General features: G+C 61.4%; 49 protein-coding genes and 3 pseudogenes (1 of these 52 only partly in view). 30 read left to right on the top strand and 22 right to left on the bottom strand.

Annotation, left to right across the window (positions count from 1 at the left end; all coding sequences use genetic code 11):
- From V3W40_RS24485 to secA, 3 genes are all read right to left on the bottom strand, one after another.
- Positions 1–368, bottom strand: partial view of a Nudix family hydrolase gene (locus V3W40_RS24485; protein WP_330215785.1) — the beginning only. It extends 577 nt beyond the left edge of the window; 368 of the gene's 945 nt are visible here — the first part of the coding sequence; it begins with the start codon at positions 366–368; its stop codon lies off the left edge, out of view.
- 18 nt (positions 369–386) lie between these two features.
- Positions 387–1,604, bottom strand: a complete 1,218-nt coding sequence (argJ, locus tag V3W40_RS24480) for a bifunctional glutamate N-acetyltransferase/amino-acid acetyltransferase ArgJ (protein WP_065925885.1) — start codon at positions 1,602–1,604, stop codon at positions 387–389.
- A 123-nt stretch (positions 1,605–1,727) separates the two neighbouring features.
- Complete coding sequence (gene secA / locus V3W40_RS24475) at positions 1,728–4,463, bottom strand: preprotein translocase subunit SecA (RefSeq protein ID WP_027605526.1); 2,736 nt, start codon at positions 4,461–4,463, stop codon at positions 1,728–1,730.
- A gap of 294 nt (positions 4,464–4,757) precedes the next feature.
- Between secA and V3W40_RS24470 the strand changes: the two genes are divergently transcribed.
- Positions 4,758–5,213, top strand: a complete 456-nt coding sequence (locus V3W40_RS24470; RefSeq protein ID WP_027605525.1) for a DUF721 domain-containing protein — start codon at positions 4,758–4,760, stop codon at positions 5,211–5,213.
- Between the two features lie 4 nt (positions 5,214–5,217).
- On the opposite strand, the gene V3W40_RS24465 is transcribed toward V3W40_RS24470, so the two are convergent.
- Complete coding sequence (locus tag V3W40_RS24465) at positions 5,218–6,696, bottom strand: helicase HerA-like domain-containing protein (RefSeq protein WP_065925936.1); 1,479 nt, start codon at positions 6,694–6,696, stop codon at positions 5,218–5,220.
- Positions 6,697–6,886: 190 nt separating this feature from the next.
- Between V3W40_RS24465 and V3W40_RS34885 the strand changes: the two are divergent.
- The 4 genes and pseudogenes from V3W40_RS34885 to V3W40_RS24450 all read left to right on the top strand — a co-directional run.
- Positions 6,887–7,918 (top strand): annotated as a pseudogene (locus V3W40_RS34885) (HAMP domain-containing protein); the annotation flags it as partial.
- Between the two features lie 93 nt (positions 7,919–8,011).
- Entirely contained in the window at positions 8,012–8,776 is a 765-nt protein-coding gene (locus tag V3W40_RS34880) for a methyl-accepting chemotaxis protein (RefSeq protein ID WP_370671262.1), read from the top strand.
- 106 nt (positions 8,777–8,882) lie between these two features.
- Positions 8,883–10,004 carry a glycosyltransferase family 4 protein gene (locus V3W40_RS24455; RefSeq protein ID WP_065925883.1) on the top strand — a complete coding sequence of 374 codons (1,122 nt, stop codon included), beginning with the start codon at positions 8,883–8,885 and terminating at the stop codon, positions 10,002–10,004.
- Positions 9,997–10,734, top strand: a pseudogene (locus tag V3W40_RS24450) (DUF2334 domain-containing protein); the annotation flags it as partial. The gene V3W40_RS24455 and the pseudogene V3W40_RS24450, both read left to right, overlap by 8 nt.
- 8 nt (positions 10,735–10,742) lie before the next feature.
- On the opposite strand, the gene V3W40_RS24445 reads toward V3W40_RS24450, so the two are convergent.
- Together V3W40_RS24445 and purU are read right to left on the bottom strand one after the other, a co-directional pair.
- Positions 10,743–10,928: a hypothetical protein gene (locus tag V3W40_RS24445; protein WP_330215784.1), complete on the bottom strand. Its 186-nt coding sequence runs from the start codon at positions 10,926–10,928 to the stop codon at positions 10,743–10,745.
- An 88-nt stretch (positions 10,929–11,016) separates the two neighbouring features.
- Positions 11,017–11,865 carry a formyltetrahydrofolate deformylase gene (gene purU / locus V3W40_RS24440; RefSeq protein WP_015885632.1) on the bottom strand — a complete coding sequence of 283 codons (849 nt, stop codon included), beginning with the start codon at positions 11,863–11,865 and terminating at the stop codon, positions 11,017–11,019.
- Between the two features lie 349 nt (positions 11,866–12,214).
- Between purU and mvaT the strand changes: the two genes are divergently transcribed.
- On the top strand, positions 12,215–12,589 hold the full coding sequence (gene mvaT / locus V3W40_RS24435; RefSeq protein WP_003175830.1) for a histone-like nucleoid-structuring protein MvaT: 375 nt from the start codon (positions 12,215–12,217) through the stop codon (positions 12,587–12,589).
- A gap of 89 nt (positions 12,590–12,678) precedes the next feature.
- On the opposite strand, the gene sbcB is transcribed toward mvaT, so the two are convergent.
- Positions 12,679–14,106, bottom strand: a complete 1,428-nt coding sequence (gene sbcB / locus V3W40_RS24430) for an exodeoxyribonuclease I (RefSeq protein WP_330215783.1) — start codon at positions 14,104–14,106, stop codon at positions 12,679–12,681.
- A 166-nt stretch (positions 14,107–14,272) separates the two neighbouring features.
- Here sbcB and V3W40_RS24425 point away from each other — a divergent pair, with 166 nt between their 5' ends.
- The 6 genes from V3W40_RS24425 to V3W40_RS24400 are packed head-to-tail and all read left to right on the top strand — an operon-like array spanning position 14,273 to position 20,934.
- On the top strand, positions 14,273–14,965 hold the full coding sequence (locus V3W40_RS24425; RefSeq protein ID WP_330215782.1) for an RDD family protein: 693 nt from the start codon (positions 14,273–14,275) through the stop codon (positions 14,963–14,965).
- Positions 14,962–15,942, top strand: coding sequence for a stage II sporulation protein M (locus tag V3W40_RS24420; RefSeq protein ID WP_281112823.1), 981 nt, complete (start codon positions 14,962–14,964; stop codon positions 15,940–15,942). Before V3W40_RS24425 ends, V3W40_RS24420 begins: the two co-directional genes overlap by 4 nt.
- The gene (locus V3W40_RS24415; protein WP_330215781.1) at positions 15,929–17,449 is read left to right on the top strand and encodes a DUF4129 domain-containing protein; all 1,521 of its coding nucleotides are present in this window, start codon (positions 15,929–15,931) and stop codon (positions 17,447–17,449) included. Before V3W40_RS24420 ends, V3W40_RS24415 begins: the two co-directional genes overlap by 14 nt.
- A complete protein-coding gene (locus V3W40_RS24410; protein ID WP_092488951.1) occupies positions 17,446–18,603 on the top strand; it encodes a DUF4350 domain-containing protein in 1,158 nt (385 codons plus the stop codon). Before V3W40_RS24415 ends, V3W40_RS24410 begins: the two co-directional genes overlap by 4 nt.
- Positions 18,600–19,595: an AAA family ATPase gene (locus V3W40_RS24405; RefSeq protein ID WP_323147099.1), complete on the top strand. Its 996-nt coding sequence runs from the start codon at positions 18,600–18,602 to the stop codon at positions 19,593–19,595. The genes V3W40_RS24410 and V3W40_RS24405 overlap by 4 nt, the downstream gene beginning before the upstream one ends.
- 7 nt (positions 19,596–19,602) lie before the next feature.
- Complete coding sequence (locus V3W40_RS24400) at positions 19,603–20,934, top strand: DUF58 domain-containing protein (protein WP_330215780.1); 1,332 nt, start codon at positions 19,603–19,605, stop codon at positions 20,932–20,934.
- Positions 20,935–20,994: 60 nt separating this feature from the next.
- Here the strand turns inward: V3W40_RS24400 and V3W40_RS24395 are convergent, their stop codons facing one another.
- Together V3W40_RS24395 and V3W40_RS24390 are read right to left on the bottom strand one after the other, a co-directional pair.
- Positions 20,995–21,354, bottom strand: coding sequence for a PilZ domain-containing protein (locus tag V3W40_RS24395; RefSeq protein WP_092488954.1), 360 nt, complete (start codon positions 21,352–21,354; stop codon positions 20,995–20,997).
- 225 nt (positions 21,355–21,579) lie between these two features.
- Entirely contained in the window at positions 21,580–21,954 is a 375-nt protein-coding gene (locus tag V3W40_RS24390; RefSeq protein ID WP_025854787.1) for a hypothetical protein, read from the bottom strand.
- A gap of 175 nt (positions 21,955–22,129) precedes the next feature.
- On the opposite strand from V3W40_RS24390, the gene pyk reads away from it, so the two are divergent.
- Positions 22,130–23,581: a pyruvate kinase gene (gene pyk, locus V3W40_RS24385; protein ID WP_027605512.1), complete on the top strand. Its 1,452-nt coding sequence runs from the start codon at positions 22,130–22,132 to the stop codon at positions 23,579–23,581.
- 98 nt (positions 23,582–23,679) lie between these two features.
- Here pyk and V3W40_RS24380 read toward each other — a convergent pair whose 3' ends face one another.
- Together V3W40_RS24380 and V3W40_RS24375 are read right to left on the bottom strand one after the other, a co-directional pair.
- The gene (locus V3W40_RS24380) at positions 23,680–24,429 is read right to left on the bottom strand and encodes an enoyl-CoA hydratase-related protein (protein WP_065925874.1); all 750 of its coding nucleotides are present in this window, start codon (positions 24,427–24,429) and stop codon (positions 23,680–23,682) included.
- A 30-nt stretch (positions 24,430–24,459) separates the two neighbouring features.
- Positions 24,460–25,392, bottom strand: coding sequence for an iron-sulfur-binding ferredoxin reductase (locus tag V3W40_RS24375; protein ID WP_330215779.1), 933 nt, complete (start codon positions 25,390–25,392; stop codon positions 24,460–24,462).
- 217 nt (positions 25,393–25,609) lie between these two features.
- Between V3W40_RS24375 and V3W40_RS24370 the strand changes: the two genes are divergently transcribed.
- The 4 genes from V3W40_RS24370 to V3W40_RS24355 all read left to right on the top strand — a co-directional run bounded on the left by V3W40_RS24370 (position 25,610) and on the right by V3W40_RS24355 (position 32,526).
- Entirely contained in the window at positions 25,610–27,133 is a 1,524-nt protein-coding gene (locus V3W40_RS24370) for a fumarate hydratase (protein ID WP_065925872.1), read from the top strand.
- Positions 27,134–27,944: 811 nt separating this feature from the next.
- The gene (locus tag V3W40_RS24365) at positions 27,945–29,711 is read left to right on the top strand and encodes an ATP-binding protein (protein WP_330215778.1); all 1,767 of its coding nucleotides are present in this window, start codon (positions 27,945–27,947) and stop codon (positions 29,709–29,711) included.
- The gene (locus tag V3W40_RS24360) at positions 29,705–31,039 is read left to right on the top strand and encodes a sigma-54-dependent transcriptional regulator (RefSeq protein WP_330215777.1); all 1,335 of its coding nucleotides are present in this window, start codon (positions 29,705–29,707) and stop codon (positions 31,037–31,039) included. Before V3W40_RS24365 ends, V3W40_RS24360 begins: the two co-directional genes overlap by 7 nt.
- A 167-nt stretch (positions 31,040–31,206) precedes the next feature.
- Positions 31,207–32,526, top strand: coding sequence for an MFS transporter (locus V3W40_RS24355; RefSeq protein WP_065925869.1), 1,320 nt, complete (start codon positions 31,207–31,209; stop codon positions 32,524–32,526).
- A 55-nt stretch (positions 32,527–32,581) separates the two neighbouring features.
- Here V3W40_RS24355 and V3W40_RS24350 read toward each other — a convergent pair whose 3' ends face one another.
- Positions 32,582–33,337: a COG4705 family protein gene (locus V3W40_RS24350; RefSeq protein ID WP_065925868.1), complete on the bottom strand. Its 756-nt coding sequence runs from the start codon at positions 33,335–33,337 to the stop codon at positions 32,582–32,584.
- Positions 33,338–33,514: 177 nt separating this feature from the next.
- Here V3W40_RS24350 and V3W40_RS24345 point away from each other — a divergent pair, with 177 nt between their 5' ends.
- A complete protein-coding gene (locus V3W40_RS24345; RefSeq protein ID WP_330215776.1) occupies positions 33,515–34,147 on the top strand; it encodes a flavin reductase family protein in 633 nt (210 codons plus the stop codon).
- A gap of 319 nt (positions 34,148–34,466) precedes the next feature.
- Here V3W40_RS24345 and V3W40_RS24340 read toward each other — a convergent pair whose 3' ends face one another.
- A complete protein-coding gene (locus tag V3W40_RS24340; protein WP_027605503.1) occupies positions 34,467–34,712 on the bottom strand; it encodes a hypothetical protein in 246 nt (81 codons plus the stop codon).
- Positions 34,713–34,754: 42 nt separating this feature from the next.
- On the bottom strand, positions 34,755–35,096 hold the full coding sequence (locus V3W40_RS24335) for an antibiotic biosynthesis monooxygenase family protein (RefSeq protein ID WP_065925866.1): 342 nt from the start codon (positions 35,094–35,096) through the stop codon (positions 34,755–34,757).
- A 328-nt stretch (positions 35,097–35,424) separates the two neighbouring features.
- Here V3W40_RS24335 and V3W40_RS24330 point away from each other — a divergent pair, with 328 nt between their 5' ends.
- The gene (locus V3W40_RS24330; RefSeq protein WP_027605501.1) at positions 35,425–36,354 is read left to right on the top strand and encodes an AraC family transcriptional regulator; all 930 of its coding nucleotides are present in this window, start codon (positions 35,425–35,427) and stop codon (positions 36,352–36,354) included.
- 668 nt (positions 36,355–37,022) lie between these two features.
- Here V3W40_RS24330 and V3W40_RS24325 read toward each other — a convergent pair.
- The 4 genes from V3W40_RS24325 to edd are packed head-to-tail and all read right to left on the bottom strand — an operon-like array spanning position 37,023 to position 42,028.
- Positions 37,023–38,492 (bottom strand): ATP-binding protein, encoded by a 1,470-nt coding sequence (locus V3W40_RS24325; RefSeq protein ID WP_027605500.1) that lies wholly within the window; start codon positions 38,490–38,492, stop codon positions 37,023–37,025.
- Complete coding sequence (locus tag V3W40_RS24320; protein WP_024077192.1) at positions 38,482–39,216, bottom strand: response regulator; 735 nt, start codon at positions 39,214–39,216, stop codon at positions 38,482–38,484. Before V3W40_RS24320 ends, V3W40_RS24325 begins: the two co-directional genes overlap by 11 nt.
- 32 nt (positions 39,217–39,248) lie before the next feature.
- On the bottom strand, positions 39,249–40,205 hold the full coding sequence (locus tag V3W40_RS24315; protein WP_330215775.1) for a glucokinase: 957 nt from the start codon (positions 40,203–40,205) through the stop codon (positions 39,249–39,251).
- Complete coding sequence (gene edd / locus V3W40_RS24310) at positions 40,202–42,028, bottom strand: phosphogluconate dehydratase (RefSeq protein ID WP_330215774.1); 1,827 nt, start codon at positions 42,026–42,028, stop codon at positions 40,202–40,204. The genes V3W40_RS24315 and edd overlap by 4 nt, the downstream gene beginning before the upstream one ends.
- A 221-nt stretch (positions 42,029–42,249) precedes the next feature.
- Between edd and gap the strand changes: the two genes are divergently transcribed.
- The 8 genes and pseudogenes from gap (at position 42,250) to V3W40_RS34870 (ending at position 51,287) form a co-directional block, all read left to right on the top strand.
- Positions 42,250–43,251, top strand: coding sequence for a type I glyceraldehyde-3-phosphate dehydrogenase (gene gap, locus V3W40_RS24305; protein WP_065925864.1), 1,002 nt, complete (start codon positions 42,250–42,252; stop codon positions 43,249–43,251).
- 199 nt (positions 43,252–43,450) lie between these two features.
- Complete coding sequence (locus V3W40_RS24300; protein ID WP_027605496.1) at positions 43,451–43,969, top strand: RNA polymerase sigma factor; 519 nt, start codon at positions 43,451–43,453, stop codon at positions 43,967–43,969.
- Between the two features lie 74 nt (positions 43,970–44,043).
- Positions 44,044–45,012, top strand: a complete 969-nt coding sequence (locus V3W40_RS24295; RefSeq protein WP_065947894.1) for a FecR family protein — start codon at positions 44,044–44,046, stop codon at positions 45,010–45,012.
- Between the two features lie 117 nt (positions 45,013–45,129).
- Complete coding sequence (locus V3W40_RS24290; protein WP_330215773.1) at positions 45,130–47,694, top strand: TonB-dependent receptor; 2,565 nt, start codon at positions 45,130–45,132, stop codon at positions 47,692–47,694.
- Between the two features lie 136 nt (positions 47,695–47,830).
- Complete coding sequence (locus V3W40_RS24285) at positions 47,831–48,439, top strand: biliverdin-producing heme oxygenase (RefSeq protein ID WP_141607189.1); 609 nt, start codon at positions 47,831–47,833, stop codon at positions 48,437–48,439.
- Between the two features lie 168 nt (positions 48,440–48,607).
- Positions 48,608–49,009, top strand: a complete 402-nt coding sequence (locus tag V3W40_RS24280) for a YbaN family protein (protein WP_027605492.1) — start codon at positions 48,608–48,610, stop codon at positions 49,007–49,009.
- Positions 49,010–49,094: 85 nt separating this feature from the next.
- A pseudogene (locus tag V3W40_RS34875) lies at positions 49,095–50,429 on the top strand (PDC sensor domain-containing protein); the annotation flags it as partial.
- A gap of 102 nt (positions 50,430–50,531) precedes the next feature.
- Positions 50,532–51,287, top strand: a complete 756-nt coding sequence (locus tag V3W40_RS34870; RefSeq protein WP_370671249.1) for a methyl-accepting chemotaxis protein — start codon at positions 50,532–50,534, stop codon at positions 51,285–51,287.
- Positions 51,288–51,350: 63 nt separating this feature from the next.
- On the opposite strand, the gene V3W40_RS24270 is transcribed toward V3W40_RS34870, so the two are convergent.
- Positions 51,351–51,914 (bottom strand): NAD(P)H nitroreductase, encoded by a 564-nt coding sequence (locus V3W40_RS24270; RefSeq protein WP_065925023.1) that lies wholly within the window; start codon positions 51,912–51,914, stop codon positions 51,351–51,353.
- A 140-nt stretch (positions 51,915–52,054) separates the two neighbouring features.
- Between V3W40_RS24270 and V3W40_RS24265 the strand changes: the two genes are divergently transcribed.
- The 3 genes from V3W40_RS24265 to V3W40_RS24255 are packed head-to-tail and all read left to right on the top strand — an operon-like array spanning position 52,055 to position 55,690.
- A complete protein-coding gene (locus V3W40_RS24265) occupies positions 52,055–53,494 on the top strand; it encodes a di-heme oxidoreductase family protein (RefSeq protein ID WP_330215771.1) in 1,440 nt (479 codons plus the stop codon).
- A 31-nt stretch (positions 53,495–53,525) separates the two neighbouring features.
- Positions 53,526–54,590 (top strand): imelysin family protein, encoded by a 1,065-nt coding sequence (locus tag V3W40_RS24260; RefSeq protein ID WP_141607195.1) that lies wholly within the window; start codon positions 53,526–53,528, stop codon positions 54,588–54,590.
- Positions 54,591–54,592: 2 nt separating this feature from the next.
- Entirely contained in the window at positions 54,593–55,690 is a 1,098-nt protein-coding gene (locus tag V3W40_RS24255; RefSeq protein WP_330215816.1) for a DUF1513 domain-containing protein, read from the top strand.
- Positions 55,691–55,959: 269 nt separating this feature from the next.
- Here V3W40_RS24255 and V3W40_RS24250 read toward each other — a convergent pair whose 3' ends face one another.
- Genes V3W40_RS24250 through V3W40_RS24240 form a run of 3 tightly spaced genes read right to left on the bottom strand, consistent with a single transcriptional unit; the run spans position 55,960 to position 57,588 of the window.
- Positions 55,960–56,187: a hypothetical protein gene (locus V3W40_RS24250; RefSeq protein ID WP_027605486.1), complete on the bottom strand. Its 228-nt coding sequence runs from the start codon at positions 56,185–56,187 to the stop codon at positions 55,960–55,962.
- Entirely contained in the window at positions 56,184–56,903 is a 720-nt protein-coding gene (locus V3W40_RS24245) for a lipopolysaccharide kinase InaA family protein (RefSeq protein ID WP_065925020.1), read from the bottom strand. Before V3W40_RS24245 ends, V3W40_RS24250 begins: the two co-directional genes overlap by 4 nt.
- Before the next feature lie 4 nt (positions 56,904–56,907).
- Positions 56,908–57,588 (bottom strand): class I SAM-dependent methyltransferase, encoded by a 681-nt coding sequence (locus V3W40_RS24240; protein ID WP_330215770.1) that lies wholly within the window; start codon positions 57,586–57,588, stop codon positions 56,908–56,910.
- Positions 57,589–57,671: the final 83 nt, after the last annotated feature.

Here is a 57,671-nt window from a genome sequence, read left to right as displayed (position 1 = left end):
ACGATCGGCGCATTGGCCGCCGGGAACTCATAGTGGGGCAGATCGCGCGGGGCCACCCATTCCAGCGGTTGTCCCTCGGCACCGTGGGGCTCGCCGGTAAAGGCCGAGACTTCCCAGACATCCAGCAACACCTGCTTGTCCGGGTAGTCATGTTGCACCTTGATCAGCGGTCGCGCCGTGGTGACCTGGATACCCAGCTCTTCCTGCAACTCACGGGACAGGGCCGTGGCGACCGACTCATCGGCCTCCACCTTGCCACCGGGAAACTCCCACAGGCCGCCCTGATGCTGGGTATCGGCACGGCGCGCCAGCAGGATCCTGCCGTCGACACCGCGGATCACCGCTGCTGCTACATGCACTCGTTTCACCGCGCTTATCCTCTTCTATCAGGTGCGGTATTCCGCATTGATCTTCACGTACTCGTGGGACAGGTCGGTGGTCCAGATGGTTTCGCTGCACTCACCGCGACCGAGCTCGATGCGGATGGTGATTTCTTCCTGCTGCATCACCGCCGAACCCTGGGCTTCGGTGTAGGTCTCGGCACGGGCGCCACGGCTGGCGATGCATACGTCGCCAAGGAACACGTCGATCTTGCTCACGTCCAGGTCCGGCACGCCGGCACGGCCGACGGCAGCCAGAATACGGCCCCAGTTCGGGTCGGAGGCGAACAGCGCGGTCTTGATCAGCGGCGAGTGGGCCACGGTGTAGCCGACATCCAGGCATTCCTGGTGGTTGGCGCCGCCGTTGACTTCAACGGTCACGAACTTGGTCGCGCCTTCACCGTCACGCACGATGGCCTGGGCCACGTCCATGCACACCTCGAACACCGCCTGCTTCAGCGCCGCGAACAGCGGGCCGCTGGCCTCGGTGATTTCCGGCAGGTTGGCCTGGCCGGTGGCGATCAGCATGCAGCAGTCATTGGTGGACGTATCGCCATCAATGGTGATGCGGTTGAACGACTTGTTGGCGCCGTCCAGGATCAGGCTGTGCAGCACATCGCGGGAAACCTTGGCGTCGGTGGCGATATAGCCAAGCATGGTGGCCATGTTCGGGCGAATCATGCCCGCGCCCTTGCTGATACCGGTCACGGTAACCGTCACACCGTCGTGCACGAACTGGCGGCTCGCGCCTTTTGGCAGGGTGTCGGTGGTCATGATGCCGGTGGCGGCTGCCGCCCAGTTATCCACGGACAGGTCGTCCAGCGCGGCTTGCAGGGCGCCTTCGATTTTTTCGACCGGCAACGGCTCACCGATGACGCCGGTGGAGTATGGCAGCACTTGGCTGGCGTCCACGCCGGCCAGTTGGGCCAGCTTGGCACAGGTGCGCGCAGCGGCGACCAGCCCCGGCTCGCCGGTACCGGCGTTGGCATTGCCGGTGTTGGTCAGCAGGTAACGAATCGAGCCGGCAACACGCTGCTTGGCCAGGATCACCGGCGCGGCGCAGAAGGCGTTGAGGGTGAACACGCCCGCAACGGTCGAGCCTTCGGCACAGCGCATCACCACCACATCCTTGCGCCCTGGGCGCTTGATGCCGGCCGAAGCGATACCGAGCTCAAAACCGGCAACCGGGTGCAATGTGGGCAAAGGACCAAGACCAACAGCCATGAATGCGCTCCTTAAAAATAGGTGATGTCTGTGCCGTCGTGATCGACGGTGAAATTAATGGCAAAACGCCGCGACGGCAGGGGCCGGTCGCGGCGCGGGGTATAGCAGCGTCAGGCAAAAATCTTAGTTGATTTCGCCGTGGCAGTGTTTGTACTTCTTGCCCGAACCGCACCAGCACAGTTCGTTGCGGCCCAGCTTCTGCTCGTTACGAACCGGGGTCTGGGCCAGGGCCACATCGACCTCTTCACCCAATACTTCAGGCGCTTCCAGACCGGGTGCCTCGTCGTGCTGGAACTGCATGCGTGCAGCCAGTGCCTCGGCCTCCTGGCGCAGGCGCGCTTCTTCCTCGATCGGGTCTTCGCGACGCACCTGAACGTGGGACAGCACGCGAATCGAATCGCGCTTGATCGAATCCAGCAACTCGGAGAACAGCGTGAACGACTCGCGCTTGTACTCCTGCTTCGGGTTCTTCTGGGCATAGCCACGCAGGTGGATGCCGTGACGCAGGTGATCCATGGTCGACAGGTGGTCTTTCCACAGGTCGTCCAGCACGCGCAGTACGATTTGCTTCTCGAAGGTGCGCAGTGCTTCGGCACTCGCCTGCTCTTCTTTCTCGTTGTACGCGGCCAGCAGCTCGGTCATGAGCTTCTCGCGCAGGGTTTCCTCGTACAGGTGGTCGTCTTCGTCGAGCCATTGCTGGACCGGCAAGTCGACACCGAAGTCGCTCTTCAACGCAGCTTCCAGACCGGCGACATCCCACTGTTCAGGCAGCGATTGTGGCGGGATATGTGCGCTGACAGTGGCGTTGAGCACGTCCTGACGGAAATCGGCGATGGTTTCGCCAATATTGTCGGCGGCCAGCAACGTGTTACGCATGTGATAGATCACTTTACGCTGTTCGTTGTTGACGTCATCGAACTCGAGCAGTTGCTTACGAATGTCGAAGTTACGGCCTTCTACCTTGCGCTGGGCCTTCTCGATGGCGTTGGTCACCATGCGGTGCTCGATCGCTTCACCGGACTGCATGCCCAGGGCCTTCATGAAGTTCTTCACCCGATCCGAGGCGAAGATGCGCATCAGGCTGTCTTCCAGGGACAGGTAGAAACGGCTGGAACCGGCGTCACCCTGGCGGCCGGCACGACCGCGCAGCTGGTTGTCGATACGACGGGATTCGTGGCGCTCGGATGCGATCACCTGCAAGCCACCGGATTCCAGCACGGCCTGGTGGCGTTTCTGCCAGTCAGCCTTGATCTGGGCGATCTGCTCAGGGGTCGGATCGTCCAGCGAAGCCACTTCCACTTCCCAGTTGCCGCCCAGCAGGATGTCGGTACCACGACCGGCCATGTTGGTGGCGATGGTCAGCGCACCCGGGCGACCGGCCTGGGCGATGATCTCGGCTTCTTTTTCGTGGAACTTGGCGTTGAGGACCTTGTGCTCGATACCTTCCTTGTTGAGCAGGTTGGACACGTGCTCGGAAGTCTCGATGGTGGCGGTACCTACCAGGATCGGACGACCCTGGGCCATGCCGTCCTTGATATCGTTGATGATCGCCGCGTATTTCTCTTCGGCGGTCAGGAACACCAGGTCGTTGAAATCTTTACGGGCCAGCGGCTTGTTCGGCGGGATGACCACCACCGACAGGCCGTAGATCTGGTGGAATTCGAACGCTTCGGTGTCGGCGGTACCGGTCATGCCGGACAGCTTGTTGTACAGGCGGAAGTAGTTCTGGAAGGTGGTGGACGCCAACGTCTGGCTTTCGGCCTGGATGTTGAGCATTTCCTTGGCTTCGATGGCCTGGTGCAGGCCTTCGGACAGACGACGGCCCGGCATGGTACGGCCGGTGTGTTCGTCGACCAGTACGACCTGGCCATCCTGCACGATGTATTCGACGTTGCGATGGAACAGCTTGTGGGCACGCAGGCCGGCATACACGTGGGTCAGCAGGCCCAGGTTATGGGCCGAGTACAGGCTCTCGCCTTCGGCCAGCAGGCCGATCTGGGTCAGCATGTCTTCGACGAACTGGTGACCGGCTTCGTTGAGTTCGACCTGGCGGGTCTTCTCGTCGATGGTGAAGTGACCTTCTTTGGTCACCACGCCTTCCACTTCCTCGATGTGCTGCTCAAGGCGCGGGATCAACTTGTTGATCTCGGTGTAAAGGCGCGAGCTGTCTTCGGCCTGGCCGGAGATGATCAGCGGGGTACGGGCTTCGTCGATGAGGATGGAGTCGACTTCGTCGATCACGGCAAAGTTGAGTTCGCGCTGGAATTTTTCTTCCATGCTGAACGCCATGTTGTCGCGCAGGTAGTCGAAACCGAATTCGTTGTTGGTACCGTAGGTGATGTCGGCGGCGTAGGCGGCGCGCTTCTCTTCCGGCGGCTGGAACGGCGTTACCACGCCTACGGTCAGGCCGAGGAACTCATACAGCGGGCGCATCCAGTTGGCGTCCCGGCGAGCCAGGTAGTCGTTCACCGTCACAACGTGCACGCCCTTGCCGGACAGTGCGTTGAGGTAAACACCCAGGGTTGCTACCAGGGTCTTGCCTTCACCGGTACGCATTTCGGCAATCATGCCTTCATGCAAGGTCATGCCGCCGATCAACTGGACGTCGAAGTGGCGCATGCCCATGACACGCTTACCGGCTTCACGGGCAACCGCAAAGGCTTCGGGAAGCAGCTTGTCGAGGGTTTCACCTTTGGCTATGCGGGCCTTGAACTCTTCGGTCTTGGCGCGCAATTGCTCGTCCGAAAGGGCAACCATCTGCTCTTCGAAGGCATTGACCAGCTGCACCGTCTTGAGCATGCGTTTGACTTCGCGCTCATTCTTGCTTCCAAAAAGTTTCTTTAACAAAGGCGCAAACATATCGGCAGGTTCTTCCACACATAGGGATGGAGGGCGCACCGTGAGTGGCCCGAGCAGCCCTCACGGCCGCATGCGAACGCGCATTCTACCCGGAATCGTGGGTGAGGAAAGTGGCGTTGTTCCCCGAGGCGGGCAAGGGGCTGTGAGAGGGCTTGTTTAAAATAAGGGCTTTTGCGCGAACTTCAACCCGTGGAGCTCATTGATTTTGTGGATAAAGCCCCGGCAATGCATTGCCCGGGGCCGCGTAGACGCTTTCTGCTAAGATGGCCGCTCTGTTACTTAAGGTGTCCAATCATGGCATTTCGCCCTCTTACAGCCCGCGCGCCCAGCGTGTTGCTTCGCGAAGCCAAGCCGTTGAAAGCCATCTTTGGCCATGCGCAACGCTTGGGCCATTTGCAACGCCTGCTCGAAAGCCAACTTCAACCGGCCGCCCGTGAGCATTGCCACGTGGCGTCCTGGCGTGAAGGCAACCTGCTGCTGATTGTCACAGATGGTCACTGGGCGACCCGCCTGCGCTATCAGCAAAAACGCCTGCAGCGTCAATTGATGGCATTCGATGAGTTCGCCAGCTTGACGCGCATCCAGTTCAAGGTGCAGCCGCCGACCGTGCAGCAAGGCGCGGCGGGCCACACGATGGACTTGTCGGAGACGGCGGCCGAGACGATTCAGGCCACGGCCGACGGCATCAGCGATCCAGGCTTGCGCGCGGCACTTGAGCGGCTGGCCGCCCATGGCAAGCCCAAACCTTGAACCGCTACTTGCGCTTACTGCCGCCCAGCAAAGACCCCAGCAAACCACGCACCAGTTGGCGCCCCATCTGATTGGCGGCCTGCTGCATCGCGGATTTCAGCGCCTTGCCTGCGGTGGTTCCCAGAAACGCCCCGGCCTTGTCAGTGAAACTGGGCTCCTCGTCGGCCTGCCTGGCCTCTTCGGTCGGTCCAAGCGCCTTGCGCGCCATCAACACTTCATAGGCCGACTCGCGATCAATCGGCTTGTCATAGCGCCCCTGCAAGGGCGAACTGGCCACCAATGCAGCGCGTTCAGCCGAACTGAGCGGCCCGATTCGCGATTGCGGCGGCGCGACCAGTACGCGTTGGACGACTTCCGGCGTACCTTTTTCCTGCAAGGTGCCCACCAATGCCTCACCCGTGCCCAGCTCGGTCAACACCGATAACGCATCAAACGCCGGGTTCGGCCGGAACCCGTCTGCAACCGCTCGCAAGGATTTCTGTTCTTTCGTGGTGAACGCCCGCAGGCCATGCTGGATGCGCAAACCCAGTTGCGCCAGCACGGAGTCCGGCAGGTCGCCCGGCGATTGGGTGACGAAATACACCCCCACGCCCTTGGAACGGATCAGCCGCACCACTTGTTCCAAGCGCTCTTGCAAAGCCTTGGGCGTGTCGGCAAACAACAAATGCGCCTCGTCGAAAAACAGCGCGAGCAACGGTTTGTCGGCGTCGCCGCGCTCGGGCAGTTGCTCGAACAATTCCGCCAACAACCACAACAGGAAGGTCGCGTACACCTTCGGCGCTTCATGCACCAGGCGGCTGGCGTCCAGCAGATGGATACGCCCGCGTCCCTCGCGGGTGGGCTGCAAGATGTCTTCAAGCTGCAGGGCCGGCTCGCCAAACAACGCCTCGGCGCCCTGCTGCTCCAATACTGCCAGACGCCGCAACAGCGCCTGGCTGGAGCCGGTGGTCATCAGCGCCGCATCCTCGCCGAGCAACTCCGGGTGATAACGCAGGTGGTTGAGCAGGGCCTTGAGGTCCTTGAGATCCAGCAGCAACAGGCCTTCGCGATCCGCCACCTTGAACGCCGCGTAAAGGGCCGACTGCTGGCTGTCCGTGAGCTCCAGCAAACTGCCGAGCAACAACGGCCCCATTTCGCTGATGGTGGTGCGCAATGGATGACCGGACTGCCCGTGGATATCCCACAGCGTGACGGGATACGCCTTGGCCGTGTAATTAAGGAACGGCATGCCGGCGATGCGCTCTGCGACTTTGCCCTGAGGGTTGGCGGCGGCACCCAGGCCACAGAGGTCACCTTTGATATCTGCGGCAAATACCGCGACGCCCGCATCACTGAACGCTTCGGCCAGACGTTGCAACGTGACCGTCTTGCCTGTGCCCGTGGCGCCGGCGATCAAACCGTGACGGTTGGCCAGGCGCATGGCCTGGGCAATGGGCTGGCCGTCAAGACCGGCACCGATAAGGAGTTGCGTGGAGTCAGGCATTTCGTCACCCATGGTTAATCTTTAATGTCGCCAGGTCGATAAGACAGATGTGAGACCTACAAAGTCTAAAAAACGCTCAGATAGTTCCTACAGGGACCAACGGAAATATCAACCTTTTTTGACGCTACCCTCCCGCGTGTTCCACAAGGACGCGCTTCGGATATTAAGACCTTAGCGGACCCTTCAAGCTATGAATAAAAATCTGCGTTTCAGCCATAAAATCCTGCTTGCAGCCTCCCTTATCGTCATCGCGGCCTTCGCACTGTTCACCCTCTACAACGACTACCTGCAACGCAATGCCATTCGCGACGACCTTAACAATTACCTGCATGAAATGGGCGATGTCACCGCCAGCAACATTCAGACCTGGCTCACCGGGCGCATTGCGCTGGTGGAAAACGCGGCGCAAAACATCGCCATCAACCCTGAGCCTTCGACCGTTGCCAGCCTGCTGGAACAGAAAGCCCTGACGTCGTCCTTCATGGCTACCTACGTGGGCGATAGCAAAGGGGCCTTCACCATCCGCCCCGACACGAAGATGCCAGATGGCTTCGACCCACGCGTTCGGCCTTGGTACAAGGGCGCCCAAAGCAGCAACGGCTCGACGCTGACCGAACCGTATATCGATGCCGCTACGGGGCAGTTGATCATCTCCATCGCCACCCCCAGCGCTAAAGGCGGCCAGAGCATTGGCGTGGTGGGCGGCGACCTGAGCCTGCAAACCCTGGTGGATAACATCGGCGCGCTGAACTTCGGCGGCATGGGCTACGCGTTCCTGGTCAGCGCCGACGGCAAGGTGCTGGTACACCCGGACAAAAGCCTGGTGATGAAAACCCTGGCCGACATGTATCCAAAAAACACGCCGAAGATCAGCGGCGACTTCAGTGAAGTCCAAGCCAATGGCAAGGACAACATCGTGACCTTCACACCAATCAAGGGCCTGCCGTCGGTGAACTGGTACCTGGGCATTTCGGTGGATAAAGACAAATCCTTCGCCATGCTCAGCGAATTTCGCACCTCGGCGGTGATCGCCACGCTCATTGCGGTGGTGATCATCATTGCCTTGTTGGGCATGCTGATTCGCGTGCTGTTGCAACCGCTGCACCTCATGACCCGTGCCATGCAAGACATCGCCGACGGCGAAGGTGACCTGACTCGCCGCCTGACCATCCAGAATCACGATGAGTTCGGCACCCTGGGCACTGCATTCAACCGCTTCGTGGAGCGGATTCATACGTCCATCCGCGAAGTGTCCTCGGCCACCCAACAGGTGAATGAAGTCGCACTGCGGGTTGTCAGTGCGTCCAACTCGTCGATGGTCAATTCCGACGAACAGGCCAACCGCACCAACAGCGTTGCCGCCGCGATCAACGAACTGGGCGCCGCCGCACAGGAAATCGCGCGTAACGCCGCACAAGCCTCCAACCAGGCCAGTGACGCACGGCAATTGGCCGAAGACGGTCAACAGGTAGTTGAACGCAATATCAAGGCGATGACTCAGCTGTCTGCAATGATCAGTGCCTCAAGCAGCAATATCGAAGCACTTAACAGCAAGACGGTGAATATCGGCCAGATTCTTGAGGTAATCACCAGTATTTCCCAGCAAACCAACCTGCTGGCACTGAATGCCGCCATCGAAGCCGCACGCGCCGGGGAAGCCGGGCGCGGGTTTGCGGTGGTCGCCGATGAAGTGCGCAACCTGGCCCATCGCACCCAGGAGTCGGCACAGCAGGTACAAAAGATGATCGAGGAACTGCAAATCGGTGCCCGTGACTCGGTCAGCACCATGAGCGACAGCCAGCGCCACAGTCATGACAGCGTGGAAATCGCCAACCTGGCCGGCGAACGCTTGAACAGCGTGACCCAGCGCATTGGCGAGATCGACGGCATGAACCAGTCGGTGGCCACCGCCACTGAAGAGCAGACCTCGGTCGTGGAGTCGATCAACATGGACATCACCGAGATCAACACCCTCAATCAGGAAGGCGTGGAAAACCTGCAATCGACGCTGCGCGCCTGCGCCGACCTGGAACAGCAGGCGGCACGGTTGAAACAGCTGGTGGGCAGCTTCCGGATCTGAACTACCGCAGGAGCCGGTCAGGCTCCTGCACTGTTTTCACGATGAACGCCAACCGAACATCTATCCTTAGCTCAGGTCCACGTTAGGAGAGCAATGGATCGGAGGGATGTTCATCGTGCATATCGCTGACATAACCATGTTCTACGCCCCGACAAGCGGCGGCGTGCGCACTTACCTGGACGCCAAGCACCGACGCCTGGGGCTCAAGCCCGGCATTCGCCATAGCCTGTTGATTCCCGGCGCGCAATGGAGCAATCAGGATGGCATCTTCAAGGTACCGGCTCCCGCGCTGCCCTTCGGCAAAGGCTACCGCTTCCCCCTTCGCCTCTCCCCCTGGCGAAATGTCCTGCACGATTTACAGCCCGATCTGATCGAGGTAGGTGATCCCTATCTCACCGCCTGGGCCGCGCTGGATGCCCGGCGCCAGCTGGATGTGCCGGTGATCGGCTTTTACCACTCCGACTTACCGTTACTGGTGAGCAACCGCATGGGGTCTTGGTTTGCCCCGAACGTTGAAGCCTATGTCAGCAAACTCTATGGAAGTTTCGACCGGGTACTGGCGCCCAGCCAGGTAATGGCCGACAAGCTCATGGGGCTCGGCGTGAAGAATGTGTTCGTCCAACCACTGGGCGTCGACCTGCAAACCTTTACCCCTGACGCCCGCGACCCAGGCCTGCGCGCCGAGCTGGGGATCGGCGCAGACACCCGCCTGCTGATCTTTGCGGGGCGCGGTTCCAAGGAAAAAAACCTGCCGATCCTGCTTCGCTGCATGAAACGGCTGGGGGACGGCTATCACTTGGTGCTGGTGGGCTCCGGCATGCCGACCAGCGTGCCGGCCAATGTCACCGTCATCGAGGGGTTTCGCCCGGCACAGCATGTCGCCCGGCTGATGGCCAGTGCCGATGCCTTGCTGCATGGCGGCGACCAGGAAACCTTTGGCCTGGTCATCCTCGAAGCCATGGCTTGCGGCATACCGGTAATCGCGGTGGCGGCTGGCGCGTTCACGGAGATAGTCGACGAACGCTGCGGCCTGCTGTGCGCGCCAAACAATCCAAGGGCGATGGCCGATACGGTGCGCGAGCTGTTCAACCTCGGCAGCAGGCGCCTGGGCGCTCAGGCTCGGCGTCATGTAGAACAACATTACGCCTGGTATACGGTGGTCGACAGCCTGCTCGGCCACTACCACGCGGTACTGGGCAGTCACAAGCCGATGCCTTCCCATGCATGAGCGCTCGGTATTACTGGTGCTGCACGATGTGGCGCCGCACAACTGGGCCGACTATCGGCCCTTTGTCGAAGCCGTCGATGCCCTGGGTGCCGTACCAATCACATGGTTGGTGGTGCCGGACTTCCATCATCGCGACGCCTTGACTGCCCACGGCGATTTTCAACGCCTGCTGGATCGCCGCGTGATCAAGGGCGATGAACTTGCCTTGCACGGTTACTACCATTGCGATGATCAACCGGCACCGCGCACACCCAAAGACTGGTTCATGCGCCGCCTCTACACCCATGAGGCTGAGTTCTATCAACTGTCTCAAGCCCAGGCTCTTGATCGTCTTCAGGATGGCATTGAAGTATTCCGGCGTCATGACTGGCCGTTGCACGGCTTCGTCGCACCCGCCTGGTTAATGAGCCAGGGCACTCGCGAGGCCCTGCGCCAACTACCGCTGAGCTACACCAGCAGCCCGCAGCATCTGTATCGACTGCCTGATTTCACGCCGATCGACGCCCCGGGCCTGACCTGGAGTGCGCGCAGTGCATGGCGCCGAGGGGTGTCCAGAGTCATCAGCGATCGTCGCGAACAGCGCTGGCACGCCGCCCCGGTGATTCGCCTGGGCGTGCACCCGGTGGACATGCGCCACGCATTCTCTCGCTGCTATTGGCTTGAAACCGTACAACGCCTACTCAACGCAGGGCGAACACCGCTGACCAAGGCTGCCTGGCTGGCTGAACAGGTGGTCGCTCAAGCACCTCGGCCAGGGGAAACGGGCAATTCATCGGCCTCGTGCAATTGCTCCCACAGCTCGGCTGCTCCCGGAAAGTCCGTACCGTCTTCCGGCTCCAGCACCTCAGGGTCGTAACGACTCAGGCAGCCCTCACCCAACGTAGCAGGCGCCTTGGACGTGGCTTTATCAAGTGGGTCGGTCATGGCCTGGTCCTGAAAAGTGCGGGGAATGAAAAAGGGCCTGCAGCGATTTAACGCCCAGGCCCTTCTTTGTTCAACCAAGACGCTTGAATCAGAATACGACCGTCTTGTTGCCGTGCACCAGCACGCGGTCTTCCAAGTGATAGCGCAGGCCACGGGCCAGCACCATCTTCTCGACATCACGGCCAAACCGCACCATGTCCTCAATGCTGTCACTGTGGCTGACACGCACCACGTCCTGCTCGATGATCGGACCGGCATCCAGCTCTTCAGTGACGTAATGGCAGGTTGCGCCAATCAACTTCACGCCACGCAGGGAAGCCTGGTGGTAAGGCTTGGCCCCCACGAACGAAGGCAGGAAGCTGTGGTGAATGTTGATCACCTTGCCTGCGTATTCGCGGCACAGCTCAGGCGGCAGGATTTGCATGTAGCGCGCCAGCACAACCACGTCGGCCTCATGCTGCTTGACCAGGCGAGAGACCTCGGCGAATGCCGGCTCCTTGTCCTGCGGGTTGACCGGCACATGGTAATAGGGAATGCCATGCCACTCGACCATGCTGCGCAGGTCGTCATGGTTGGAGATCACGCACGCGATCTCGCAGTCCAGCTCGTCGCTGTGCCAGCGGTGCAGCAAGTCGGCCAGGCAGTGGGATTCGCGGCTGGCCATCAACACCACGCGCTTTTTCTGCTCGGTGTCGGTGATGTGCCAGGTCATCGAAAACTCTTCTGCGATGGGCGCAAATGCCTCGCGGAACGCTTCAAGACCAAAGGGCAGCGTGTCGGCACGGATTTCGTGACGCATGAAGAACCAACCGCTGAGGTTGTCCGAGTGATGGCTCGCCTCGGTGATCCAGCCGTTGTGGGAGGCCAGAAAGTTACTGACTTTGGCAACGATGCCGACCCGGTCCGGGCAAGCAATCACCAGCCGAAAAGTGCGCATTAGGGGGGAACTCCAGAACTTCGCAAAGGCCGCCATTCTAGCGATTGTGCAGAAAAACTGCAGTATTCGATGAGCCTTATTCTGATCCGTTGCCCTGGCCACGTCCCTTAATAGCGCATGGTTTTACCATCGCTATATGAATGAACAGCGCACGCTGCAGCAATTATGCAAATTTCAAGGAGATTATTTTCGGGGTAGCCCCCTACTAATTAACTCGATTGCATAGCGTCTTCACAAACATTCAAAGTAATTCACCTGAATACGCGCTTAAATGTTTACTTGGGGAAACCGCCTGACTATTATTGGGCCACTATCCCTGTCAATCAGCGTTCTACATAAGGTAGTCCACATGTCTCTGATCAACGAATACCGTGCCACCGAAGAAGCTATCAAAGAGCTGCAAGCTCGTTTGAAGAACCTGTCCCAAGATGACAAACTGAAAACCGAGCTGGAATTCGAAGGCAAACTGCGCACCCTCATGGGTGAATACTCCAAATCCCTGCGTGACATCATCGCGCTGCTGGATCCAGAGTCGAAAGTTAAAGCACCCCGTGGCGCCGTGAAAACTACCGGTACCAAGCGTGCTCGCAAGGTCAAGCAATACAAGAACCCGCACAACGGCGAAGTGATTGAAACCAAAGGCGGTAACCACAAAACCCTGAAAGAGTGGAAAGCCAAGTGGGGCGGTGACGTGGTTGAAGGCTGGGCTACCCTGCTGGGCTAAGCCTCACCCGGTCTGCGCTTGATACGCGACCCATTAAAAACGCCAGCTTGCTGGCGTTTTTTATTGACCGTCTTTTCTACAAACCGCTATTACCGATTCACACGAGCGGCTAAAGAGTCAGCATATCTCTGCCATTGCTCCAGCACCTGCTGCTGAAACGGCGTCGCACTAACGGCCAACTCCTGCCGAGCGTGATTAAATGCCTCCAAGGTATTCGGCGCACCGAATTCAGGATTTGCCAAACGTTGCTGACAGAAAAGTTTCCAGCGTTGTAGCTCCTCGCTGTTCAGCGTATCGGGGAAGTTACGCGCCCGGTAGCGAAACAATAATTCAGGCAAACGGTGATCATCAAAAGGCCACTGCTGGCTGGCTAATTGCGCAGGCTCAGCCGCCCGGACTTGCTCGCATAAGCGTCGATCACGATCCCCGATAAAACCCTCGTAAAGCTGCTGTTCCGGGTCTGAACTCGGTGCAAAATCTTCCTCGGCGTAAATGACTGCCAACTTATCGCGCCAAAGTGCCTGTGCGTCAGTTAGCCGCAGCGCCCGCGCCTGGCAAATATCCATATCCAATTGCAGGCGTTCACGATCCTCGGCCCGCAGTACGTTCAAGGGCGCGACCACGGGGCAACGGTTGATATGCACCAACTTGAGCGGCACCGGCAGCTCGCCCTCGGCAAGGTCCTCACGACGGGTGTACAGGCGTTGGCGCAAGGCCGCGGCATCCATGTCCAGCAGCCCTTGGGGGTCGAGCCCCAGGTCGCAGACAATCAGCGCATTACGGTTGCGCGGGTGCCAGGCCAGGGGCAGCACGACCCCCAGGTAATGACGCTCGGCGGAAAAACGTCCGGAGATATGCACCATGGGTTGCAGCAGGCGCACCTGGTCCATCACCCGTTGCTTGCTGCGCAATTGAAACAGCCAGTCGTAAAGCTTGGGCTGCTTCTCGCGCACCAGGCGCGCCAGGGCAATGGTGGCACGCACGTCGGATAACGCATCGTGGGCCTGGCCGTGGTCAATGCCGTTGGCGGCAGTCAGGCGCTCGAGCTTGAGGGTCACGCGCCCGTCCTGCTGCGGCCACTCGATGCCTTCCGGGCGCAGGGCGTAGGCAGTGCGAACCACGTCGATCAGGTCCCAGCGGCTGTTACCGCCCTGCCACTCCCGCGCGTAGGGGTCGAAAAAATTGCGATACAGGCTGTAGCGCGTCATTTCGTCGTCAAACCGCAAGGTGTTGTAGCCTGCGCCGCACGTCCCCGGGGCCGCCAGTTCGGCATGTACACGGGTCATGAAGTCGGCCTCGGCCAGGCCTTTTTCCGCCAGTGTTACAGGGGTGATGCCGGTAATGGCACAGGCGGCGGGATGGGGCAGGATGTCGTCGCTGGGCTGGCAGTAAAGATTGACCGGCGGGCCGACCTCGTTGAGATCGAGGTCCGTACGAATGCCGGCAACCTGGAGTGGGCGATCGCTGCGCGGGTTGATGCCGGTGGTTTCATAGTCGTACCAGAAAATGGAGGTCACGGGCTATTCCTGTGCTGAAGATCGACGAAGTCTAGGCGTTCAGCCGTGTTCGGGGCCAGCCCCAATTCCACTGTACAAACATCCAGCAAAACCTTGAGTAGTTGCTTCCATCACCGACGCTGTTAGCATCCGTGTCTCCAGCCGCTCTGCACTGCCAAGGATCGCGATGCCATCAGCCCCATTGGACACCCTCTACCAGATCGAGACCCCGGAGGGCATCGACCTGCCGCTGCGCCCAGCCGGCCTGGTGCCACGGGCGCTGGCATTTGCCTTCGACCTCGGCGCGCGTGCCGTGATCATGGGCGTGCTGCTGGTGCCATTGGCGTTGCTCGGCAATATAGGTGTTGGCCTGGGGTCGCTTCTGCTGTTCCTGGTCAGTTGGTGGTACATGGTGCTGTTCGAGGTGCTCAACCAGGGCTGCTCACCGGGCAAACAGGTCATGGGCTTGCGGGTCGTGCAGGACGACGGCACCCCCATAGGCTGGTCGGCGTCGCTGATCCGCAACCTCCTGCGGTTTGTCGACATGCTGCCTTTCGGCTACTTTCTCGGCGCCATCAGTTGCCTGCAACATCCTCACTTCAAACGCCTTGGCGACCTGGCCGCTGGCACCTTGGTGGTTTACCGCGAACAGCCTCTGGCACGTCCCCAGGTACCTCAAGCCGCGGCCCTGCGCTTACCGTTTGTCCTGGACCTGAGTGAGCAGCGAGCGATTCTTGGCTTCGCGGAACGCCAGGGTGAACTGTCCGCCGAACGGGTACACGAGCTCGCCTCGATCCTTGCAACACCGCTGCAAGTGTCTCCGGCGCGCGCCGTGGAGCAACTCAACGGCGTGGCCCGCGGCCTGCTGGGGCCAACATGAAGCAGAGTCTTTTCGAAAGCCGTCACCAACACCAATGGCAATCTTTTGCCGAACAACTGAAGCAGTTGGAACACGGCAAGGCCAAGGCCAGTGACGTGGCCGATTTCCCTCATCAATACCGGCGTCTATGCCAGCACCTGGCCCTCGCCCAGGAGCGCGGCTACAGCAGTTACCTGGTGGACCCCCTGCAACAACTGGCATTGCGCGGCCATCAACAACTGTATCGCCACCGCAGCCAATTGGCCGCGAATGTGCTGAGTTTCGTCCTGGCCGACTTTCCGCGCCTGGTGCGAGAACAGTGGCGTTTCGTGTTGATTGCCAGCCTGCTGTTCTTTGGCAGCCTGCTGGGCATTGCCCTGCTGGTCTACCTGTTTCCCGACCTGATCTACAGCATTGTCAGCCCCCAGCAGGTGGCCGAGATGCAGGGCATGTATGACCCCGAGGCCAGCCGGCTGGGGCGCGCTGCCGAACGTGCATCGAGCGAAGACTGGATGATGTTTGGCTACTACGTCATGCACAACATCGGTATCGCCTTTCAGACATTTGCCGCCGGCCTGCTGTTCGGCCTGGGCAGTGTGTTTTTCCTGATATTCAACGGGCTGATCATCGGCGCGGTTTCCGGGCATCTGACCGAAATCGGCTATGGGCAGACCTTCTGGTCATTTGTCATCGGCCATGGGGCCTTTGAGTTGACGGCCATAGCACTCGCCGGTGCCGCGGGCCTGCAACTGGGCTGGGCGTTGATCGCCCCGGGGCAACTGACCCGTGGCGAATCCCTGCGGCTCGCCGCTCGCAAGAGTGTGCAACTGCTGTGCGGTGTCATGGTGTTCCTGCTGATCGCAGCATTTATCGAGGCCTACTGGTCTTCCACCACCCAGATCGCCCCTTGGATCAAATACCTGGTGGGCACTGCACTTTGGCTGCTGGTGTCGGCCTACCTGACCCTTGCCGGACGGACTCGCCATGCGCCTGAGTAATGCCAGTGTGGCTATTCGCCCGCGTACCGCATGGGAGGCCATGGACCTTGGGGTATTAATGGCCCGGGAACATCGCCTGCTATTGATGAGCAGTTGGGCGCTGGTGACACTGCCGGTTTTTGCCCTGCTTACCGCGTTGCTATGGAAATACCCGTCCACAGCCATGTTCCTGTTCTGGTGGCTCAAACCGGCGTTCGACCGCTTGCCTTTATATATCCTCTCCAAAGCCCTGTTCGGCGAAACACCCAGCCTTAAGCAGGCCGTGCGCCAATGGCCAAGACTGCTTAACCACCAACTGCTGGCCAGCCTGACCTGGCGCCGACTTAGCCTCAGCCGCAGTTTTGTAATGCCGGTCAGCCAGCTCGAAGGCCTGGACGGCCAGGCGCGCCAGAAACGCCTGGGCGTGCTGCAGCAGCGCAATGCAGGAGCCGCGCGCTGGTTGACCACCGTTGGGGTGCACCTGGAAATCGGCCTGTGGTTCGGCTGCATGGCGCTGTTCTATCTATTCATTCCGCAACAACTTGAACTGGATTGGGATTGGCAACGGCTGGCGCTGGCGACGGGCTCCGAGGGGGTCTGGCTGGAACACTTGAGCAACGCCTTCTACGCCTTGATCCTGGTGTTTTGGGAGCCCATCTATGTCGCCTGTGGTTTCAGCCTTTATCTCAATCGCCGCACCCTGCTGGAGGCGTGGGACCTGGAGTTGGTATTTCGCCGCCTGCGCCAGCGTCTGAGCAGTGTGGCGCCACTGTTAGTGCTGGTGATCGGGCTGACCTTGCTGCCATTCAACCTGCCCGCCATGGCGGATGACGCCAAGCCACTGCCTCCCCAAAGCGCAAGCCAGTCCATCAAGTCGCTGCTGGACAAGCCGCCCTTCAAAAATCCGGAAACCGTCACCCGCTATCGCTTTGGCGAAGAAAAGCCCGTCGTTAAAAACAAGGCACACAGTGACGGCAAACTTCCGGCGTGGCTGCAGGCGCTGCTGGACAACCTCAACAGCAACACGTTCAAGCCTGTCGCCCAAGGCCTGGAAGTGCTGTTATGGAGCCTGCTGATCGGTGGCGTGGCCCTGATGGCCTGGCGTTATCGGGACTGGTTGCGCACCTTTGTCAGCCTGCGCGGGGCACGTACACCCAAAGCAGCGAAACCACCACCCGCGCAATTGTTCGGCCTGGAACTGGGCGCCGAGACCCTGCCCGAGGATATCGCCAGCGCCGCCGAGCAACTCTGGTCTACCCAGCCACGGGATGCCCTCGGCCTTTTGTATCGTGGCCTGCTGAGCAGGTTGCTGCATGACTTCAACCTGCCCCTTAAAAGCGCTGACACCGAAGGTCAGGTCCTGCAACGGGTTCACCAATTGCAGCAACCGCAGTTGCTGGCCTTCAGTGATGAATTGACGCGGCACTGGCAAAACCTCGCCTATGGCCATCACCTGCCCCCGGTCTCAGTCCAGCAGACATTGTGCAACGATTGGCGTGCCCTGTTCAGTGCGGGAGGCGCCCGATGAACCGGCCATTACTGTGGGTGGGGCTGCTGTTGGCGTGCCTGCTTGGAGCGGGCGGTTTTTACGCATGGAGCAAAGCGATCCCCTATGAAGAAGTGGTGGACCGCGGCCCCTCCCCGGAAGCCCTGGCCAATCCTTACCTGGCAGCCGAACACTTTCTGCGCCTGCAAGGCCTGACCGTGGAGCACGCCAATGGCCTGGAACGCCTGGTAAGCCTGCCCGCCAAGGGCAACAGCCTGCTGTTGCTGGGCGAACGCGGCAACATGTCACCACGCCAGGCACGGCAACTCCTGGACTGGGCCAGGTCCGGCGGCCATCTACTGGTAGTCGCCGAGGCCCTGTGGGACGAAGAAACCGGCAAGAGCGGCGACCTGCTGCTTGATCGCCTGCCTATCCACCAAGTCCTCAGCGATGAACCCGATGCCCCCGCCCCGGCCCGCAAAAATAAAGCACCGGACCTGACCAAACTGTATGTCGACAACGACACAGCCCCGGTCTATTTCAGTTTCGACACTGACTTCAACCTTATCGACCCCAAGCACCTGGCACAATTTTCAGCCAATAGCGCGCGGTCGAGCCACTTGATGCAACTCGACCTCGGGCAAGGCCGCGTAACGGTGATCACCGACAGCGAGCTGTGGAAAACGCCGGACATTGGCAAACACGACAATGCCTGGCTGCTGTGGCATCTGACCCAGGGCACTGCCGTAACCTTGTTGTTCAACGGCAACGTAGATGACCTGCTCACCCTGCTGCTGCGTTATTTCCCCCAGGCGTTGGTGGCGCTTATTGCCCTGATTGCCCTGGCACTCTGGCAGGCAGGTATGCGCCAGGGCCCAATCCAGGCGCCCGCCCCCAAGGCACGCCGGCAATTGCAGGAACACCTGAAAGCCAGCGCCGACTTCCTGCTGCGTCGCAGCGGCCAAGGCACACTGTTGCAGGCGTTGCAGCGTGACATCCTGCGCGCCGCACGGCGGCGTCATCCCGGCTTTGAACATCTCGACAACACGGAACAGGGGCGAGTACTTGCCCACCTGACGCGCCAACCCTCTCACGTCATCAGCCAGGCCCTCGGCCCACTCCCGACGAAACGGCTTTCCAGTGCCGATTTCAGCCGGCAGGTGGCGTGCCTGCAAACCCTCAGGAATGCCCTATGAGCGAATTTCCCAGCGCTAACACCCTGCCCGGCGACCCTCTGCAACGCGCCAGCCAGCAGGCCCAGGCCCTGCGCATTGAACTGCGCAAGGCGGTGATCGGGCAGGATCAGGTAATCGATGATGTACTCACCGCGCTGATCGCCGGCGGCCACGTATTGCTCGAGGGTGTCCCCGGGCTGGGCAAGACCTTGCTGGTACGTGCCCTGGCCCGTTGCTTTGACGGCGAATTCGCGCGGATCCAGTTCACCCCGGATCTGATGCCGAGCGATGTCACCGGCCACGCGGTGTACGACCTGCACACCGAACAGTTCAAGCTGCGCAAGGGGCCCGTATTCACCCACTTGTTGCTGGCCGACGAAATCAACCGCGCTCCGGCCAAGACCCAGGCAGCCCTGCTCGAAGCCATGCAGGAACGGCAAGTCACCCTCGAAGGCGAGGCGCTGCCCATTGGCCAGCCGTTCATGGTACTTGCCACGCAAAATCCCATCGAACAGGAAGGCACCTACCCCCTGCCGGAAGCCGAACTGGACCGTTTCATGCTCAAGGTACGCATGGACTACCCCGATGCGCAGCAGGAACTGGATATGGTGCGCGAAGTGACACGCTCATCACGGGCCGACATGCTGGACGTGCAACCGTTGCGCACCGTGCTGGAGGCCGAGGACGTGCTGCAGCTGCAACGGATCGCCAGTGAACTGCCCCTGGATGAACACGTGCTCGACTATGCCGTGCGCCTGGCGCGAGCAACCCGCAGTTGGCCGGGGTTGGCCATAGGCGCCGGCCCGCGAGCCTCCATCGCCCTGGTACGCGGCGCCCGCGCACGGGCCTTGTTACGCGCAGGCGAGTTCGTCACACCGGATGACATCAAGGACTGTGCCCTGGCGGTACTGCGTCATCGGGTACGCCTTGCGCCAGAACTGGATATAGACGGGCTGGAGGTCGACCAGGTGCTCAAGCAGCTGCTGGACCAGATTCCGGCCCCCCGGCAATGACCCGTCCATGAAACCGACCCGTCTGTTATTAGCCTGGCTCAGCGTACTGCTGGGCTTGAGTATCCTGCTGGGCGCTGCGGCCGCCTTGCAGTTCAAGGTACCCGAGACCTTGCACTCAATAACATGGGGCTTGCTCCTGGCGCTGTTGCTGCTGGCCATGCTCGACGCACTGCGACTGCGCCGCCGACCCTCACCACGCGTGCACCGGCAGATGCCCGGCAGCCTGGCGCTGGGGCGCTGGGGCGAAGTCCGCCTGTCCCTGGAACATGACTACCCACAGGCGCTGACAGTGCAGGTGTTCGATCACGTCCCCGACGGGCTGGGCGTGGAAAACCTGCCCCAGTCCATCGAACTGCACCCTGGTGAACGCAGTGAGCTGGGTTATCGTCTGCGCCCCTTGCGGCGTGGGCATTTCGCGTTCAGTCGCTGCGAAATCCACCTGCCCAGTCCCTTGGGGCTCTGGTCTGCACGGCGCTTTATCGAAACCGAGGATGCCACCCGCGTCTATCCGGACTTCGCCCGCCTGTACGGGGCACAACTGCTGGGTGTGGATAACTGGCTGAGCCAACTGGGGGTACGTCAACGGCAACGACGAGGATTGGGACTGGAGTTTCATCAACTGCGCGAGTTTCGTGAGGGCGACAGCCTGCGGCAAATCGATTGGAAAGCGACCGCGCGGCAACGTACCCCCATCGCCCGCGAGTATCAGGACGAGCGCGACCAGCAGATCGTGTTCATGCTCGATTGCGGCCGACGTATGCGCAGCCAGGATGACGAGCTGTCCCATTTCGACCACGCCCTCAATGCCTGCCTGCTGCTCAGTTATGTGGCCCTGCGCCAGGGCGATGCGGTGGGGTTGTGCACCTTTGCCACTGACCAGCCACGCTACCTGGCACCGGTCAAGGGCAACAGCCAATTGAACCTGTTGCTCAATACGGTCTATGACCTGGACACCAGCCGCCGAACCGCCGACTACCAGGCAGCGGCCAGCCAACTGCTGGCCCGGCAAAAACGGCGGGCATTGGTCATTATTGTCAGCAATCTGCGGGATGAGGACGACGAAGCCCTACTCTCCGCCGTCAAGCGCATCAGTCGTCAACATCGGGTACTGGTGGCGAGCATGCGTGAGGAAGTACTCGATCGACTGCGCCAATCCCCCGTACAAACCTTGCCCGAAGCCCTGGCCTACAGCGGCACTGTCGACTACCTCAATACTCGGGATGAATTGCATGACCGCATGAACGCCCACGGCCTGTCGGCGTTGGATACGTTGCCATCAGAAATGGGCGCGGCCCTGGTGACACGCTACCTGGGTTGGAAGAAAGCCGGAGTATTCTAAAAAAGCGCACGACTGCGGCAGGGATGGCAGCACCCCGGCCGCGTCGACAACGCGCTGCTTCTAGGCCGAAGCCTGCAAGGGATCAAAACTGAAGTACTGCAACAGCACGTTGATCAGTTGCCCATATTCCTCGGGAGCCTCAAGCACGCTGAACCCGGAATCATAGTGCTGCGGGTTGATATCTTCATGGCTCCACAGGCAGGTCGCCGTGATGTCAATGGCATGGAACGTGTCGTCAGCCCCGGGTATCTTCAAGCGCAACTCGAAGTCCACATCGACCATCATGGGTAACTGGCTGATCAACATCAGCCCGTCTTCAGAGACGTTACCCAGAAAACCTATGGGTTTGTCGGTGACACGGTTAAACACTTGCAGGAAATACGGTAGTTGATGCCGCTCGATCCGTCGGTCGGTAAACATGGTGAGATCGCCATCCAGTGGCCATGACTCTGGCCGTGCCAGTGATTCGGAACGAGCGCAATTGCTCGCTCTCCCTGGATCTCGGTGTGACAACGCACAACATTTTGTCACTCGACAGCTGCCGAATCCGGGCCCTGCATCCGTTCGACTAGAAACTTGTACAAACGAACATTGAAAGAATAGCCCAAGACTGGCAACGGGCCAGTTATTAAATAGCAAACGCCATTACAAAGAAGCGGGACGCGGCTGTGCCACGCTCGCACCGGGGTAATGACCCAGTTGTTGCAAAGTGTCCAGCCTCGCACGGGCACGGTAGGCGTACTCGCTCGACGGGTACTGGTTAATGATGAATTGATAGGTTTGCACGGCGTCGACGAACAGTTTCTGGCGTTCCAGGCATTGCCCGCGCAACATCGAAACTTCCGGCTGTACATAACGCCGTGTACGGCTCTCGCGGTCGACCTGGGATAGTTCCAAGGTGACGCGCTCGCAATCACCGACCTTGTATGCACGGTAGGCATTGTTCAAATGGTGGTCCATCGACCAACGGGTGCAGCCGACAACACTGACGGCCAGGGCAGCAATGAGCAAAATTCGCATGAAGGTTCTCCTGTCTTGTGCAGTGTATCGACCCCTCGTCAAAAATCTTCAAGGATGTTCATCTATTCAACCGGCGCGAAAACAAGCGAATCGTCGATAAGTAGTGCAAACGAACAATGACTACAACCAAAGAGCATAGTAGCCTTCCTCAGCGCTTGAACTCAGGAGTCTGTGCATGTCCGTCCGTCGTACCAAAATCGTCGCCACCCTTGGCCCGGCCAGCAACTCGCCGGAAGTCCTCGAACAGCTGATTCTGGCTGGTTTGGACGTTGCCCGTCTGAACTTCTCCCACGGCACCCCGGACGAGCACAAGGCTCGCGCCAAGCTGGTGCGTGACCTGGCCGCCAAGCATGGCCGCTTCGTCGCACTGCTGGGTGACCTTCAAGGCCCGAAAATCCGTATCGCCAAATTCGCCAACAAGCGTATCGAGCTGAAGATCGGTGACAAGTTCACCTTCTCCACCAGCCACCCGCTGACCGAAGGCACCCAGGACGTCGTGGGTATCGACTACCCGGACCTGGTCAAGGATTGCGGCGTCGGTGACGAGCTGCTGCTGGACGACGGTCGCGTGGTGATGCGCGTCGACACCGCGACCCCGACTGAATTGAATTGCACTGTGATCATCGGCGGCCCGCTGTCCGATCACAAAGGCATCAACCGTCGTGGCGGTGGCTTGACTGCCCCAGCCCTGACTGAAAAAGACAAGGCCGACATCAAGCTCGCCGCTGAAATGGAAGTGGACTACCTCGCCGTGTCCTTCCCACGCGATGCTGCCGACATGGAATACGCCCGTAAACTGCGCGACGAAGCCGGCGGTACCGCCTGGCTGGTGGCGAAGATCGAACGCGCCGAAGCCGTGGCCGATGACGAAACCCTCGACGGCCTGATCAAGGCGTCCGACGCGGTGATGGTTGCCCGTGGCGACCTGGGTGTGGAAATCGGTGACGCCGAGCTGATCGGCATCCAGAAAAAGATCATCCTGCACGCGCGCCGCCACAACAAAGCGGTGATCGTCGCGACCCAGATGATGGAGTCGATGATCCAGAACCCGATGCCGACCCGCGCCGAAGTGTCCGACGTGGCCAACGCCGTGCTCGACTACACCGACGCCGTGATGCTCTCGGCTGAAAGCGCCGCCGGCCCGTACCCACTGGAAGCCGTGCAGGCCATGGCGCGTATCTGCGTCGGTGCCGAAAAGCACCCGACCAGCAAGACCTCCAGCCACCGCATCGGCAAAGTGTTCGAAAGCTGCGACCAGAGCATTGCCCTGGCCGCCATGTACACCGCCAACCACTTCCCGGGCGTGAAAGCGATCATTGCCCTGACCGAAAGTGGCTATACGCCGTTGATCATGTCGCGTATCCGTTCTTCGGTACCGATCTACGCGTTCTCCCCGCACCGCGAAACCCAGGCCCGTGCGGCCATGTTCCGTGGCGTATACACCGTGCCGTTCGACCCGGCGTCGTTGCCGCCCCATGAAGTCAGCCAGGCGGCCATCGACGAGTTGATCAAGCGCGGCGTAGTGGAGAAAGGCGACTGGGTCATCCTGACCAAAGGCGACAGCTACCACACCATCGGCGGCACCAACGGCATGAAGATCCTGCACGTTGGCGACCCAATGGTCTGAGTGACAGGCTGAAAAACAAAAGCCCTGCCATGTGAATGGCGGGGCTTTTTGCTTTCCGTGTGGCAGGGAGCATGTCGAATCGTCGCACCCACATGGGGTTAGCGCCTGTCCATAAACCCCGACAACGCCGCAATCGCTTCCGGCGACTTCAAGCGCTGCACAAACAACGCCCCCTCTTCCTCGATCACTTGCCGCAACTGCTCACGGTCCACGCTCTTCATCAACTGCTTGCAGACCTGCACCGCTCCCGGCGCCAGGGTTTCAAAGCGCTCGGCCATTTCCCGCGCCTTGGCCAATGCCGCTTCGCCACTGCCCAACGCTTCGGTGGCAATCCCCCACGCGGCCGCTTGTTCGCCGCTGAAGCCCTCACCCAGCAACAGCAGTTCAGCCGCCTTCGCGTGCCCCAGTAAACGCGGGAGGATCAGGCTCGACCCAAACTCCGGACACAGCCCCAAATTGACGAACGGCATGCGCAACCGGGCATCGCGGCTGATGTACACCAGGTCGCAATGCAGCAGCAGGGTCGTGCCGATCCCCACCGCCGCACCCGCTACGGCTGCGATCACCGGCTTGCGGCAGTTGAGCAGGCTTTTCATAAAGTGAAACGGTGGGCTGTCGAGGTCACCGGGCGGTTGCTCGAGAAAATCGCCTATATCGTTGCCGGCAGTAAAACACTCGCTGCTGCCCTGGATCAGCACGGCATTGACCTGCGGGTCCGCATCGGCCTGCTCCAACGCCTCGGCCAATTGGCTGTACATGGCTCGGGTCAGGGCGTTTTTCTTGTCCGGGCGATTGAGCTGCAGAGTCAGCAGCCCGCGCTCGCGTTGCAGCAGGATGGCGTCGGTCATGGCGAGTCTCACGGCAGTGGAATTCAGCACTCAACCACGGGGCAGGAACACATCGGCCAGCAGTTGATTGCGCGGCAGTCCCGCCAGGAACAGGCGCTTGGAGAAGGCCTCGACGCTGACAGGATGCCCGCAGAGTAAGGCCAGGGTTTGCCGGGAAACAAGCCGCAGTTGCGCCAATGCCTGGGCCGACTCGGCCGCAGTCCACAGCTCCAACGTCAGGTTCGGATGATGCGCAGCCAGTTCGGCCAGGGGTCCGGCCAGGTAATGACCGTCGGCATCATGGGCCAGGTGAATCATACGGATGGCGCCCTGGTGATCCTGGCGCAACGCCTCGCGCAGCACACCCCACAGCGGCCCCAGGCCGGTACCGGAAGCCAGCAGCCACAGCGGCCGGGATTGCCAGTCGGGATCGTATTGCAGCGCGCCGCCACGCAATTCTCCCAGGCGCAGGCGATCACCCACCGACAAGGCTCGCACGGCATCGCTGAATGCGCCGGGCTGGCGGCAATCGATATGAAACTCCAGGAATGCATCCTCCTGAGGCAGGCTGGCCAGGGAATAAGGCCGTGCCACCTGCCCGGCCCACAACACCAGGTGCTGCCCGGCGCGATACCGCAGTCCACGCTCCGGTTGCAGCCGCAGGCGCAGCACCGAGGCATTCAACCAATCGGCCCCCACCACCTGGGCCGGCAGGCCGTCCCGCAGCGGGTCGAACGCCTCGACCTGCAGATCGCCGATCACCTGGCACTGGCACGCCAGGCGCCAGCCCTCCTGGCGTTGTGCCGGGCTCAAGGCAGCGGGCTGACGGTCCTCGACCTCGCCCTGGCACCGCACCAGGCACGCATGGCAACTGCCGGCACGGCAACTGTAGGGCACGGCCACACCCGCCTGGTTCAAGGCATCCAGCAGGTTGCTGCCGGTGGCTACCGACCAATGGCGTTCGCCGACGTACAGTTCAGGCATGGAAGGACTCAATCACAAGGGGTGCGCACAGGGAATCATGCCTGCGACAGTTTGACCATAGTCGGGTGTATCGGCCACCGTGCCGGGTTATACTGCCGCGCCTTTTTAGCGTCGCGCCTGCACCACTTGGCGTGCCTTGGAAAGGTGGACTCAGCCGACCGATGCACCCCACTGAGCCCACCTTTATTGAATGTTCCCTTATAGAGGAGCGCGACTCATGACCGTGATCAAGCAAGACGACCTGATTCAGAGCGTTGCCGACGCCCTGCAATTCATTTCCTACTACCACCCCGTTGATTTCATCCAGGCGATGCACGAGGCCTACCTGCGCGAAGAATCGCCGGCAGCCCGTGACTCCATCGCGCAGATCCTGATCAACTCGCGCATGTGCGCCACCGGCCATCGCCCGATCTGCCAGGACACCGGTATCGTCACCGTGTTCGTGCGCGTGGGCATGGACGTACGTTGGGATGGCGCCACCATGGGCCTGGACGACATGATCAACGAAGGCGTGCGTCGCGCCTACAACCTGCCGGAAAACGTCCTGCGCGCATCGATCCTGGCCGACCCGGCCGGCGCACGCAAGAACACCAAGGACAACACCCCGGCCGTGATCCACTACTCCATCGTCCCGGGTAACACCGTGGAAGTGGATGTGGCGGCCAAGGGCGGCGGTTCCGAGAACAAGTCGAAAATGGCCATGCTCAACCCGTCCGACTCGATCGTCGACTGGGTGCTCAAGACCGTTCCGACCATGGGCGCCGGCTGGTGCCCACCGGGCATGCTCGGCATCGGCATCGGCGGCACCGCCGAAAAAGCCGCGGTGATGGCCAAGGAAGTGTTGATGGAATCCATCGACATCCACGAGCTGAAAAAGCGCGGCCCGCAGAACCGTATCGAAGAGATGCGCCTGGAGCTGTTCGAGAAGGTCAACCAACTGGGCATCGGCGCCCAGGGCCTGGGTGGCCTGACCACCGTGCTCGACGTGAAGATCATGGACTACCCGACCCACGCCGCTTCGCTGCCGGTGTGCATGATCCCCAACTGCGCCGCCACCCGTCACGCGCACTTCGTGCTCGATGGTTCGGGCCCGGCGTCGCTGGAAGCGCCACCGCTGGACGCCTACCCGGAAATCGTCTGGGAAGCCGGTCCATCGGCCCGTCGCGTCAACCTCGACACCCTGACCCCGGAAGAAGTGCAGAGCTGGAAGCCGGGCGAAACCGTGCTGCTCAACGGCAAGATGCTCACCGGTCGCGACGCCGCGCACAAGCGCATGGTCGAGATGCTGAACAAGGGCGAAAACCTGCCGGTGGACCTCAAGGGTCGCTTTATCTACTACGTCGGCCCGGTTGATCCGGTGCGCGAAGAAGTGGTTGGCCCGGCTGGCCCGACCACCGCGACGCGGATGGACAAGTTCACCCGTCAGATCCTCGAGCAAACCGGCCTGCTGGGCATGATCGGCAAATCCGAGCGTGGCCCTACCGCGATCGAAGCGATCAAGGACCACAAGGCCGTGTACCTGATGGCCGTGGGCGGCGCTGCTTACCTGGTGGCCCAAGCCATCAAGAAGTCGCGTGTGGTTGCCTTCGCCGAACTGGGTATGGAAGCGATCTACGAGTTCGACGTGAAAGACATGCCGGTCACCGTTGCGGTGGACAGCAAGGGCGAATCCGTCCACATCACCGGTCCTGCCATCTGGCAGAAAAAGATCAGTGAAAGCCTGGCGGTAGAAGTGCAGTAAGCACTTTCCCGCAAGGATAAAGGCGACTGCGGCCCATGGCCCGGTCGCTTTTTTATTGCCTGCTGATTCACCTATGGCAAGCGGGTTTATTGTGGTGAGCGGGCTTGCCCCGCGTTGGGCTGCGAAGCGGCCCCATAAAGATCACCGCATTCCTTCAGGTCAAACCGCATTACCTGGTTTTGGGGCCGCTACGCAGCCCAACGCGGGGCAAGCCCGCTCACCACAGCAAGCCCGCTCACCACAATAAGCTTGCGCAGGCTCACCCGATAACCCATTCGAGATTGCACCTCCACGCCCCACGTGATCTGAGGACTACTCCTAACCTGTGGCGAGCGGGCTTGCCCCGCGTTGGGCTGCGAAGCAGACCCAAAACCAGGCGCTGCGGTTTACCTGACAGAACACAGGCATCCTGATTGGGGCTGCTTCGCAGCCCAGCGCGGGGCAAGCCCGCTCACCACAACAAGCCCGCTCACCACAATAAGCTTGCGCAGGCTCACCCGATAACCCATTCGAGATTGCACCTCCACGCCCCACGTGATCTGAGGACTACTCCTAACCTGTGGCGAGCGGGCTTGCCCCGCGTTGGGCTGCGAAGCAGACCCAAAACCAGGCGCTGTGGTTTACCTGACAGAACACAGGCATCCTGATTGGGGCTGCTTCGCAGCCCAGCGCGGGGCAAGCCCGCTCACCACAGCAAGCCCGCTCACCACAAGAAGCCCACTCTCCCCTTCAGCCACGACAGCCCCTCACCACAAGACCCAAGCCGCTCATGCTATGGTGCACTCCCCTTACCGTGCCTGCCCATCACCGTATGATCGTGATCCCTCGTCCCCTGCGCCTGACCTGCTATTCCCTGCTGATCATCGCCGGTGCGTTGCTGGCCGCTGCCTTGGCCACACGCCATGCCGAACGCCAGGCGTTGGTGGACGATGCGGCACGCGCCAACCAGCAACTGGCGCTGTACGCCAATTCCCTGCACACCCTGATCGAACGCTACCGCGCCCTGCCCGCCGTACTGGCGCTGGACTCGGAGATGATCAACGCGCTCAAAGGCCCGTTGGACGCCGGCACCCAGGACCTGCTCAACCGCAAGCTCGAACGCATCAATGGGGCAGCGCAGTCCTCCACCCTGGAGTTGATGGACCGCACCGGCCTGGCCGTGGCCGCCAGCAACTGGAACTTGCCGAGCAGTTACGTCGGGCACAACTACGGGTTTCGGCCGTATTTCAGCCAGACCAAGAGCCAGGGCACCGGGCGCTTTTACGCGGTCGGCGTAACCACCGGGATCCCGGGGTATTTCCTCTCCAGCGCCGTGCTGGATGAACACGAGCAGTTCCTTGGCGCCATGGTGGTGAAACTGGAATTCCCTGAACTGGAGCGCGAATGGGCCCAAGGCGATGACCTGTTGCTGGTCAGCGACGCACGCGGCATCGTGTTTATCGCCAACCAACCGGGCTGGCGTTATCGCAACCTGCACCCGTTATCGGCCAGCGATCTGGTCGAACTCAAGGCCACCCGCCAATACGACAAGAAACAACTGCAGCCGCTGGACACCCAGACGTTGCAACGCTTCGACGAAAACAGCCACCTGGTGCGCGTCAACGGCCCCGAAGGCAACGCCAATTACATCTGGGAGTCACTGCCGCTGAAAGCCGAGGGCTGGACCCTGCACCTGTTGCGCAAACCCCAGTTCGCCTTTGAAGACCAGCGCAACGCCGGCCTTGCCGCCGCCGGCTCCTGGCTGGCGCTGGTGTTCCTGGTGCTGTTCCTCAGCCAACGCTGGCGCCTGGCCCGTTTGCGCCAGCGCAGCCGCGAAGAACTCGAACAGCTTGTGGAAGAGCGCACCCAGGCCCTGCGCACTGCCCAGGATGGCCTGGTGCAATCGGCGAAATTAGCGGCGCTGGGACAGATGTCCGCCGCCCTCGCCCATGAGATCAACCAGCCCCTGACCGCCCAACGCATGCAGTTGGCGACCCTGCGGTTGCTGCTGGACCACGGTCGGGTGGACGACGCCTACAAGGCCCTGACCCCGCTGGACGATATGCTCACACGCATGGCCGCCCTCACAGGCCATCTCAAGACCTTTGCGCGCAAAAGCCCCAGCGGCCTGCGCGAACGCCTCGACCTGGCCACCGTGGTCGACCAGTCCCTGCACCTGCTCGACGCGCGCCTGCGTGATGAAGCCATCGGCACCGTGCTCGACCTGACCCGCCCCGCCTGGGTACGCGGCGATGCGATCCGCCTCGAACAGGTGCTGATCAACCTGCTGCGCAACGCCCTCGACGCCATGGCCGACAACCCCCGCAAGCGCCTGGAAATCCGCCTGCACGCCGATCAGCAACTGTGGCAACTCACGGTCAGCGACAGCGGCGGCGGGATTGCCGAAGAGCACCTCAACAGCGTGTTCGACCCGTTCTTCACCACCAAGCCGGTGGGCGACGGGCTCGGCTTGGGCCTGGCGGTTTCCTACGCTATCGTGCACGAATTGGGCGGACGCCTGAGCGCCAGTAACCGTGGCGACGGCGCGGTATTTACCCTGACCTTGCCTATCGCGCTGGAGACACCCGACTTATGTTGAACGCGGTGATTGTGGTCGATGACGAAGCCAGCATTCGTACGGCCGTCGAGCAATGGCTGAGCTTGTCGGGGTTCGAGGTGCAGTTGTTCAGCCGCGCCGAAGCCTGCCTGGCGCAACTGCCCAAGGACTTTCCCGGGGTGATCCTGAGCGACGTGCGCATGCCCGGGCTCAGCGGCCTGGAGCTGCTGGCCGAAGTGCAACGCCGTGACGCCAACCTGCCCGTCATCCTGCTGACCGGGCATGGCGATGTACCGATGGCCGTCGAAGCCATGCGCGACGGCGCCTACGACTTCCTGGAAAAACCCTTCAGCCCCGATGCCTTGCTCAACAGCCTGCGCCGCGCGTTGGACAAGCGCGGGCTGATCCTGGAAAACCGCCGCCTGCACCAACAGGCCGATCATCGGGCACAGTTGGAGTCGAGCCTGCTCGGCGTGTCCCGGGGCTTGCAGAACCTGCGCCGGCAGGTACTCGACCTGGCGACCTTGCCGGTCAACGTGCTGATCCGTGGCGAGACCGGCAGCGGCAAGGAGCTGGTCGCCCGCTGCCTGCATGACTTCGGCCCACGCGCGAAAAAACCGTTTGTGGCGCTCAATTGCGCGGCGATTCCCGAGCAACTGTTCGAGGCCGAACTGTTCGGCCACGAAAGCGGCGCCTTCACCGGTGCCCAGGGCAAGCGCATCGGCAAACTGGAGTACGCCCATGGCGGTACGCTGTTCCTCGATGAAATCGAAAGCATGCCCCTGGCCCAGCAAGTGAAGCTGTTACGGGTATTGCAGGATCAGAAGCTGGAACGCCTGGGCTCCAATCAAAGCATTCATGTGGATTTACGCATCATTGCCGCCACCAAGCCGGACCTGCTGGAAGAAGCCCGCGCCGGGCGCTTTCGCGAAGACCTGGCCTATCGGCTGAACGTTGCACAACTGCGCCTGCCGCCTCTGCGCGAGCGCCGCGAAGACATCCCGCTGCTGTTCGATCACTTTGCCCAATGCGCCGCCGAGCGCCTGGGCCGCAGCGTGGAACCGCTGAGCGGTGCGCAACTGGGGCGCCTGCTCAGCCATGACTGGCCGGGCAATGTGCGCGAGCTGGCCAACGTCGCCGAACGCCAGGTGCTGGGCCTTGGCGAGCCGGAACCGGAAGGGATCGAAGCCGGGCAATCGCTGGCCGCGCAGCAGGAGGCGTTCGAGGCCCATTGTCTGAAGGCCGCATTGACCCGGCATAAAGGCGACATCAAGGCGGTGCTGGCGGAGTTGCAGCTGCCACGGCGCACCTTCAACGAAAAAATGCAGCGCCATGGGTTGGCCAGGGACATGTTCCTGAAAGATGAATGAGCGGATTTCCGCTCATCACCCTCAAAAACATCAGCGACTTTCCGCTCAAAATAAACCCCATCCCCTTCTAGACCGGGCCTTCATCTACCTGGCACAGCTCCTGCTATAGCCCCAGCCAGGCTGCGCTCGCGCCGCTCCATAAAAACAACTAGATGAAGGATCCTTCAATGGATAACTCCAACACCTTGCCCCTGGGGTCGGCGGCCGCGCCGGCCAAGGAACGTACCACCACCAGCCGGATCAAATCGATCTTCAGCGGATCGGTCGGCAACATGGTCGAGTGGTACGACTGGTACGTCTACGCCGCGTTCTCGCTGTACTTCGCCAAAGCCTTTTTCCCGAAAGGCGACACCACCGCCCAATTGCTCAACACCGCCGCGATCTTCGCCGTGGGCTTCCTGATGCGCCCCATCGGTGGCTGGCTGATGGGCCTGTACGCCGACCGTGCGGGTCGCAAAGCAGCACTGATGGCGTCGGTCCTGCTGATGTGCTTCGGCTCGTTGATCATCGCCCTGAGCCCCGGTTACGAAACCATCGGCGTCGGCGCACCGATCCTGCTGGTGTTCGCCCGCCTGCTGCAAGGCTTGTCGGTCGGTGGCGAATACGGCACCTCGGCCACCTACCTGAGTGAAATGGCCACCAAGGAACGTCGCGGTTTCTTCTCCAGCTTCCAGTACGTGACCCTGATCTCCGGCCAGCTTATCGCCCTGGCAGTACTGATCGTGCTGCAACAAGTGCTCACCACCGAGCAACTGTACGACTGGGGCTGGCGTATCCCGTTCGCCATCGGCGCCCTGTGCGCAGTGGTCGCGCTGTACCTGCGTCGCGGCATGGAAGAAACCGAGTCGTTCACCAAGAAGGAAAAAGCCAAGGAAAGCGCCATGCGCACCTTGATGCGCCACCCCAAGGAACTGATGACCGTGGTCGGCCTGACCATGGGCGGCACCCTGGCTTTCTACACCTACACCACCTATATGCAGAAGTACCTGGTGAACACCGTCGGCATGAGCATTTCCGACTCCACCACGATCTCGGCGGCAACGCTGTTCCTGTTCATGTGCCTGCAACCGATCGTCGGTGGGCTGTCGGACAAAGTCGGGCGTCGGCCGATCCTGATCGCCTTCGGCATCCTCGGTACCCTGTTCACCGTACCGATCCTCACCACCCTGCATACTATCCAGACCTGGTGGGGCGCGTTCTTCCTGATCATGGCCGCGCTGATCATCGTCAGCGGCTACACCTCGATCAACGCCGTGGTCAAGGCTGAACTGTTCCCAACCGAAATCCGCGCCCTGGGCGTAGGCCTGCCCTATGCACTGACCGTGTCGATCTTCGGCGGTACCGCTGAATACATCGCGCTGTGGTTCAAGAGCATCGGGATGGAAACCGGTTACTACTGGTATGTGACTGCGTGTATTGCGGTGTCGCTGGTGGTCTATGTGACCATGAAGGACACACGCAAGCATTCGCGGATTACCACGGACTGACGGTTGGATGCAGTAACAAATGTGGGAGCGGGCTTGCCCGCTCCCACCTGTTGAATCAGGACACCTCTGCTACCGGGCTCCGGCCATGCCGCCGCTGTGCATACGACGCCCCGGCAATCATCACCACCAGCACCGCCGCCAATACCGCCGATGATCCAATGGTGCCGAAATCCAACCCGCCCTTTTCATGGGGCTTGGTCAGGAAGTCGCCCAGGGTTGCACCAAACGGCCGGGTCAGTACAAACGCCACCCAGAACAACAGCACCGACGAGATTTGGGTGAAGTACTTGAGCGCCAGCACCGCGGCGATGGTCGAACCAATCAACAAGGCGCCACCGGCAAAGCCGAGCCCCGAATCGTCCGCCAGGAAGTCGCCCAACGCAGTGCCCAGGGTGTTGGAGAACAGGATCGCCATCCAGTAGAACAGCTCGCCTCGGAAAGTCTGCACCTTGTTCACGTTCAGCGAGTCACCACTGAGGTGCCACATCGCAAAGATGATCATCAGGATCACGATCAGGATCATCGACCCGGTGGCGTAGCCCAGGCCCAGGGTACGGTCCATGAAGTCCGACATGGTGGTGCCGGCGGTGCTGGTGGACAGGATCACGATCCAGTACAGCACCGGGTTGTAGGTTTTCGACCAGAGTTGTGTCACCAGAGTGACCAGGAACACGCTGATGAGGATCATCGAGCTGATGGCGTAACCGACGTTCAGGGTCATCGACAACAAGTCCCCGGCGGTTTCGCCCAGGGTGGTTGCGCAGATTTTCATGACCCAGAACGCCAGGGTGATCTGAGGAAGTTTATTCATGCGGTAGAAGGCTCCGAGGCTCAGTCTTATAGGGGGTATCGACCTTGGGCGCAGACTGAACGGGCCGCTGTGAAAAATAGGTGGCCGCTGAATGAAAATTCCATAGGGCCGATGGAAATTCGTCGCCATGGATTGCACTATGGCTGCCTCCCAGAACCCCGCAGCAGGAACCCGGCCATGTCTGACGCTATCCACTTCTACGAACCGGCCAACGGCCATGGCCTGCCACATGACCCATTCAATGCCATTGTCGGGCCACGGCCGATTGGCTGGATTTCATCTCACGACAGCAACGGCCGCCTGAACCTGGCGCCCTACAGTTTCTTCAATGCGTTCAACTACATTCCGCCGATCATTGGGTTTTCCAGCGTCGGGCGCAAAGACAGCCTGAACAACATCGAACAGACCGGCGAGTTTGTGTGGAACCTGGCCACCCGCCCGCTGGCCGAGCAGATGAACCAGAGCTGCGCGGCCGTCTCGCCGGATGTGAATGAGTTCGAGTTGTCCGGCCTGACACCGGTGGCGTCGAAAATCGTCGGCGTGCCGCGAGTGGGCGAGAGCCCGGTTTCGTTCGAGTGCAAGGTGACGCAGATCATCCAGCTGCAACGCGCCGACCAGCAGTTGGTGCCAAGCTGGCTGGTGCTGGGCGAGGTGGTCGCGGTGCACATTGCCAAGTGGCTGCTCAAGGATGGGGTGTACGACACTGCCGCCGCGGAGCCGATCTTGCGTGGCGGTGGCCCGGCGGATTACTTCCAGTTGGGCCCGGAAGCGCTGTTCAAGATGTATCGCCCAGGCGCCAGCAAACCCTGACTGAAATACACCAAAAAAGTGGGAGGGGGCTTACCCCGATGGCCATGGGTATCGACACAACTTTGGCTCAACGCTGAACGCCCGGCAGATAGGGCACTGTGGTGAGCGGGCTTGTCCCGCGTTGGGCTGCGTAGCAGCCCCAGTAAAGAAGAATGCGGTGTATCAGACACTCTGTAGAGGCTGGTTTTGGGGCTGCTACGCAGCCCAACGCGGGACAAGCCCGCTCACCACAGGGAGATTTGTCAGGGTCTGAAAAGTTGTGTAGATACCTATGCTCATCGGGAGCAAGCCCCCTCCCACATTAGATGGTCGGCGTTGTTCAGCTGGCGGCGCTCGCCCAGGTCAATTGCCCCTCTTCATCCACACCGATCAACCGCTCAAGCTGCACGGTGGCTGCATCATCGGCATCGGAGGCAGTCTTGAACGTCTGTCCATCCAGGATCTTGTGAAACTGCGGGGCGCCCATGCCATCCAGTGCCTTGACGGCGACGGCGGCGCTGTAGCCCCCTTCACCTGGTACTACGGCGGATACGGCTTCGTGGTGGGCAAATTGTTTACGTGCCATGTTGCAGGTCCTGGCCAATGGAAAAGTTGGCCATTCTAACCATTAACCGGCCAGTTGCAGGTACTCGCCGTAGGCATTGGCGGCAGAGGCGTCGGTGAAGGTCTGGAAGTCCATGCTGCGCACGACCATGTCGTTCAACAGCTCGGTGAAGATCATCAGGGCCGGCGAGTTGAAGTAGGCGCTCATCGCCTGCTCGCTGCTCCAGAAACCCGAGATCAACCAGACATCGGGATCGACCTGGGAATGCTGCAACGAAAATTGCAGGCAACCCTGAGCCTGACGGCCCGGTTCGATCAAACTGCTCAAGCGTGCACCCAGTTCGGTGCTGCACCCGGTGCGGGCGCGGATAAAGGCCATATGGCTCGCGGGAATGGGGGTGGACATGTTCGACTCTCCCGTTGAGAAGTGATGCTCGGCAAGCACTGTGAGGGCGTGTTGCCACAGGATCAAAGATAACGGCGCGGGTGCGGGCGCGGTTAGTCAATTCCTGCAGGCTTATTGCACAATCCTGCGAGAAGCGTAGAGAGGACGTAGGGACCGCCGGTTCGATTCCACAGGCAAACGCCTTATTTCAGGGACATGACAGCCCGAGAACTTGCCTGATTCACGACACGTCGCAGGATCAGGCAAGGATTGTGCAGAATCGACCTAACACTGTTTGAAAAGCCGCCGCTAAGCTGAGCCCATCAAAAAAGCATGCAGAGGACGCCTTATGCCGTCGCCCGAACATCAGTCCATGCCCCTCGACGCCGAGACGGAAAAACAGCGCGCCGAGCTGGCGAGCATCGTGCATCGTCATACCTGGGAAGACGGCTCCTATGGCACGGCGATTACGTCACTGTTCCTGAACCGCCACAACACCCCGCGTGACTTCATGCCGGTACTGGTGGAGCCGGCGTTGTGCATCCTCGCCAACGGCAGCAAGGAAGTGCGCCTGGCCGACGAAATCTTTGCCTACGACCCGCTCAATTACCTGGTGTTCTCGGTGGCGATGCCGGTGGCCGGGCGAATCATCGATGCCACGCCGGAAGATCCGAACCTGTCAGTGCGCATCAATATCGACCCGGCGCAGCTCACCGCCTTGATCGCCGAGGCCGGCCCCATGGGCGTGCCCACGCGCCCGACATCGCGCGGGATGTATGTGGACCGCATCGACCCCCAGTTGCTCGACGCCGTGCTGCGCCTGGCGCGCCTGCTGGATACGCCCAAAGACATTGCCATGCTGGCGCCGCTGATCAACCGTGAAATCCTCTACCGCCTGCTGCGAGGTCCCCAGGGTTATCGCCTGTATGAAATTGCCGTGGCCAACAGCCAGAGCCATCGCGTCAGCCAGGCGATCAAGTGGCTCAATGGCAACTACGAACAACCGCTGCGCATCGATGACCTGGCCAAGGAAGTGAACCTCAGCGTCTCGACCCTGCATCACCGTTTCAAGGCGATTACGGCCATGAGCCCGCTGCAGTACCAGAAGCAGCTGCGTTTGCAGGAAGCACGTCGACTGATGATTGCCGAAGGGCTGGAAGCGTCGGCGGCGGGGTATCGGGTGGGGTATGAAAGCCCGTCGCAGTTCAGCCGGGAGTACAGCCGGTTGTTTGGGGCACCGCCGCTGAGGGATTTGGCACGACTGCGCCAAAGCGTCTGACCCCCTTTCCGTCGATACCGTCTTATCCCGCACCGCGCAAAACCCCGTAGCAGCTATCGAGCCCCGGCGAGGCTGCGTCGGTCGCGGCTCAGTCCTGAATCGGCAGCGCGCCTGACGCAGCCTCGCTTGCGCTCGGCAGCTGCTACGGGGGTGAGGCCTTGATGTGATTGGCGTTCGTAGCAGCTGTCGAGCCTTGGCGAGGCTGCGTCGGCCGCGACTCAGTCCTGAATCGGCAGCGCGCCTGACGCAGCCTCGCTTGCGCTCGGCAGCTGCTACGGGGGGGGAGGCCTTGATGGGTTGGCATTCGTAGCAGCTGTCGAGCCTTGGCGAGGCTGCGTCGGTCGCGGCTCAGTCCTGAATCGGCAGCGCGCCTGACGCAGCCTCGCTTGCGCTCGGCAGCTGCTACGGGGGTGAGGCCTTGATGGGGTTGGCATTCGTAGCAGCTGTCGAGCCCCGGCGAGGCTGCGTCGGTCGCGGCTCAGTCCTGAATCGGCAGCGCGCCTGACGCAGCCTCGCTTGCGCTCGGCAGCTGCTACGGGGGTGAGGCCTTGATGGGTTGGCATCGTAGCAGCTGTCGAGCCTTGGCGAGGCTGCGTCGGCCGCGACTCGGTCCTGAATCGGCAGCGCGCCCGACGCAGCCTCGCTTGCGCTCGGCAGCTACGGAGAAGTCAGTCCAGGGTCCGGGGCAGTTGCAGGGTGACCCGCAAGCCCCCCTCACGCAAATTCTGCAAACTCACTTCACCGCCATGGCTATGGGCAATATTGCGCGCAATACCCAAGCCCAAACCGTAACCCTGCTGCTGGCCGGCCAGGCGAAAATGCGGTTCGAAGACCTGTTCCAAACGCTGTTCCGGCACGCCAGGGCCTTCGTCGTCGACGTGCAGGATGAACTCCGCGCCATCGTCCTCAATACGCAAATGGGCGTTCTGCCCGTACTTCAAGGCATTGTCGATCAGGTTGCCGATGCAGCGCTTGAGCGCCAGCGGCTTGCCCGGGTACGCCGCCACTGCTGCGCCGTCCAGGGTGACCCGGCCGTTGCCGTTGGGCGCCACATAAGGCTCCACCAGGCATTCGAGCACATGGTTGAGGTCGACCGGCTGGATGTTCTCGTGGATATCGGTGTCTTTTACACATTGCAGCGCGCCCTTGACCAGCAACTCCAACTCATCCAGGTCACGGCCGAACTTGGTTTGCAGGTTCTCGTCTTCGAGCAATTCCACGCGCAGGCGCAGGCGGGTAATCGGTGTGCGCAGGTCGTGGGAAATCGCGCTGAACAATTGGCTGCGCTCCGTGAGGTAACGGCTGATGCGTTCGCGCATCGCATTGAACGCGCGGCCCACTTCCACCACTTCACTGCCGCCGCCTTCGGCTACCGGTTCCACATCGGCGCCCAGGGACATGTCACGCGCCGCCCGCGCCAGGCGCTTGAGCGGCCGGCTTTGCCAGTGCACCAGCAGGCCGATGAACAGCAGCAAAAAGCCGCTGGTCAGCACGATAAACCACACCTGCTGGGACGGCAGGCCCTGTTCTTCCAGGCTGGTGTAGGGCTCGGGCAACAGCGAAGCGATGTACAGCCATTCGCCGGGGGCGAGTTCGATCTGGGTGACCAATACCGGCGGGTTGACGGGTTCCAGGGTCAGCGCGTAATGGGCCCAGGAGCGCGGCAACTCATCCAGTTTCAACCCGGCGTTGAAGATGCGCAGGTCTTCGGCGCTGACGAACTCCACCGAGATAGGCACGTCGGCGCCCAGGGTCTGGCGCAGGACTTCATCCACGGCCACCAGCACCGCCTGCTTGCGCGGGGTTTGCGGCAACACTTGCATGTCGAGTGGCCGATCATTGAGGGTCACGACAAAACGGGTACCACCCATGCTGCGCAACTGGTCAAGGACCAACGGCCGATAGGCCACCGGCAACGAACGGAAATAACTCACGCTGGCGGTCATCGAGTGCGCGAGGCTACGGGCGCTGGTGACCAGGCCTTCGAGCTGGGTGGCGCGCAACTGCGAGACCCAGATCACGCTGGACAGCGCCTGGGCGAACAGCACCGCGAGCAAGGTCAGCAGCAACATGCGCCCCAGCAGGGAGCGCGGTACCGGGAAGCGCCGGCGGCGTTCGCTCAGCGGCTCAGTGGGCATTGCCGGCAACCACGCTGGCTGCCAGTTGATAACCGCTGCCGCGCACTGTGCGGATCAGCCTCGGGGGTTTTTCGGTGTCGCGCAGGCGTTGACGCAAGCGGCTGACCGCCATGTCGACGATGCGGTCGAGCGGCATCAGGTCACGGCCACGGGTGGCGTTGCCGATGGTGTCGCGGTCGAGAATCTGTTGCGGGTGATCGAGAAACAGCTTGAGCAGGGCAAAGTCGGCACCGGAGAGGATCACCTCTTCGCCATCCACGTGGAACAGCCGATGACTGATCATGTCCAGGCGCCATTCGTCGAACACCAGCACATCGCCATTGCCGCTGCGCTCCTGGCCGAACTGGCAGCGGCGCAGCAAGGCCTTGATCCGTGCCTGCAACTCGCGGGGGCTGAACGGCTTGCCGATATAGTCGTCGGCCCCCAGTTCCAGGCCGATCACGCGGTCGGCTTCGTCGGAACTGGCGGTGAGCATGATGATCGGCACCTGCGCCTGGCGCGGGTGCTGGCGAATCCAGCGGCAAAGGCTGAAACCGTCTTCGTCCGGCAGCATCACATCGAGGATGACCAGGTCACACGGCGCCTCGTTCATCGCCTGGCGGAACCCCGCGCCATCCGGCACGCCACGCACCTGGAAACCGGCGCGACTGAGGTAGGTCTGCAGCAATTCGCGGATTTCCTGGTCGTCGTCGACGAGGAGAATCGATTTACTGATTACGCTCACGGGGTCCTCCTTGTTGTTATAGGCGGTGCGGATCAGGCAAACGCCTGTTCCAATGCGACGCCAGCCCCGGTCAACCCGGAATACGGCGCGGTCACCAGCCACACCGGAATGCCTTTGAAGTAGTCGCTCATGCAGCCTTTGTCACTGAAGCTCTTGGCAAAGCCGCTGTTGATAAAGAAGTCGGCAAACCGCGGAATCACCCCACCGACGATATACACACCACCGCGTCCACCGGTGGTCAGCACATTGTTGCCGGCCACCCGGCCCAGCCAGATGCTGAATTGATCCAACACTTCCATGGCCACCGGGTCGCCCGCCAGGCCCGCCGCCGTGATGGTTTCAGGGGTGTCGAGCACTGGTGTGTGGCCATCGACCGCACAAATCGCCCGGTACAGACGCGGCAAACCGCCACCGCTCAAGGCGGTTTCGGCGCTGACGTGGCCGATCTCGCTGTAGATATGCTGCCACAGCTGGGTTTCCCGTGGGCTGCTCAGGGGCAGGTCGACATGGCCACCCTCCCCCGGCAACGCCGCAAAGCGGCCTGCGCCGAGGTCCAGCAGGGTACCGACGCCCAGGCCGGTGCCCGGACCGATTACCACCGCCGGGCGCAACGGTTCCGGCGTGCCTTCGCAGACCACGCGGAATTCGTCGGGTTTAAGGCGAGTCATGCCCAGTGCCATGGCCGAGAAGTCATTCACCAGCAGCAGTTCATCCACCTGCAACGCCTGGCAAAACGCAGTTTTGCTCAGGCGCCAGTGATTGTTGGTGAATTTAAATTCATCCCCGCTCACCGGCCCGGCGACGGACAGGCACACCGCACCGATGTCGCCGATTTCCAGGCCTTCTTCCTTGAGATAGACCTTGATCGCGTCCTCAGGGCTTTGGTGATCAGCCGTGGCATGCACCCGGATCGAATGCAGTGCCTGATCTCGCCACAACGCAAAACGGGCGTTGGTACCCCCGATGTCACCGACCAGCGCTAGCTTCACTTAAGCGTCTCCAAGGCACAGGTAAAGGCGCTGGCGCCCTGCTCTGCGGAGCTTGCGGCCAAGCGCATAAATGCAAACAGCTCGCGACCGGCCCCCACGTTATTGCCCAACAGGCCCGTGGCAGGCGTGCGCGCTGCAAATTCTTCGGCGTCCACCTTAAGCTCCAGGGTGCCCTTCACGCCATCCACGCGAATGATATCGCCATCGCGCACCCGCGCCAGTGGCCCGCCGCTCTGGGCTTCGGGGTTGACGTGAATCGCGGCGGGGATCTTACCCGACGCGCCGGACATACGCCCGTCTGTCACCAGCGCGACTTTGAAGCCACGGTCCTGCAGCACGCCGAGGAACGGCGTCATCTTGTGCAGTTCCGGCATGCCGTTGGAGCGCGGGCCCTGGAAGCGCATCACCGCGACAAAATCCTTTTCCAGCTGGCCGGCCTTGAACGCATCAGCCAGGTCTTGCTGATCCTGGAACACCACCGCCGGCGCTTCGACGATCTGATGCTCAGGCGCTACGGCAGAGACTTTCATGACTCCGCGGCCGAGATTGCCTTCCATCACACGCAGGCCGCCTTCCGGCGAGAACGCGCGCGCCACCGGGCGCAGGATGGTTTCGTCGAGGCTTTCGATCGGGCCATCGCGCCATACCAGCTCGCCGTCGACCAGGAATGGTTCCTGGACATAACGGCTCAGGCCCTTGCCGGCCACGGTGTTGACGTCGTCGTGAAGCAGGCCGGCTTCAAGCAGCTCGCGGATCAGGAACGACATGCCGCCCGCTGCCTGGAAGTGGTTGATGTCGGCCTTGCCGTTTGGATACACGTGGGACAGGGTCGGCACCACCTCGGAGAGGTCGGCCATGTCGTCCCAGGTGAGGATGATGCCCGCCGACATGGCGATGGCCGGCATGTGCAGGGTGTGGTTGGTGGAACCGCCCGTCGCGTTGAGCGCAACGATGGCGTTGACGATGGATTTCTCATCGACGATCTCGCCGATCGGCGTGAAGTTGCCGTTGGCCTTGGTCAAGCGCGTGACCTGGTGCGCGGCTTCGCGGGTCAGGGCGTCACGCAGCGGCGTGTACGGGTTGACGAACGAGGCACCCGGCAAATGCAGGCCCATCACTTCCATCAGCAGTTGATTGGTGTTGGCGGTGCCGTAGAAGGTGCAGGTGCCGGGGCTGTGGTAGGACTTCATCTCCGATTCCAGCAGCTCTTCGCGAGTGGCCTTGCCTTCGGCGTAGCGCTGGCGCACATCGGCCTTCTGCTTGTTGGAGATGCCCGACGGCATCGGCCCGCCCGGTACGAAAATCATCGGCAGATGGCCGTAGCGCAGCGCGCCCATCATCAGGCCGGGCACGATCTTGTCGCAGATGCCCAGCATCAGCGCCGCGTCGAACATGTTGTGGGACAGCGCTACCGCCGTGGACATGGCGATGACTTCACGGCTGAGCAGGCTCAGTTCCATGCCGGGCTCGCCCTGGGTCACGCCGTCGCACATGGCCGGGGTGCCGCCGGCGAACTGGCCGACCGAGCCGACTTCGCGTAGGGCTTTCTTTATTTGTTCCGGGAAATGTTCGTACGGCTGGTGCGCCGAGAGCATGTCGTTATATGACGAAACAATTGCCACGTTGGCGGCGTTCATCATGCGCAGGCTGTTTTTATCTTCGGTGCCGCAACCGGCCACGCCATGGGCGAAGTTGGCGCATTGCAGCTTGCCGCGCATCGGACCGTCGCTGGCTGCGCCGCGAATGAGCGCAAGGTAAGCCTCACGAGTGGCGCGGCTGCGGGCGATAAGCCGTTCGGTGACCTCAAGGACGCGGGGATGCATGTGTAGAACTCCAGGCTAACGGATGTGGCGACCTGAGTGTCTATGCTGATCAAACGCCCGCAGCTCATGGGATGGCAGAGAGTCGTTTGGATCATCGGACCAGTTGATTCAGGTCACTCGTTGTAGATTGAACAAAATATTGCCACTAAAAAGGCTTGTTTTCTATTTTTATGCGAATAATCTTGTAATTCTTACAACAAATCGACGACAGGCACTTTCCAATGACTCTTCGTATCGCAATCAATGGTTTTGGCCGTATCGGCCGTAATGTCCTGCGCGCACTGTATACCCAAGGCTATCGCCAGGATTTGCAGATCGTCGCCATCAATGATTTGGGCGACAGCTCGATCAATGCCCACCTGCTCAAATACGACACCGTGCACGGCACTTTCGATGCAGAGGTCGCCCACGATCAGGAAAGCCTGACCGTCAATGGTGACCGGATTGCCGTCAGTGCCATTCGCAACCCGGCCGACCTGCCGTGGGCGGCGCACAAGGTCGACGTGGTGTTCGAATGCACCGGCCTGTTCACCGACCGTGACAAGGCTGCCGCCCATATTACCGCCGGCGCACGCAAGGTGATCATCTCCGCCCCGGCCAAAGGCGCGGACGCGACCGTGGTCTACGGCGTGAACCACGACATCCTGCGTCAATCCCACCAGATCATCTCCAACGCGTCGTGCACCACCAACTGCCTGGCGCCGGTCGCCCAGGTGCTGCACCGCGAATTGGGTATCGAAAGCGGCTTGATGACCACGATTCATGCCTATACCAACGACCAGAACCTGACCGACGTCTACCACACCGACCCGTACCGCGCGCGTTCGGCCACCCAGAACATGATCCCAAGCAAGACCGGCGCCGCCGAAGCGGTGGGCCTGGTGCTGCCGGAGCTGGCAGGCAAGCTGACCGGCATGGCCGTGCGTGTACCGGTGATCAACGTGTCGCTGGTGGACCTCACCGTGCAGTTGAAGAAAGACGCCACTGCCGACGAAGTCAACGCACTGCTCAAGGAAGCCAGCCAACACTCGAAGATCCTCGGCTATAACACCCTGCCACTGGTCTCCAGTGACTTCAACCATAACCCGCTGTCGTCGATCTTCGATGCCAACCACACCAAGGTCAGCGGCAAGTTGCTGAAAGTGCTGGCCTGGTATGACAACGAGTGGGGCTTCTCGAACCGCATGCTGGATAACTGCCTGGCTTTGTGTAACGCCGAATAACACCCTTTGTGGAATGGCTTTTGTGGGAGGGGGCTTGCTCCCGATGACGGGGTATCAGTGATGAATGCATCGACTGACACACTGCATCGGGAGCAAGCCCCCTCCCACGCTGACCCCATGTAGGCTCACAGAAATAGCCACTTGCCATTTGAGTTGATGATAAGCATTATCATTAACTGCAAATCGGTCTGGTATCACTGTGAGCCAATCTCGCTTCAACCAAGTCTTTCTCACCCAACGGGTGATTCTGCTACGCACCTTGCAGCGGATGGTGAATAACCACAGCACCGCCGAGGACCTGTTACAGGAAACCTACCTGCGCGTCACCCGGGCCCTCAGCGAGCGGCCGATCGATCACCTCGAACCCTTCGTCTACCAGACCGCGCGTAACCTGGCGCTGGATCACTTGCGTTCACGCAGGATTCAAGCGCGCACCCTGCAGGAAGATGTACCGCTGGAGATCCTGCAAAGCGTCGCCGCCCCCATCAGCACCCCCGAAGACGCAACCCAGGCCGAGCAATTGCTTGAACACCTGAGCATCAGCCTCGGCCAGTTGAGCGCACGCCAGCAGCAGATTTTCATCCTCAGCCGCCTGCACGGTTGCAGCTACCAGGAGATCGCCGATCAGTTGGACGTGTCCTTGAGCACCGTGCAAAAGGAACTGAAATTGATCATGGCCATTTGTGTAGGTGTGGCCGAAAGACTGGATCGGCCTTAAGCTTCAGCCGACGAAATTGTCGACCCAAGCTGTAGGAAAGATGAATAAAACGTGGCGAAGACCCGAGGAACACCGTGACGGACCCGAATAAACTGCGCCCCCATGAGCTGGCTCATGAGGTGTTGCAAGACACGGCTATGGACCAGGCCCTCGACTGGCTGATCGCCTTGCAGTGCCCAGCGCCCGGGCAGCAGGCCGAGTTCGAAGCCTGGCTGGCCCAAGACCCCGCCCACGTCCACGCCTTCGGCAAGGCCCAGGCCGCCTGGGGTGGCGCGCCGGTACACAGCGCCGCCGTCGCCCTGGCCGCGCCGCGCAAACCCAGGGGCTGGCGCCGGATCAAGCCGCACTGGAAACCGCTGGCCACCGCCGCCGTGCTGTTGATCGGCCTGTTCAGCTTCAGCAACCTGCCGGTACGCCTGCAAGCCGACCATCTCACGGTGGTGGGCGAACGCCAGCGCCTGCAATTGGACGATGGCTCGAAAGTGTTGCTGAACACCAATTCGGCGTTTTCCAGCAGCATCAAGGACCACCAGCGCATCGTCCGCCTGTACCAGGGCGAAGCCTTTTTCGAAATCATGCCCGGCCATGGCCTGCCCCTGGAAATCGACGCCGGCCCCGTGCGCGCCAGCGTGCGTGATACCGCCTTCGCCGTGCGCTACCTCAACGGCGAAGCCCAGGTGCAGGTGCAGCGCGGCGATGTCGACCTGAGCAACACCTTCGACGATGCCCGCGTGCGCCTGAGTGCCGGCGAAAGCATCCGCATCGGGCCCAAGGGCTTTGGCCAACCGGCCCGGCTGGATGCCAGCAAGGACCTGGCCTGGGTGCAAGGCCGGCTGATTTTCGAAAACTGCCCGATGAGCGAAGTGCTCGCCGAGCTGCGTCGCTACTACCCCGGCTGGATCGTCAACACCAACGACAAGCTCGCCAGCGTTGCCGTCACCGGCAACTACCGCCTCGACCAACCCCTGGATGTGGTGCGCTCCCTGGCCCACATCACCTCAGCCACATTGTCGGAATACCCCGCGCTGGTGATTTTGAACTAAATGAGAATTATTTTTACTCGATAGCCTTCGGCGGTACGTCTCGTCTTAGCCAATGCAACTGATTCCTATTTGGTTCGGTTCGCAACTATAAGATTCGTACCTTCCGGAGCGCTCTCGATGTCCTCTCGTTTCAACCGCCGGTCCTCCTCCCCCGTGCTGTCCTTGCTGACCGCCGCCATCCTGCTGGCCGGTTCGCCAGTGATGGCCGCCACTGCCGCCGAACCTGCCGCCCGCAACCACGGCAACTACAGCTTCAGCATCGAGCAACAGCCACTGGTTTCGGCGCTGAACGCCTTTACCAGCGTGACCGGCTGGCAAGTCGGCCTGCCCGCCGAGCTGGGCCAGGGTGTGTCGTCCCCTGGGGTGCGCGGCGCCCTGTCGCCGGAGAAAGCCCTGGACCGGCTGTTGGTGGGGACCAACCTGAGCTACCGCAAGCTGGGCAACAACAACATCGTCCTGGAAAAGCGCACGGCGGGCAGCACCCTCAACCTGCAACAGGTGACCATCAGCGCCACCCGTAACGCGCAGGATGTGAACAGCGTACCCAGCACCGTCAGCGTGCATGATCGCGAAGAACTGGACCGCCAGAACGTCAACACCATCCGTGATCTGGTGCGCTACGAGCCGGGCGTCTCGGTCGGCGGCGCTGGCACCCGTGCCGGCAATGCCGGGTTCAACATCCGCGGTATCGACGGCGACCGCATCCTCACCCAGGTGGACGGTGTGGAAGTGCCCGACAACTTCTTCAACGGCCCCTACGCCAAGACCCGCCGCAACTACGTCGACCCGGAGATCGTCAAGCGCGTCGAGATCCTGCGCGGCCCGGCCTCGGCGCTCTACGGCAGCAGCGCCATCGGCGGCGCCGTGAGTTACTTCACCCTCGACCCGGACGACATCATCAAGCCCGGCCAGGACGTCGGCGCACGCCTGAAGACCGGCTACAGTTCCGCCGACGAAAGCTGGCTGACCTCCGGCACCGTCGCCAGCCGCGTGCAGGACTTCGATGGCTTGCTGCACCTGAGCCAGCGCAATGGCCATGAGACCGAATCCTACGACGGCAACAACGCCACCGGCCTGGCCCGTACCGGCGCCAACCCCGAGGACGCGCGCACCACCAACATCCTGGCCAAGCTCGGCTGGAACTATGGCGATGACAACCGCCTGGGCCTGACCTATGAGAAGTACAAGGATGATCGCGACGTCAACCTGAAGAACGCGGTGGGCGGCCCGTTCATCGGCGGCCGAGGCTTCAACCTGTACCGTGATCGCCGTGGTAACGACACCATTACCCGCGAACGTTTCGGCCTGGAAAACAGCTTCGCTCTTGAGTCGCCGATTGCCGACCGGATCAAGACCAGCCTCAACTACCAGATCGCCAAGACCGACCAGACCACTGCCGAGATCTATCAGTCAGGTCGTCGTGTCCTGCGTACCCGCGACACGCTGTACCAGGAAAAACAGTGGATTTTCGATGCTCAGTTGGACAAAGCGTTCAGCCTCGGTGAAACCGATCACCAAGTGACCTACGGCACCACCCTCAAGCAACAGAAAGTCACCGGCTCCCGCGAGGGCGGCGCGACCTGTGTGGCCGTCGGCAGTGGCTGCACCGCCATCGGCGCGCCCAGCCCGATTGCCACTGACAGCGTGAAAAAGTCCAGCGACTTCCCCGACCCGACCATCAATACGTATTCGCTGTTCGCACAGGACCAGATCAGCTGGGACAAATGGACCTTCCTGCCCGCCGTGCGCTACGACTACACCCAGCTCAAACCCAAGCTGACCCAGGCGTTCCTCAACACCGTCAACCCGACAGGCGCGGACCCGGTGAGCGACAAGGAAAAAACCTGGCACCGTGTGACGCCCAAGTTCGGCCTGACTTACGCCCTGACGGATCAATACACCTGGTTCGGCCAATATGCCGAAGGTTTCCGTACGCCATCCGCCAAGGCGTTGTACGGCCGCTTTGAAAACCTCAACCTGGGCTACACCGTCGAACCCAACCCCGACCTCAAGCCAGAAACCAGCAAGGGCATCGAAACCGGGATTCGCGGCAAATTTGACGAGGGATCCTTTGAAATCGCCGTGTTTTACAACAAGTACCGCGACTTTATCGATGAGGACAACGCCGTCGTCGGCGGCACGGTCGAACAGTTCCAGGCCATCAATATAAAGCGCGCCACCATCAAGGGGGCCGAAGCCAAAGGGCGCCTGAACCTGGATGCATTCGGCGCCCCGCAGGGCCTCTACACCCAGGGTTCGGTGTCCTATGCCTACGGTCGTAACGACGATAACGGCGCGCCGCTGAACAGCGTCAACCCACTCAAGGGCGTGTTTGGCCTGGGCTACGATCAGGACAACTACGGTGGCCTGTTGAGCTGGACCCTGGTGAAAAAACAGGATCGCGTCGACAGCAGTACCTTCCACGCGCCGGACGGCGACACCAGCGGGCCCTTCAAGACTCCGGGCTTCGGGGTTGTCGACCTGACCGCCTTCTACAAAGTCACCCAGGACGTGACCATCAACGGCGGCCTCTACAACCTCACCGACAAGAAGTACTGGAACTGGGATGACGTACGCAGCTACGACAGTGTCGGCGAAGCCGCGGTGACCGGACCGGCCAACCTCGACCGCCTGACCCAGCCGGGCCGCAACGTTGCGATCAACCTGATCTGGGACATCTGACGATACCCGACTCACCTCGTCGACATTTCAATGACGAGGTGAGGATTTTTTACTGTGCCGCGTCTTCTTGTTCGTCTAGTTGATAACAGCTCTCTTTAAGGGCCATAAGGCGCTCCCCCTTCTCAAGGACTTTTTCATGACCGCTTCTTCTACCCCAGAACGCCCAAGCCTGCGCTCCCAGCGCCTGAACCAGATTACCCACGAGCCACACACCAGGCTGGACGCGTTGGTGAAGGCCCACGCGCCGTTTGAAACCCAGGCCAACTTCGCCCGTTTCGTGGTCGCGCAGTACCTGTTCCAGTCGGAACTGGTGGCCCTGTACAACGATGCCGAACTGATCAAGATCGTGCCCGACCTGGCCGAACGCTGCCGCGCCGAGGCCGCCAGGCTGGACCTGGCAGACCTGGATACCGAAGTGCCTGCCCCGGTCGCGGGCGCACTGAAGAACCCGAGCAAGGCCGAAGCCCTGGGCTGGTTGTTCGTGTCCGAAGGTTCCAAGCTGGGCGCTGCGTTCCTGATCAAGCGCGCCGTAGGCCTGGGCCTGAGCGAAACCTTCGGTGCCCGCCACCTGGGTGAGCCGGCCGGTGGTCGCGCCGAAGGCTGGAAAAGCTTCACTCGCACTCTCGACGCCCTGGAGTTGAGCGCCGAAGAAGAAGCCGCAGCGGAAAAAGGCGCGGTGGATGCATTTGTGCGCTTCACCGTGTTGCTGGAACAGGCGTACGCTAGCGCCCCTGAACTGGCCTGATCGCATACATTGAAATGCAATCAACTGTGGGAGGGGGCTTGCCCCCGATGGCGGAGGGTCAGGTACCTATTTGTTGGCTGATGCACCGCTATCGGGAGCAAGCCCCCTCCCACATTTAAACCGCATTTCAATGCCGACTCTTTTGTTACCCCCTACTTTGCACACACCATGACCCGCAAACCCCAATCCACCTCGAAAATCGCACAGATCCTCTTCGGCCTGCTGGCCTACGTCAGCCTGGGCATCGGGCTGGTGGCGATTGTGGTGCCGGGTTTGCCCACCACCGAGTTCATCCTCCTGGCCGCCTGGGCCGCGACCAAAAGCTCACCGCGCCTCAGTGCCTGGCTGGAAAACCACCGCCTGTTCGGACCGATCCTGTTCAACTGGCGCAACGGCAGGATCATCGCGCGCCGGGCCAAAGTCAGTGCCACCGTGAGCATGCTGCTGTGCGCCATCCTGATGCTGGTGATGCTCGACCACGGCTGGCCGATCTACCTGGCGATTGCCGGGATGAGCCTGGGCAACCTGTGGATCTGGTCACGCCCGGAACGGCTCGCACAGCCCGTGTGACGCCGGCTGTAGCCGCTTTCCTACCGCCCATCGCCTATCTCTCATGAATTAATTTGTTACGCCGATGTTTCAGACATAGCGCTGAATGGACTTGGCCTGCACTGCGAGCCCTCCAAAATGCCCATTCGTGAGTGAACCTATGTTCGACACCCTCTCTATCCGCTTGAAAATCGTGCTGCTGTCCGGGCTCTGCCTGTTGGGGGTGATTGCGCTGGTGGTCGGCATCAACATCTACAACACCAACCAGAACGATCAGTTGGTCAGCGACTCAAGCTCGCGCATGCTTACCGACGGCGTGGAACAACTGCTGCAAGCCAGGGCCGCCGAACAGGCAGTGCAACTGCAGAAAACCTTCGGCGACAGCCTGCTGGCGCTGACCGCACTGGCCGACCAGGTCAAGGACCTGCACACCATGGCCAGCAAGCGTGGCCTGGACGCCGGCGCGCTGCGCGAAGAAATCAACCAGAGCCTGAAAACCACGTTCGATCGCAACAGCAAAGTGCTGGGTTTCTGGCTGTCGTTCGAACCCAACAGCCTGGATGGCAAGGACAGCGAATTCGTCGATGATAAAGCGCGCGCCTCCAACGAAAAAGGGCGCTTCTCCAGCTATTGGAGCCGTGCCGGCGGCGTAGGCTTGAACACCGTCATGGTCGAAGAGGACCTGAACAAGACCACCCTCACCCTCAACGGTACGCCCTACAACATCTGGTACACCTGCCCACGGGACACCCGCACTACCTGCCTGCTGGACCCATATGAAGATACGGTGGGCGGCAAAAAGGTGCTGATGACCACCATCGCTTCGCCGCTGATCGTCGACGGCAAACTCCTCGGCGTCATCGGTGTGGACATTGCCCTCACCGCCCTGCAAGCCACCACCGACGTCGCACAGAAAGACCTGTTCAACGGCGCGGCGCACCTGGAGATTCTTTCCAGTACCGGCCTGATTGCCGCCTACAGCGGCGAACCGGACAAGGTCGGCAAGAACCTGATCGACACCCTTGGCGCCGAAGGCAAGGAAATCGTGCAATTGCTGGCCAGTGACAACCGCATGATCCGCGAACAGGGCGACACTATTCGCGCCGTGTACCCGGTCAAGCCACTCGCCGATGCCAAGCCATGGGGCGTGGTGATCAAACTGCCCAAAAGCGTGATGCTGGCCGATAACGTCAAGCTGCAGGCGGTACTCGACGACGCCCAGGCCAGCGGCACCCTCAAGGCCTTGCTGGTCGGTGCCGCCGCCGGACTGCTCGGCTTGCTGCTGATCTGGCTCACCGCCACCGGCGTGACCCGCCCGATCAACAGCGTCGCCGCCATGCTCAAGGACATCGCCAGCGGCGACGGCGATCTCACCCAGCGCCTGGCCTACGCCAAGAAAGATGAACTGGGCGAGTTGGTGAACTGGTTCAACCGCTTCCTCGATAAGCTGCAACCGACCATCGCGCAGATCAAGCAGAGCATCACCGAAGCCCGTGGCACGGCTGACCAGTCCTCGGCCATCGCACGCCAGACCAGCGAAGGCATGCAGGTGCAGTTCCGCGAAATCGACCAGGTGGCCACGGCGTCCAACGAAATGAGCGCCACCGCCCATGACGTCGCCAACAGCGCCTCCAATGCCGCCAGCGCGGCACGCGGCGCCGATCAGTCGGCCCGTGAAGGCATGTCGATCATCGAGCAGAGCACCCGCGACATCACCACCCTCGCCGAAGAAGTCAGCAAAGCGGTGGGCGAAGTCGAAGCCCTGGCGGTCAATAGCGAGCAGATCGGTTCAGTCCTGGAAGTGATCCGCAGCATTGCCGAGCAAACCAACCTGCTGGCGCTCAACGCGGCGATCGAAGCCGCACGCGCCGGGGAAAGCGGCCGGGGGTTTGCGGTGGTGGCAGACGAAGTGCGCAACCTGGCCAAGCGCACCCAGGATTCCGTGGAGGAAATCCGCCTGGTGATCGAACGCATCCAGAGCGGCACCCGTGGCGTGGTGGCAACCATGCACTCGAGCCAGAGCCAGGCCCAGAGTAACGCCGGGCAGATCCATCAAGCCGCGCAGGCCCTGGGCAAGATCAGTGATGCGGTGACGGTGATCAGCGACATGAACCTGCAAATCGCCAGCGCCGCCGAGCAGCAAAGCGCCGTGGCCGAAGAGGTCAACCGCAACGTCTCGGCGATCCGCACCGTGACCGAAACCCTCACCGGCCAGGCCACCGAATCGGCGGCCATCAGCAGCCAGCTCAATGCGTTGGCCAGCCAGCAGATGAAACTCATGGATCAATTCAAGGTGTAAGACACACCAATGGTCAAATGTGGGAGGGGGCAAGCCCCCTCCCACATTTTGATCGCCTACTGCTTAGAGACCCGTCCAGGCCTTCACAAACGCCGCCACATCTTCCTTCGGCGCCGTACGCGGCGGGTTCTGCGGTGTACCCAAATAAAGGAAGCCAATCACCTCCTCATCCGCCGTCAGCCCCAGGCCTTTGGCCACGTGGGCCGAATAGGACAACTCACCCGTGCGCCACACCGCACCAATCCCCTGGGCATAGGCCGCCAGCAGAATGCCGTGGGCCGCGCAGGCGGCTGCCAACAGTTGTTCAGACTTGGGCACCTTGAAGTGCTCCTGCAGGCGGGCAATCACCACCACCACCAGCGGTGCACGCAGCGGGCCGTTCTGGGCCTTTTCGATGACAGCCTGGGGAGCATCGGCGTCCTGCAAACGGGCGGCTTCGGCCAACAGCGTGCCCATCTGCTCACGGGCGGCACCTTCCACGGTAAGGAAACGCCAAGGGCGCAGTTGGCCGTGGTCGGGCGCACGCATGGCTGCGGCGAACAGCACATCGCGCTGCTCCTGGGTCGGTGCCGGTTCCAGCAAACGCGGCACGGAAACACGGTTGAGCAAAGCGTCGAGAGCCTGCATTGGCCACCTCCAGAAAAAAATGTGCGGTCATTCTAGCGGGAATGAATCGGGATGCCACCAAACGATAATTGCTCTTATTCAATCCGCCCCGCCCTGTTAGACTTTGCGACCTTATTTCCAGCCTTCGTCCGGGAAACTCGATGTTTCGTTCGCTTTTTCGCCTGTGCGCAGCGTTGATGGCCTTGAGCCTGGCCGCCTGCGACGACGCCCCACGCTTCACCAAGGCCGAGCCGGGTGAATCGCGAGCGGGCGGCGCGACGACGGTGAACAAGCGCGACCAGAATGCGTTTTCCCTGCCCTCGGCCAACCTGTCGCCCACGCGCCGCCTGGATTTCAGCGTGGGCAACAGCTTCTTTCGCAGCCCCTGGGTGATCGCGCCGTCCACCACCACCGCCCGCGATGGCCTGGGCCCGCTGTTCAATACCAACGCCTGCCAGAACTGCCATATCAAGGACGGCCGTGGCCACCCGCCGCTGCCCGACGCGGCCAATGCGGTGTCGATGCTGGTGCGCCTGTCGATCCCCCTGTCTATCCAGGAGCAGCCGTCCTACGCCAAGCTCATCGAGCAAGCCGGGGTGGTGCCCGAGCCCGTCTACGGTGGGCAACTGCAAGACATGGCAGTGCCCGGCGTGCCGCCGGAAGGCAAGGTGCGCGTCGACTACACGCCGGTCAACGTCACCTTCAAGGACGGCACCATCATCGAGCTGCGCAAACCCGACCTGCAAATCACCCAGCTCGGCTATGGCCCGATGCATCCAGATACACGCTTCTCCGCACGCATCGCCCCGCCGATGATCGGCCTGGGCCTGCTCGAAGCCATCAGCGACGCGGACATCCTGCGCAATACCGACCCGAAGACCGCCGACAAGGAAGCCCTCGTCGGCAGGGCGAATCGGGTCTGGGATGACGCCGAGCAAAAAACCGTACTCGGGCGTTTTGGCTGGAAAGCCGGGCAACCCAATCTCAATCAACAAAATGTTCACGCGTTCTCTGGTGATATGGGCCTCACCACCTCCCTGAGACCCTTCGATGACTGCACCGACGCCCAAGTCGCCTGCAAACAGGCACCCAACGGCAATGGCCCCGATGGCGAGCCGGAAGTCAGCGACAACATCCTGCGCCTGGTGCTGTTCTACACCCGTAACCTGGCCGTGCCCGTGCGCCGCGACGTCGACACGCCGCAGGTGCTGGCCGGGAAAAACCTGTTCTACCAGGCCGGTTGCCAGGGTTGCCATAAACCGACGTTCACCACCGCTGCGAATGCCGCCGAACCCGAGTTGGCCAACCAGGTGATTCGCCCCTACAGCGACCTGCTGTTGCACGACATGGGGCCAGGCCTGGCCGACAACCGCACGGAATTCAAGGCCGGTGGCCGCGACTGGCGCACGCCGCCGTTGTGGGGCATCGGCCTGACGCAGACCGTCAGCGGCCATACCCAGTTCCTGCATGACGGCCGCGCCCGCAACCTGCTCGAAGCCGTGCTGTGGCACGGCGGCGAAGCACAAGCGGCGCAGCAGCATGTGTTGTCCTTCAATGCCGAGCAGCGCGCTGCGTTGCTGGCGTTCCTGAATTCTTTATAAGCTTCGCCCCAATTACAGAAGGGAGCTCGACATGTTCCGTCCCAAGTTGTTGTTCACCAGCCTGGCCGCCCTCGCCCTGGGCGCCTGCTCGCCACAAGACCCGCAAGCCGTGACCTCGGCGGCGATCGCCAAGCAGGTGATCCTGCCGACCTACAGCCGCTGGGTCGAAGCCGACCGCCAGTTGGCCGTCAGCGCCCTGGCCTACTGCCAGGGCAAGGAAAGCCTGGACACTGCCCGCGCCGACTTCCTCCACGCGCAAAAAGCCTGGGCCGAGTTGCAACCGCTGCTGATCGGCCCGCTGGCCGAGGGCAACCGCTCGTGGCAGGTGCAGTTCTGGCCGGACAAGAAAAACCTGGTGGGCCGCCAGGTCGAGCAACTGGTCGCCGCCCAGCCGCAGATCGACGGCACCGCACTGGCCAAGTCCAGCGTGGTGGTGCAGGGCCTGTCGGCCTACGAATACATCCTCTACGACGCCAAGACCGACATCGCCGACGAGGCGCAGAAAGCCCGTTACTGCCCGCTGCTGGTGGCCATCGGTGAGCGCCAGAAAGCCCTGGCCGAAGAGATCCTGGCCAGCTGGAACAGCACCGACGGCATGCTCGCGCAGATGAGCAAGTTCCCGAACCAGCGCTACGCTGACTCCCACGAAGCCATCGCCGATCTGCTGCGCGTACAAGTGACCGCACTGGACACCCTGAAGAAAAAACTCGGCACGCCCATGGGCCGCCAGACCAAGGGTATCCCGCAGCCGTTCCAGGCCGATGCATGGCGCAGCCAGTCGTCCCTGCAAAGCCTGGAAGCCAGCCTCGCCGCCGCCCAGACCGTATGGGTCGGTGTCGACAACAAGGGCCTGCGTGGTTTGCTGCCGACGGATCAGAAGCCGTTGGCCGATAAGATCGACGCCGCCTATGCCGCCGCGCTGAAACTGTTCGCCAGCAACCAGCGCACCCTCAACGAGCTGTTGAACGATGACGCCGGGCGCCAGCAGCTCAACGACATCTACGACAGCCTCAACGTCGTCCACCGCCTGCACGAAGGCGAGCTGGCCAAGGCGCTGGGAATCCAACTGGGCTTCAATGCCAACGACGGTGACTGATGATGCTCAGGCGACAGGCTTTGGCGATCGGCAGCGTGCTGCTCAGCGCACTCACGTTGGGTGGCTGGACGCTGTTCAAAGGGAAGGACAAGCGCCCGCTGCTGCTGTCGGCGCGCGATGATGCAGACGGCAAGCACTACGCCGTGGGCTTTCACTTGGACGGCAAGCAGGTGTTTGCCACCCAGGTCGGCCAGCGCTGCCACGACATCATCAACCACCCGACGCTGCCGATCGCGCTGTTTGTTGCCCGCCGCCCGGGCACCGAGAGTTACCTGATCGACCTGCGCGATGGCGCGCTGTTGCAAACCCTCACCTCGAACGCCAACCGCCACTTCTATGGCCATGCGGTCATCCACAAGAGCGGCGATTGGCTGTACGCCACCGAGAACGACACGTCCGACCCCGGCCGTGGCCTGCTCGGTGTGTATCAGTTCGAAGGCGAGCGCCTGGTGCACAGTGGCGAGATTTCCACCCATGGCATCGGCCCGCACCAGGTGTCATGGATGCCCGACGGCGAAACCCTGGTGGTGGCCAACGGCGGCATCCGCACCGAAGCCGAAAGCCGCGTGGAGATGAACCTCAACGCCATGGAACCGAGCCTGGTGCTGATGCACCGTGACGGCACGCTGATCAGCAAGGAAACCCTCGGCCAGCAGATGAACAGCGTGCGCCATATGGGCATCGCCAGCGATGGCACCCTTCTCACCGGCCAGCAGTTCATGGGACCGTCCCAGGAGCGCTCCGAGTTGCTGGCGATCAAGCGCCCGGGCCAGCCGTTCGTGGCGTTCCCGGTGGCCGATGAGCAGTTGCAGGCCATGGGGCATTACACCGCCAGCGTCGCCGTGCACAGCGAGTTGCGCCTGGTGGCGTTGACCGCACCCCGTGGTAACCGCTTCTTTATCTGGGACATGGACACCGCCGAGCTGCGCCTGGATGGACCGTTGCCCGATTGCGCAGGCGTCGGCGCAGTGGCGGACGGGTTTGTCGTCACCTCGGGCCAGGGCCGTTGCCGCTACTACGATTGCCGCCAGAAACAGCTGGTCGCCAAACCGTTGGAATTACCGGCGGGGCTCTGGGATAACCACCTGCATCTGATCTGACCTGCGTAGATACCGTCTATCCAACACCGCCCCCCCGTAGCAGCTGTCGAGCCTTGGCGAGGCTGCGTCGGCCGCGACTCGAGCCTGAATCAGCAGCGCGCCTGACGCAGCCTCGCTTGCGCTCGGCAGCTGCTACGGATTTGCGCGGTGCTGGATAAGACGGTATCTACGGGGGTGAGGCTCTTGTAGCAGCCGCGTTGCGAGTAAGGTTGGAAGGTAAAAAAAAGGGCCTCGCATCGCAAGGCCCTTCTTCGGGGGTTTGAATCGTTTCAACTCTGCGGCCTCATCCCTTGGGACATCCCAAACATGAACAACAGCAACTCATGATCAGGCTTGACCGCCGCACTCGCCTTGGCGACGCGGGGCAACAGGCATTGCCCGCCACCTTGCACCGCACTGAGCACCTGTGTGCGAGGTTGCTCCCATGCGGCCAGGGCCAGGGCCGCAATGCCCATCGCCCCGACCAGGAACAAACCTCGTGCTATTTCTAGCTTCATTTGGTTAAACCCTTGATAGCGCTGCCAAACGCCGTCTGGTAAAAGTAGCTGAGTTTTTCCCAGTCGGTGCTGTTCCACGACGAATGGCGACGCAACTGCAACATGTCATGGGAGGCTGCCCGATAAGCGGTCAAGCGCTGGCGGCATTTCTCGAAGTCCAGCAGCGCCACTTCCACCTGGGCCGAGTCGCCCTCGCCCGTCACCCGCACGAAAATATGCTTGATGTACAGGCAACCGTGCTGCCAGCGGCCCTTGTGCATGCGGGCCAGGGTGGCAGCCAACTCCTTGAGCAAGCGCTCGTGCACCTGCTCGCCATACTCTTCGCGACCACCGGCGGCGTACCAGTTTTCAATTTCGTCGAAGCCGTCTAGGGCGGCGGTTACCAGCAGCGCCTTCCAGTGGTGCTCGGGGTCACGACGCGCCTCACAAAAGACCATTTCGGGCACGCGAACATCCAGCAGTCGCAGGCCCCTGAGGGCATCACGCTCGCGCAGCACCGTGGGGCGTCCGAACGGGTGCAGCCAACTGCGGTAGATATGGCCCGTCTGGCGCTTGCTGTAGAGCAAACGGCCATTGGCAGTCATTACACGCTGTACACCACTTTCACCGCCACGCCGGCGATTGGGCTCTTCGACCCATTCGCCTTGCTGACGCCAGAAATAATCGAAGCGTTCTTCGGGAGCTACGTGACTGCCTGCTACGCACTCAACTGCCATCCTGTTACCTCTTGCGCAATACATACACCCGCCACATGGCGTACAGCGGTATGAAGTCCAGGGATTCCTGAACACGGAATCCGGCTTGCTCGAACTCTGCTTCAACAGTAGCAGCCGGTAACACAAATCTGTTCTGGTAACCTTCCTGCTCACCTGTCTTGCGACGCTTTCCTTCCAGACGCTTGCGTTTCCAGGCTTTGAAATTGCCATCGACCCACAGCGAAATGATCACGCTGTCACGGGTAACCCGCTGAAACTCCCGCAGAATTGCCTGACGGTGCGCCGGATCACCAATGTGGTGGAGCAGGCGCATACAGAAAATGCTGTCGACCGAGTTATCCGGCAAATCAATGTCAAAGGCAGATGTCTGCAAGGGCCGTACCCGTTTCACCACATCTGCGGGTTGAGCGACCGTCGCGACCTTCAACATGGATGCGGAATTGTCGGCGCCGATAATCACGCGGTTGGGCTTTTCTGCCAGCAGCGGCCAGAAACGCCCGGCACCACACGGCAGGTCCAGCACCAGGCCAGGCTCGCCCGCCATCGCCAGCGCGCCACGGGCCAATTGCTCATCGCGTTTGTGGGACAACCGGCGAGCCAGATTGTCCTGATGCTTGAGCAAATATTCATGGGCGTGCTGATCGTCGTACTTATCGGAAAATTCGAGCTTGATCGGGGTAGGCATCAAAGGATCTCCTGTTGCTGATGCCTACAACCTTAAGCAGCGACCTGTGATCAACAGGTCAACCCATTGTGAAAAACTTGTCC

The organism is Pseudomonas sp. AM8, from assembly GCF_036346475.1.
GTDB classification, from domain to species: Bacteria; Pseudomonadota; Gammaproteobacteria; order Pseudomonadales; family Pseudomonadaceae; genus Aquipseudomonas; species Aquipseudomonas marginalis.
The sequence above is the reverse complement of the archived record's forward strand: the minus strand, read 5'-3'. Positions and strand labels throughout refer to the sequence as shown.

Excerpts from the sequence above, each read along its gene's own strand:
- argJ (WP_065925885.1), bottom strand. The coding sequence starts at position 1,604 with ATGGCTGTTGGTCTTGGTCCTTTGCCCACATTGCACCCGGTTGCCGGT.
- secA (WP_027605526.1), bottom strand. The coding sequence starts at position 4,463 with ATGTTTGCGCCTTTGTTAAAGAAACTTTTTGGAAGCAAGAATGAGCGC.
- V3W40_RS24470 (WP_027605525.1), top strand. The coding sequence starts at position 4,758 with ATGGCATTTCGCCCTCTTACAGCCCGCGCGCCCAGCGTGTTGCTTCGC.
- V3W40_RS24465 (WP_065925936.1), bottom strand. The coding sequence starts at position 6,696 with ATGCCTGACTCCACGCAACTCCTTATCGGTGCCGGTCTTGACGGCCAG.
- V3W40_RS34880 (WP_370671262.1), top strand. The coding sequence starts at position 8,012 with ATGGTCAATTCCGACGAACAGGCCAACCGCACCAACAGCGTTGCCGCC.
- V3W40_RS24455 (WP_065925883.1), top strand. The coding sequence starts at position 8,883 with ATGTTCATCGTGCATATCGCTGACATAACCATGTTCTACGCCCCGACA.
- V3W40_RS24445 (WP_330215784.1), bottom strand. The coding sequence starts at position 10,928 with ATGACCGACCCACTTGATAAAGCCACGTCCAAGGCGCCTGCTACGTTG.
- purU (WP_015885632.1), bottom strand. The coding sequence starts at position 11,865 with ATGCGCACTTTTCGGCTGGTGATTGCTTGCCCGGACCGGGTCGGCATC.
- mvaT (WP_003175830.1), top strand. The coding sequence starts at position 12,215 with ATGTCTCTGATCAACGAATACCGTGCCACCGAAGAAGCTATCAAAGAG.
- V3W40_RS24425 (WP_330215782.1), top strand. The coding sequence starts at position 14,273 with ATGCCATCAGCCCCATTGGACACCCTCTACCAGATCGAGACCCCGGAG.
- V3W40_RS24420 (WP_281112823.1), top strand. The coding sequence starts at position 14,962 with ATGAAGCAGAGTCTTTTCGAAAGCCGTCACCAACACCAATGGCAATCT.
- V3W40_RS24415 (WP_330215781.1), top strand. The coding sequence starts at position 15,929 with ATGCGCCTGAGTAATGCCAGTGTGGCTATTCGCCCGCGTACCGCATGG.
- V3W40_RS24410 (WP_092488951.1), top strand. The coding sequence starts at position 17,446 with ATGAACCGGCCATTACTGTGGGTGGGGCTGCTGTTGGCGTGCCTGCTT.
- V3W40_RS24405 (WP_323147099.1), top strand. The coding sequence starts at position 18,600 with ATGAGCGAATTTCCCAGCGCTAACACCCTGCCCGGCGACCCTCTGCAA.
- V3W40_RS24400 (WP_330215780.1), top strand. The coding sequence starts at position 19,603 with ATGAAACCGACCCGTCTGTTATTAGCCTGGCTCAGCGTACTGCTGGGC.
- V3W40_RS24395 (WP_092488954.1), bottom strand. The coding sequence starts at position 21,354 with ATGTTTACCGACCGACGGATCGAGCGGCATCAACTACCGTATTTCCTG.
- V3W40_RS24390 (WP_025854787.1), bottom strand. The coding sequence starts at position 21,954 with ATGCGAATTTTGCTCATTGCTGCCCTGGCCGTCAGTGTTGTCGGCTGC.
- pyk (WP_027605512.1), top strand. The coding sequence starts at position 22,130 with ATGTCCGTCCGTCGTACCAAAATCGTCGCCACCCTTGGCCCGGCCAGC.
- V3W40_RS24380 (WP_065925874.1), bottom strand. The coding sequence starts at position 24,429 with ATGACCGACGCCATCCTGCTGCAACGCGAGCGCGGGCTGCTGACTCTG.
- V3W40_RS24375 (WP_330215779.1), bottom strand. The coding sequence starts at position 25,392 with ATGCCTGAACTGTACGTCGGCGAACGCCATTGGTCGGTAGCCACCGGC.
- V3W40_RS24370 (WP_065925872.1), top strand. The coding sequence starts at position 25,610 with ATGACCGTGATCAAGCAAGACGACCTGATTCAGAGCGTTGCCGACGCC.
- V3W40_RS24365 (WP_330215778.1), top strand. The coding sequence starts at position 27,945 with ATGATCGTGATCCCTCGTCCCCTGCGCCTGACCTGCTATTCCCTGCTG.
- V3W40_RS24360 (WP_330215777.1), top strand. The coding sequence starts at position 29,705 with ATGTTGAACGCGGTGATTGTGGTCGATGACGAAGCCAGCATTCGTACG.
- V3W40_RS24355 (WP_065925869.1), top strand. The coding sequence starts at position 31,207 with ATGGATAACTCCAACACCTTGCCCCTGGGGTCGGCGGCCGCGCCGGCC.
- V3W40_RS24350 (WP_065925868.1), bottom strand. The coding sequence starts at position 33,337 with ATGAATAAACTTCCTCAGATCACCCTGGCGTTCTGGGTCATGAAAATC.
- V3W40_RS24345 (WP_330215776.1), top strand. The coding sequence starts at position 33,515 with ATGTCTGACGCTATCCACTTCTACGAACCGGCCAACGGCCATGGCCTG.
- V3W40_RS24340 (WP_027605503.1), bottom strand. The coding sequence starts at position 34,712 with ATGGCACGTAAACAATTTGCCCACCACGAAGCCGTATCCGCCGTAGTA.
- V3W40_RS24335 (WP_065925866.1), bottom strand. The coding sequence starts at position 35,096 with ATGTCCACCCCCATTCCCGCGAGCCATATGGCCTTTATCCGCGCCCGC.
- V3W40_RS24330 (WP_027605501.1), top strand. The coding sequence starts at position 35,425 with ATGCCGTCGCCCGAACATCAGTCCATGCCCCTCGACGCCGAGACGGAA.
- V3W40_RS24325 (WP_027605500.1), bottom strand. The coding sequence starts at position 38,492 with ATGCCCACTGAGCCGCTGAGCGAACGCCGCCGGCGCTTCCCGGTACCG.
- edd (WP_330215774.1), bottom strand. The coding sequence starts at position 42,028 with ATGCATCCCCGCGTCCTTGAGGTCACCGAACGGCTTATCGCCCGCAGC.
- gap (WP_065925864.1), top strand. The coding sequence starts at position 42,250 with ATGACTCTTCGTATCGCAATCAATGGTTTTGGCCGTATCGGCCGTAAT.
- V3W40_RS24290 (WP_330215773.1), top strand. The coding sequence starts at position 45,130 with ATGTCCTCTCGTTTCAACCGCCGGTCCTCCTCCCCCGTGCTGTCCTTG.
- V3W40_RS24285 (WP_141607189.1), top strand. The coding sequence starts at position 47,831 with ATGACCGCTTCTTCTACCCCAGAACGCCCAAGCCTGCGCTCCCAGCGC.
- V3W40_RS24280 (WP_027605492.1), top strand. The coding sequence starts at position 48,608 with ATGACCCGCAAACCCCAATCCACCTCGAAAATCGCACAGATCCTCTTC.
- V3W40_RS34870 (WP_370671249.1), top strand. The coding sequence starts at position 50,532 with ATGCAGGTGCAGTTCCGCGAAATCGACCAGGTGGCCACGGCGTCCAAC.
- V3W40_RS24270 (WP_065925023.1), bottom strand. The coding sequence starts at position 51,914 with ATGCAGGCTCTCGACGCTTTGCTCAACCGTGTTTCCGTGCCGCGTTTG.
- V3W40_RS24265 (WP_330215771.1), top strand. The coding sequence starts at position 52,055 with ATGTTTCGTTCGCTTTTTCGCCTGTGCGCAGCGTTGATGGCCTTGAGC.
- V3W40_RS24260 (WP_141607195.1), top strand. The coding sequence starts at position 53,526 with ATGTTCCGTCCCAAGTTGTTGTTCACCAGCCTGGCCGCCCTCGCCCTG.
- V3W40_RS24255 (WP_330215816.1), top strand. The coding sequence starts at position 54,593 with ATGCTCAGGCGACAGGCTTTGGCGATCGGCAGCGTGCTGCTCAGCGCA.
- V3W40_RS24250 (WP_027605486.1), bottom strand. The coding sequence starts at position 56,187 with ATGAAGCTAGAAATAGCACGAGGTTTGTTCCTGGTCGGGGCGATGGGC.
- V3W40_RS24245 (WP_065925020.1), bottom strand. The coding sequence starts at position 56,903 with ATGGCAGTTGAGTGCGTAGCAGGCAGTCACGTAGCTCCCGAAGAACGC.
- V3W40_RS24240 (WP_330215770.1), bottom strand. The coding sequence starts at position 57,588 with ATGCCTACCCCGATCAAGCTCGAATTTTCCGATAAGTACGACGATCAG.